This window comes from Streptomyces sp. NPDC050997 (assembly GCF_040660135.1).
Classification (GTDB): domain Bacteria; phylum Actinomycetota; class Actinomycetes; order Streptomycetales; family Streptomycetaceae; genus Streptomyces.
Window position 1 is genome coordinate 212288 of record NZ_JBFAGK010000001.1, and the last position, 57311, is coordinate 269598.

Below are 57311 nucleotides of genomic sequence, written 5' to 3' on the forward strand. Positions count from 1 at the left end.
GACCGCGCGGTTGTGGGCGATGCGGTCGGCCCACTCCTCGCCCCGGTGGTGGAACGCGACGCGGCTGGTCAGGACGTACCGGCCACGCGGGCTGTTGGCCAGGTACTCCAGCGGCTTGGGCAGCTTGATCGAGACCTCGCCGTCCGGGGCGACGGGGATCGTCTCGTTCCCGAACCGCTTCCCCGACTCGCCGTCCGCGCTCAAAAACCAGCGGGCGGCTTCCCAGCGTTCCCGCCATCGGGTCTCGGTGAGTTGGGCGGCGGCCAGGTTGTGCCGGTTGTTCGCGAGTCTCTTCCCGCCGCGCACGACGTGCACCAGTCCGGTTGCGATGTCCTCCTGAACGGCCTCGAGACGGGCCTTGAGGATGTGGAGCCGGCGGGATTTGCGAAACCACTCCGCCTGCGACCGGTACCCACCTGGCCTGCCCTTCGTGCCCTTCTCCCCGACCGGGAGGGACAGGCGGTGCCCAAGCATGCGGATGCCGTCGGTGAGCTTGTCGCGGTATGCGAACTGGCCGCGCCGGGCCAGGGCGTACTGGTCGTGAGTGCCCTTAGTGAGGGCACCGGCCCACCGCGACGACGACTGGGCGGTCAGTTCCTGCTTGCGGGTGGCCCAGGTCTGGCTGGTGCGCTCGAAACCGGCCCGCGAGTACAGGGCGAGGTCAGCGGCTGCGAGAGAACCGAGGTGGGCGCCAACCAGGCGCAGGACCTTGTCGTCCTGGAGTGCGAGGTCCTTGAACCGGTCACGGATCGCCACACCCGTCGCGTCCTGGACCACGAACGGGTCCCGGATTGGACGCAACGGCTGCTTACGCTTGCTCACTCCGCGGCCGCCTCAAGTGCTTTCTGCGCCCGGTTCCTCGCCGAGCGGCGGCCGCCACAGAACGAGGTCAGGACCTCGGTCATGTCGCGGACCACGTCGTCCTCGACCTCACCTTCGTCGAGGACGACCAGGCGGCGTCCGTGCGCGGCCGCCGCCACCTCGACGAGCTCGACATTCATCCGGCCCAGGCGGTCCTTGTGCTCGACGACCACGGTCGTTACGGCCGGGTCAGCCAGCAGGCGTCGGACCTTCGCCCGCGCACCGTTCATGCCCGAGGCGATCTCCGACTCCACACGCACGACCCGGTGCCCAGTCTTCGCCGCGCACTTGGCGAGGCGCGCGGTCTGCCGCTCCAGGTCAGCCTCCTGATCGTGAGAGAAGACCCGGGCGTACAGGCCCACACCACCGGTGACATCAACAGCCTGGCCGGCCTCGATGTTCACCAGGATCGTGCGCGGACCCACCCGCATCGCGGGCACCGGCAGCGTTCCTTCACGAAACCAGCGGCGCGCGGTCTGCGGGTGGCCCCCCTGGACCCTCGCCCACTCAGTCAGATTCACAATCCCGACCGTAAGGAGCACTTACCCATGAACGCTCATGATCGCTCGTTCTTCACTAGAACGAGCGCAGTTCAAACCCCGAGGCCCACAGAGTCCCACGACTTTGTGAAATCCTTCACCCACCCTCTTGGCCCGGCCCATCAATTCGTGCTGAGATGCGGCCACCACTCAAAGCTCGATGGCGCGCTGGGCCTGTCCTTCGGATCAGGTCGATGTGGAGAGGCTGTGCTTGGCGACGCCGGTGAGCGGGGCTTGGTGCGTGCGGCTGCAAGGCGGAAGAGGGAGTCGGAGCGGAGCTTCGGCGGCCTGACGACGCCGCAGATGCGCGTGCCGAGCCCCGCGACCCCGAGCTGATCCGAAGGACAGGACCTTGGGGAGGGCAATGTGGCGTATCCCGCCATGTCTGGTTACGGAACGACGGCCGGTGACGATCCACTCCAGACCGCGGTATGGCGGCTGCGCTCACGCGCCTGCTGGGACGACGCGGCGGCGCTGCTCCAGCCGGTCACCGCACCGGCCGCGCTCCAGCGGGCGTCGTTGCTGGTGGAGCGGTGTCTGTACACCGAGTTGGGCTGGGAGGAGGCCGAGGACGCGCTGCGCACGGCCGAGGCGCTGGCCCACGGGGACGAGGAGCGGGGGGCGGCGGCTTGTGAACGCGGGCAACTCGCGTACGCGGCGACGCTGCACGGCGTGCGCGACCGGGCCGACGAGGCGCGGGCCGCGCTGGGGCGGGCGGCGGCGCTGATCCCTCCGGGGGCTCCGCGGCGGGCGCTGCTCGACTTCCGCCGAGGCCTGCTGGCGGAGAACCTCACGCGCTCTCCGCAGGCGGCGCGTGCCGCGTACCGCAGGGCCCACGCGGGCGCCACCGCCCACTCCAACCCGCTGCTGCTCTCCTTCACCTGGCGCCACCTCGCCGGACTCGCCCTGCGGGAGGGCGAGTTGGCGGAGGCACGGCACGGCTTCAGCGAATCCCTCCGGATCCGCGAGGAGTTGGGCTACCTGGTGGGCACGGCCCCCGCGCTGGTGTCCCTGGCGGACGCCGAGGTGGACCCGGAGGCCTCCCGACTCCGCGAGGAGGCCCGACGGCTGTACCGACTACTCGGAGGCGTACCCACCTGGCTGGCCGGCCAGTTGACCCCACCCTCGGCGGGAGCGGCGACGGCTTAGACCTGGGCCGACACTCGGCGGGCCGGCCGGCGGCCCAAGCCACGGTGGGCCGGTGGTCAGACCGTCCCGGTGAAGTGCTGCCCCACCAGCGACCGCACCACGTCCAAGTCCCGCGCGGTCAGCGCCTCCAGCAGTTCCAGGTGTTCCGCCGCGTCCGCGACCAGGTCGGCCCGGCCCCTGATGCCGGGGCCGCCGACCAGCGGCCACTGCGCGCGGCGGTGCAGATCCTCGGAGATCTGCACCAGCTGCTCGTTGCCCGCGAGCGCCAGCAGGGCCCGGTGGAAGGCCCGGTCGGACTCGGCGTACGTCGCCGGGCACCCGGAGTACGCCGCCCGGACCGTGGCCTCGGCGAGCGGACGCAGCCGGCTCCAGCGCTCCGCCGGTACCGTGCGGGCCAGCCGCAGCATCACCGGCACCTCGATCAGGGCCCGCACCTCCGCCAGTTCCGCCAGCTCCCGCGCCCCGCGCTCCACCACTCGGAACCCGCGGTTCGGCGCGACCTCGACCGCGCCCTCCAGCGCGAGCTGCTGCATCGCCTCCCGCACGGGCGTGGCCGAGACCCCGAACCGCTCCCCCAGCGCGGGCGCCGAGTACACCTCGCCGGGCCGCAGCTCGCCCGCCACCAGCGCGGTGCGCAACGCGTCGAGGATCTGCCCGCGCACCGAGGACCGCTGAACGGCCGGACGGGGCCGGGGAATCGGCGCCTCGCTGTGGGTGTGTTCACCGCGCACGGCCCCGGGGTCGGCGCACCTCTCCCGGTCCACGTCCGCGGCCCTGAGCTGCGGCGGCACCCGCACCGCGCCGACGGGGAGTTCCGGACCCCCCGTCTCGGTGGAGCCCTGCGCGACCTGCTCCACGGGTCCTCCTGGGGACGTGTCGGTACTTGGGGTCATTACGGCGGGTTGTTACTCGCCCGTCAAGCACCTTAGGCGCAGAAGCCACCAGTTCAAATCTCATCGACTTTAGGTAAGGTAAGGCTACCTTTAGCCCGCCCTGTCAGCCCGTCATGGATCGGTGGTCCCGGCATGCCTGTGACGCCCACGGCCCTCACGGACGCGTACTCCCGTCTGACCGAGGCCCTCCCGGGGCTCACCGTCACCGAGCTGGACCCCGCGGACCGACTCCCCGACAGCCGTGGCTGGATCACCGCCGCCGCCCTCGCCGAGGGCGGCGCGGGCCTCGACGCCTTCCTGGCCTGGGACGACGCACAGGTGCTGCGGGACCACGGCCGCCCCGCCCGCCCGGACGTGATCGCCGGCTTCGGCCTGCACCGCTACGCCTGGCCCGCCTGCCTGCTGATCACCGCGCCGTGGTTCCTGCATCGCCGCGTCCCCCGCTACCCCGTGACCCACGTGTCGTACGACCGCACCGCGGGCCCCATGGCCTTCGCCGTACGCCCCGGCCCCTTCGCCTGCCTTCCGGGCGACCCGGCGGCGCGGCACCCCGACGCCCGCGTGGTCCCGGACGAGGAGGCACTGCGCGCCGAGGTCCGGTACGCGGTCGCCGAGCACCTGGAACCCGTCCTCGCCGCTTTCGGCCCCCGGATGCGCCGCCGCGGGCGCGCCCTGTGGGGGATGGTGACCGACGAGATCGTGGAGAGCCTCTGGTACGTCGCCGAACTGCTCGGCGAGCACGAGCAGCGGCGGGCCGAGCGCGAACTGGAGCTGCTACTGCCGGGAGCGACCAAGCCCTACGTCGGCTCGGCCGCCTTCCGCCGGCTGACCGGACCGGCGGGCCGACCGCTGTCCACCCGGGACCGGGCGAGCTGCTGCATGTACTACACGCTGGACCCCGAGGACACCTGCGTCACATGTCCGCGCACCTGCGACGCGGACCGGGTAGCCAAACTCACGGCGGCCGCCGCCAGTTGAGGGACCCTCAGGTCGGGACGGCGGACGACGTCCCGTAAGATCACCCTCGATCTGGCCACCCGTACGGTTACAGGCAATTCACAATTTCCTCACCGGTCCCGGGAACTTTCCGTGGAACCACTCGTACGGGTAGTCTTATTCGAACTCAACTCCCGCCCCTCACGCGGCAGTTCGAGCAGAACGCCGCCCTGGGCAATCCCTTGCACTTCCTTGGCGGCCTCTTGCCCCGAAACCCCCTGAGGGCCGATCGGATTGGGCCACTATGGCGGGCGTTACGCCCTATCCCAATGCAAGGGACCCCAGATGAGACTTACCGACATATCGCTGAACTGGCTGCTTCCGGGCGCCGTACTGCTCCTGGGCATGCTGGCGGCGGTAGCGGTGCTCGCGCGCGGCAAGCGCTCCTCAGGGGCGAAAGCGAGCGAGGACGACTCGTGGGAGCGCAGCGAGGAGCGCCGCAGGCGCAAGGAAGCCCTGTACGGCACCGCCTCCTACGTCTTGCTGTTCTGCTGCGCGGCGGTGGCCGCCGCACTCTCCTTCCACGGCCTGGTCGGCTTCGGCCAGCAGAACCTCAACCTGTCCGGCGGCTGGGAGTACCTGGTCCCGTTCGGCCTGGACGGCGCGGCGATGTTCTGCTCGGTCCTCGCGGTGCGCGAGGCCAGCCACGGTGACGCCGCGCTCGGCTCCCGGATACTCGTATGGACGTTCGCGGGCGCCGCGGCCTGGTTCAACTGGGTGCACGCGCCCAGGGGCCTCGGCCACGACGGTGCGCCGCAGTTCTTCTCCGGCATGTCCCTGTCCGCGGCCGTCCTCTTCGACCGCGCGCTGAAGCAGACCCGCCGGGCCGCCCTGCGCGAGCAGGGTCTGGTGCCGCGTCCGCTGCCGCAGATCCGCGTCGTCCGCTGGATGCGGGCGCCCCGCGAGACGTACAGCGCCTGGTCGCTGATGCTCCTGGAAGGCGTGCGCAGCCTCGACGAGGCCGTCGACGAGGTCCGCGAGGACAAGCGTCAGAAGGAGGCGGCCCGACTGCGCCGCCGCGACAAGGAGCGGGTCGACCGGGCGCAGCTCAAGGCGATCAGCCGGGGCCACCGCGGCTTCGTCGGCCGCGGCCGGCAACTGGAGGCGCAGGCCACCCTGGAGCGGGCCTCGGAGCGGGCCACCGCGGAGCCTGCCATATCGGCGCCGGAGCCACTGCCCGTGCGCGCGCGTCCCTCCCTCGAGCCCGTCCGCAGCGGATCTGAGTCCGCCACCCCCTCCGTCGACCTCACCGCCGAGGACGACACCATGGCCCTGCCGCGCCTCGACTCCCTGGAGCGCAAACTCAAGGACCTGGAGCGTCAGTTCGGCTAGGGACACCGGCCGAGACACATGACACGGGACGGGGCGCGGCTCGCATGAGCCGCGCCCCGTCCCGTGTCATGTGGCGTGTCGTGTGGTGCGGTTGGTGCGGTGTGGTTGGTGCGGTGTGGTGTCAGGCGATGCCCGCGTCCAGCTCGAACCACACCGCCTTCCCCACCCCGTGCACCCGCACGCCCCACGCGTCCGCGAGGGACTGCACCAGGAGCAGGCCCCTGCCGTGCGTGCCGTCGTCGGCGATCGGTACGCACACCCGGGGCCTGCGGGCCACGAAGTCCCGCACCTCCACCCTGAGACCACGGGGTCCGACGGTCGCCGTCAGAACCGCGTCGTGGTCGGTGTGGACGAGCGCGTTGGTGACGAGCTCACTGGTCAGCAGCTCCGCGACCTCCGCTCGTCCGGGCCTGCCCCAGTGCCGTAGCAACTCCCGCAGCGCCCTGCGCGCCTCGGGCACCGCCCCCAGGTCCGCCCGTCCGAGTCTGCGGTTGAGCCGCGGTGCCTGCGCCTCGTCCCCGGCGCTGTCGGCCTCTTCCTCCACTGTCTCCGCCGAGAAGGCCCCTATCGCGATGGGACCGCCTCCTCGTGCCTGCCTCTCCATGACCCCCGCCCGCGTGCCGATGTCGGTTCCCCTCCTGCTCGAACACGTTCACGGGGATCCTTGCCCATTGGCCCACAGGCCAGTCATGTCGAATCCTCAACCACCAGGTGTTCGGCCACGGGTGTGCCGCTGTCGGCCGGGCGGACGACACCCCGGACGGCACCGTCCGAGCCGCCGGGAGTCGCGGGGCGCGCGCCGCCGCTTCGACACGGTGATCGGCCTGGGATGTCCGGGGGACCGGTCCCGGTCTCCGGGCCCAGAAACCGCCGTACGACGACGCCGGAACGCCACTGGAGCATCCGCCCACGCAACCGTCACCTGCCGATCGCCGCCGCGGCGAGTGGAGGCGGACCGATGCGTCCGCTCCCGGGGGCGGCGGCCGCCCCAGCCGTCCCGCACGGCTTCGAGACACGCGCCCGAGGGACCGTGACCGCGGACGATGGGCCCATCCACCGGCTCCGGTCCGTCGACCTCGCCGTACCCGACGAAGAGGTGTGGCGGTTGGTCCCGGACGTCGGGGTGCGAGGAGATCCGACTGTCTCCCGCTCGTGAAACTGGCCGGAATCCAGTGGTCGCTCACCCGCGAACTCGACGGGCTCGCAACGGTGGTGCGGTGGTACGGCTGCTGGAACGGCCGCGGCACGAGGCCCCCCGCCTCCGTACCGCGGCCGTTCCAGGCCCCACCCGGCTGCGGTGGGCTCGGGAACCGCTACGTGGCCTACTTGCCGGCGACGCCCTTCGTACCGATGTGGAAGATCTTGTGGCCGCCGTCCATGTCGACGACGAGCTTGGTCGTCTCGCCGCCGCCCCAGGTGAGGGTGACCACGGCCTCGGTGTAGTCCGCGGTGCCGTTGTCGGTGACCTTCCACGCGAGCGGGACGTTCTGGGCCCGCAGGACGCCGTTGGCGTGCTCCTTCGCCTCCCAGGCCGCCAGTTCCTTCTGGAAGCCGGCGCTGAGGTAGTTCTGGCGCAGCGCGTCCGCCAGCCTGCCGCCGTCGTCGTCCGCGTCGGTCACGGCGTCGATGTACGCGCCGTAGAAGTCGGCGATGCGGGTGACGTTGTCGGACGGCTTGCCGCTGACGGAACGCGGTGCGCCGGCGGATGCCTGGGCCGTGACACCGAGGCCGAGGGCCAGGGCGAGGGCCGCGGCCGCGGCGGCGGTAGCGCGGCGCGTGGCGGTGCGGCGCGTGGTCGTGTCGCGGTTCATGTGAGTGTTCCCCGGTTTCGTACGTGCTGTGGTCGATGTCGGTGCGGTGCGGGCCGCCCTCCCGACCCCCGTGGCGGGAGGGCGGCCCTGGTCTTGTGTGGTGGTCGCGCGACGGTCAGCGGAGCTTGTTGACGGCGGCCGTCGTCGTCTTCTTGAAGGCCTTGACCGGCGCGTCGCCGAAGTCGCCCATCTGGCCCCAGTCCACGACCGTCACGGTCCGGCCGTCCCGGCCCACGGAGAGGAGGCTGATGTCGGTCGCGCCCCAGGAGGTCTCGGTGTGCAGGCCGTGGACGTGGGCGCCCTCCTCGACGGGCAGCGTGCCGTAGTCCCTGCTGGTGGCCTCGATCTCGGGGTCGGCCCCCTCGATCCGTACCGGGCAGGACTTGATGTCCTTGTTCAGCGCCGAGACCAGGGACTTCGCCGAGCCGGTGTCCGGCAGGACGACGGTGATCTGCCGGGCGTTCGTCTCGAGGTCGGTCCGGAAGTCGCGGTACCACACGTTCTCGTGGCCCGGCAGCGCCCGCAGACAGGGGTCCCACTCAAGGTCCTCCGGCTCACCGACGGTGATCTTGCCGGCCGTCCAGGACGAGGTGGGGTGGGGCGGCAGGTCCGCGGCCGAGAGGAAGCCGGGTCTACTCGTGGCGGCGGCCGCCGGATCGGCGAGCACGGCGCCGAGCGTGAGGCCCGTGACGGCGAGAACGGTGAGCGCTCCTGCTCGGGTGCTGTGTGACATGGGTGTCCCCCGTGAACGAGTGCATGAGTGTGGGATGGCGCCCTGGCGGCGGATGGTCGGTCCGGCCCTGGTCGGTGCGACACCAAGAGCATCAGCCGTCCTTGGGGCCGGCTGCAACCGTCCTCGCCCGATCGGCCGCGGTGGAACCATCCCAGGCCATCTGACGTGCAGGTACATGGAGTGCCTGGGATGCCGTCCTTGGCCCGACGAAGACGGGGGAACGGTGTCTACGGGGGACGACGTAGCAGAGTTCGCGGCGCTGCTGAGAGAACTGAAGGCCCGTACGGACCGCAGTTACGGCTCGCTGGCGCGGCGCCTGAACATGAACACCTCGACGCTGCACCGCTACTGCTCGGGGGACGCGGTGCCCCTGGACTTCGCTCCCGTGGAACGGTTCGCGGCGTTCTGCGCGGCCACACCCGAGGAACGGCTCGAACTGCACCGCCGATGGCTCCTCGCCGCGGCGGCCCGCCGGCGCCCACGAACCGCCGACGGCGCCACGGAGGACGCGGCGGACGGAGCGGACGACATGTCGGGACCGGGTGACGACACGCCAGATCCGGGCAAGGGAACGCCGGAACTGATCGAAGGTGCCGAGGGTTCCGTGGCCGCGCCCGGTGCGGGATCCGGCGTCGTCGTTCCGGGCGCGGGCTCCCGGCCTGGTGTGGGCGAGCAGCGGCCGTCGGCCGACCGTCCCTGGTACCGCCGTCGGCAGGCCCTGCTCGGCGCGGCCGTGGCGACCGTGCTCCTGGCGACGCTGGGCAGTCTGGCGGCCCTGTCGGCGGACCGTCCTCCGGCCGACACCGTCGGCACCGCCCCGGACCGGGCCCCTACGACGGACACGGACAAGCCCCACCGCCCCGCGTACACCACCCTCAGCCCCTCCCCCAGCGCCTCGCCCGGCCGCTCCTCGACATCGTCGCCCTCGCCCTCAGCCGACGCGCGGGCTTCCACGACCCCCGGGAAGAAGAACGGCCCGTCGGCGGCCGCACAGGGCGACGCCCCCGCGTCCGACGTCCAGCCCCTCGCCTGGACCGCCGACTCCCAGGTCTGGAACCTGGGCTGCGGCCACGACTACGTGATCGACAAGACGCCCCAGCAGGTCCCACCGCCCCCGGTCCAACAGGACGCCGGCACATGGGCGGCGACCCAGGACGCGGTGCACGGGCACGAGACGATCGTGCGGATCTCGGTGCAGGGCCGGTCGTCGACGGCCGTGGTCCTGGACGCGCTACGGGTCCGCGTCGTCGGCCGTGCCGCGCCCGCCTCCGGCAACGCCTTCGCCATGGACCAGGGCTGCGGCGGCGAGCTCACGCCCAGGTCCTTCGCCGTGAACCTCGACGCCGACCGGCCCGTCGTCCGCTCGCTTCCCGGCGCCGACAGCGAACACACCATCCCCGCGGTGCACTTCCCCTACCGGGTCTCCGCCGAGGATCCCGAGGTACTGCTGGTCAGCGCGCAGACCGACACCTGCGACTGCCAGTGGTACCTGGAACTCGACTGGTCCTCCCAGGGCCGCTCCGGCACGATCCGCATCGACGACCACGGCCGCCCGTTCCGCACCAGCGGCATCAAGGGCCTGCCGCGGTACATGTACGACACCTCCGGACGCCGTTGGACGCCCTATGCCTAGGGCGGACCTCAGAGACGTGGCATGTTCCGGAGGTTGGAGCGGGCCATCTGCAGCATGCGGCCGACTCCGCCGTCCAGCACGATCTTCGAGGCGGACAGAGCGAAGCCGGTCACCATGTCGGCGCTGACCTTCGGCGGGATGGACAGGGCGTTGGGGTCGGTGACGATGTCGACGAGGGCCGGGCCCTTGTGCTTGAAGGCGTCCTTCAGGGCGCCGGCGAGGTCCTTGGGCTTCTCGACCCGCACACCATGGGCACCGCAGGCACGGGCGACGGCGGCGAAGTCGGGGTTCTTGTTCGTGGTGCCGTACGAGGGAAGTCCGGCGACCAGCATCTCCAACTCGACCATGCCGAGGGAGGAGTTGTTGAACAGGACGACCTTCACCGGGAGGTCGTACTGGACGAGGGTGAGGAAGTCGCCCATCAGCATGGAGAATCCGCCGTCGCCGGACATCGACACGACCTGCCGCTCACGGTCGGTGAACTGCGCGCCGATCGCCATGGGCAGCGCGTTCGCCATCGATCCGTGGGAGAAGGAACCGATCACGCGGCGGCGGCCGTTGGGTGAGATGTAACGGGCGGCCCAGACGTTGCACATGCCGGTGTCCACGGTGAACACCGCGTCGTCGTCGGCGAGTTCGTCGAGGACGGACGCCACGTACTCGGGGTGGATCGGCATGTGCTTGTCCACCTTGCGCGTGTACGCCTTGACGACCCCCTCCAGCGCGTCGGCGTGCTTCTTGAGCATCTTGTCGAGGAAGCGCCGGTTCTTCTTCTCCCGCACCCGCGGAACGAGACAGCGCAGGGTCTCGCGCACATCGCCCCACACGGCGAGGTCCAACTTCGAGCGACGGCCGAGGTGCTCGGGCCGGACGTCCACCTGGGCGATCTTGACGTCGTCGGGCAGGAACGCGTTGTACGGGAAGTCCGTGCCGAGCATGATCAGCAGGTCGCACTCGTGGGTGGCCTCGTAGGCGGCGCCGTAGCCGAGCAGACCGCTCATACCGACGTCGTACGGGTTGTCGTACTGGATCCACTCCTTGCCTCGCAGCGCGTGCCCCACCGGGGACTTGACCTTCCCGGCGAACTCCATGACCTCGGCGTGCGCGCCCGCCGTGCCGCTGCCGCAGAACAGGGTGATCCGGTCGGCCTCGTCGATCATCTCGACGAGCTTGTCGATCTCGGCGTCGCCGGGGCGGACGGTGGGCCGGGAGGTGACGAGGGCCGTCTCGGCGGCCTTGTCAGGGGCGGGTTGGTCGGCGATGTCGCCGGGGAGGGAGACGACACTGACGCCGGAGCGGCCGACCGCGTTCTGGATGGCGGTCTGGAGCAGCCGGGGCATCTGCTGCGGGCTGGAGATCAGCTCGCTGTAGTGGCTGCACTCCTGGAAGAGACGGTCGGGGTGGGTCTCCTGGAAGAAACCGAGACCGATCTCGCTGGACGGGATGTGCGAGGCGAGGGCGAGCACGGAGGCCATGGAGCGGTGGGCGTCGTAGAGGCCGTTGATGAGGTGGAGGTTTCCGGGGCCGCAGGAGCCCGCGCAGGCGGCGAGCTTGCCGGTGATCTGGGCCTCCGCCCCGGCCGCGAAGGCGGCGGTCTCCTCGTGGCGGACGTGCACCCAGTCGATGGCGGAGTTGCGGCGGACGGCGTCCACCACCGGGTTGAGGCTGTCCCCGACGACCCCGTAGAGGCGCTCGACTCCGGCGCGGACCAGGATGTCGACGAATTGTTCGGCAACGCTCTGTTTTGCCATGGTGCTCTCATGCCCCTTCGGTCTCCGGAGATCCCTGTGGGTTCCATGAATGCACAGCCGAGGCCGTCATGCCTCCCACACAGCGGCAGCCGTACGGTCGTCCGCGTACCCCTTGACCCGGACCTGGGTGTCGGCGAGGAACGCGGCGAGGCCGGGCGGGGTGGGGTCGGACCATCGGCCGGTGAGGTACTGACCGAGTTCGGGCTCACCACGCAACGGCTCGGCCAGGCCCCCGGTGCACATCAGGAGCGTGTCGCCCGGGCGGGCGATGGAGGCGCGGAAGCGGAAGGGTTCGCGGGGCGGTTCCAGGGCCGGTTCGTAGGGGCTCGGGGGTGTCGGGATGCCCAGGTCCATGGTGAGGCGGTCGCCCTCGGGGGTCTCGGCGGGCAGTGAGCCGAAGCCGACGACCGGCTCGCCGGTGACGTCGACGACACGCGGCTCGATGTCCTGCCAATCGCCGTCACGCAGCCGGAACAGTCCGCCGTCGCCGATGCCGAAGAAGACACGGGTGCGGCAGTCGGGGTCGGCGGGGAGCAGGAGACAGCGCAGAGTGGCGGCGTACTCGTCGGGGTCGATGCCCTGTTCGGCGGCGCTGGCGCGGAGTTTGCCGAGGCTGCGGTCGGTGAGGCGGTGCAGGCCCGACTTCAGGTCGCCGCGCCTGCCCGCCCTGATGTCCTCGGCGAGCCGGGCGTGGCTGCGGCCCACGGCCCGGCCGATCCAGTGGCAGGCCTCGGCGGCCGCGCGGTGGGCGCCGGGGGTGGCGCGGGCGCCGGTCGCCATGGCGACGAGGACCAGTGTGTGGTCGCCCGTTCCGAACCGGGCGGTGAGGAGGGAGTCGCGTCGTGGCTCGCCACGGAACCGCGCGGAGTCACCGCGCACGGAGGCCGCGCGCAGGGTGCAGGACCCGTACCGGGCTCCGTCCAGCACGGTGTCCGCGACCAGTTCGTCGAGATCGTCCGGGTCGGTCGGCGGCAGCGCGGTGGGCTCGGCCTCGTAGGTGGGCGGCCCGGAGCCGACGTGTCCGACGGGCTCGGGCGGGACGAGGGGGATGTCGACGAGGGTCTCACGCGGCGCGGAAGCGGCGTCCGGGCCCGGCGCCTGACCGGGCTGCTCCCTGCCTGGCCCTCCTGGCCCTCGGGAATCGTCCCGCAGCGAAGCAGCGCCGGTGTTCGTCGCGGCCGACGGAGGGTTGCCGGCGGCGAACGGTGGGGTGCCGGCGGTGAACGGTGGGGTGCCGGCGGCGGGTGAGACCTCCACGGGATCTCGCTCCGGGCCGGCCGGAGTGGCGGGCCGGGCGTCGACGGGGGCGGGCGCCGGGGCGCGCGGCGGTCCCCAGGGGACGCCGGGGGGCGGAGGGCCGGCAGAGAGCGAGGGACCAGCAGCGGGCGGGGCGCCACCCGCGTGGGCATCACCGGCGCGGGCGGCGAGGCCCGGCGATTGCCAGAGCCGAGGCTGTGGCGCAGGGCCGGCGGGAGGTGGGGCGTTCGGGATGTCGGTCGCGGGTACGTCCTGGTCGGGGCCGGTGTCGGGGCCGGTGTCGGGGCCGGTGTCGGGGCCGGTGTCGGGGCCGGTGCTGTGGCTGGTGCCGTGGCCGGTGCCGATGTCGGTGTCGCTCGCTTCGGCCGGTGCGGGTCCGGTGGCTCCTCCGCTGGGCGGGGCCGTTGGGAGCGGGGGTGCGAAGGGGGGTGGGGGCGGAGGGGGCGCCGTGGGAAGCGGGGGTGAGTCCGGGGGGATCCGGGAGGCCGGGGGTGTGCTTCCGGGGATCGGCGAAGTCGGGGGCGCGTCCGGCGGAATCCACCCGCCCGGGGCTGCGTCCGAAGGGGCGCGCGAGCCTGGGGCGATCGTGGTCGAGGGCTCCGGGAAGGGGCGTGGGCCTGTCGCCGGGTCCCTCAGGTCTTGGGGTTCCGGTTCCGTGAAGCCCGGTGGCTTCGGGCCGGGCGGGAAGGTCTCGGGGCCCCGAGGCAGGTCGGGCGGCGACTCCCAGGGGGCCCGCTGCGACGCGAACGGCACGGAACGCGGGGCCTGCACCGTATGCGGGGCGGCCACGGGACCCATGGCATCCGGGGCACCCGGGGCGTCCACAGCTTCCCCGGCACCCGGCGAAGCCACCGGCCCTCCGTCCTTCGGGAACCCGCCCGCACCGGGCCGCGGCTCCGGGATCGCGCCCTCCGTCTCCCCGCGGGCCCCGGACTGTCCTTCCACCGCGTCCGCCGCCGAGGCGAAGCGGTCGTCGAGGGAGTCCGGTGTGGGCGCGGGGCCCGTGTCCTCGGTGGAGTCGTCGTACAGCTGACCCCACCAGTCGTCCTCGTGACCGGTGGGCTTTCCCCCCTGCTGGCTCATGCCCCCAATTGTCCACCGCACCGGCAGTATGAAAATGGGGCATCGGGAAAATCCGGCGCACCGTCCCACCTCGAACGGGATGTCGAGCAACTCCATCGAACGTTCGTACGAAACAAGCCGCCCGACGGTCCCACGCCCCACGGGAGAACCGACCGACGACATCCACGCAACTGGTGAACTGCGCCTTCGCCCCTCCTCCGGCACCCTGGACAGATGGGAGTGGTGGACCTCCTGCTGGCCGGTCTGGTCATCCTCCTCGGTGTGGGCGGTGTTCTGGTGCCCGGAGTGCCGGGGTCGTGGCTGGTGTGGGCCGCTGTCATGTGGTGGGCGCTGAAGGATCCGCAGCCGCTCGCCTGGGCTGTCCTCATTGGGGCCACGGTCGCCATGCTCCTGTCCCAGGTGGTGCGCTGGGCACTGCCGCCACGACGGCTGAGCGCGAGCGGCGCCACCCCGCGCATGGCCGCGTACGCCGGCGTCGGGGCGTTCCTCGGCTTCTTCCTGGTCCCCGTGCTCGGTGCGATCCCGGGCTTCATGGGCGGCATCTACCTCAGTGAACGACTTCGGCTCGGTCGGCACCGTGAGGCGATGGCCGCCCTGCGCACGGCGATGCGCTCGGGCGGCTCCAGCGTCCTCGCGGAGCTGTTCACCTGCCTGTTGATCATGGGGGCGTGGCTGGGAGCGGTGTTCTGGGGCTGAACGACCGCCCCTTCAGAGGACGCCTTCAGCAGACACCTTCGGCAGACACTGTCAGAGGACGCCTTCAAGGGTGAGCAGGCTCGTCTTGCGCTCCAACCCGCCCGCGTACCCCGTGAGGGAACCGCCGGCCCCGACCACCCGATGACAGGGCCGCAGGATCAGCAACGGGTTGGCCCCGATCGCACCGCCGACGGCCCGTACGGCGGCCCGGGGCGCACCGATCCGCGCCGCGATCTCGCCGTACGTGGTGGTGGCCCCGTACGGCAGGGAGTCGAGGGCGGCCCAGACCCGCTCCCGGAACTCACTGCCCGGTGAGCTCAACTCCAGCCGGAACTCCTTGAGTTCCCCGGCGAAGTAGGCGGCGAGCTGTTCCTCGGCGGCCCGGAAGTGGCCGGGGTCGCATCGCCAACCCTCCTGGACGGTACGGCCGTTCTTCTGTCCGGGCACGGACAGCGAGGACAGCGCTCCGGTCGGACCGGCGGTCAGGAGGAGCGGCCCGACCGGGCTGTCCAGGGTGGTGTAGCGCGTCTCGATGGTCATCGGTACTCCAACTCCCCTGCTGCGCGCAGGTGTTGCAGGGCATATGAGCGCCAGGGGCGCCAGCTGTCGGGAACGTCGGGCCCGGGCGGGGCGACGTCGGGATCGCCGAGGGCGCGGGTGCGGATCGCGGCGACGGCGGGGGCGTCCAGACCGGGCAGGGCGAGCAGTGCGGCCTGGGCGTCGTCCCGGTCGGCGCCCGGGTCCAGCCGTACGGCTCCGTCGGCGAGGGCCGCGGCCAGCGCGCCCGGCGGTCCGGTCGGCTCGGCCTCGGCGAGGACGGCCGGCTCGGGAAACACATGGGTGAGCGGGCCACAGGGAGCGTCCAGCGCCTTCCCGTACCGCCGGACCAGCTCCGCGGCCTCGGCCCGCCCCACCAGTGCCCGCACCGCGAACTCCTCCGGATCGGTGACTCCCGGCGACCGCAGTCCCGGCCGGGCGGCGACCAGCGGGGCGAGTCGTTCGTCGGCACCGAGCCGCTCGTCCACGGCGTACGGATCGGCGTCGAGGTCGAACAGCCGTCGCAGTCGCTGGACGGCGGTAGTCAGATCGCGGTGGTCGGTGAGGTGGAGACGGGCGTCCAGCCAGCCGCCCGGGTGCGCGCCGGACGCGGATCGCGCCGCGCCCGTCCGCTCGTCGACGGCGACGATGCCGGTGCCGTGCGGAAGCCGCAGGGTACGACGGTACGTCCGCCGGCCGCGCGCCCCGCTCACGTCCTCGACACCCGCCACGGCCTCGGCCTCCAGCAGGTCGAACACGGCTCCGGCCTGGTACGGGCCCCGGTGGGCGAGCCGCAGCGGTATCCCGGCGGTCGGCGTGGCCGTACGCCGGACCGCCCGGCCCGCTCGGGGCGCGGTGGTCCGCAGCTCGCTGGGTGTGACGGCGTACACCTCCCGCATGGTGTCGTTGAACTGGCGCACGCTGGCGAACCCGGACGCGAACGCGATCTGGGTGATCGGCAGGTCGGTGGTCTGCACCAGCACACGGGCGGTGTGCGCCCGCTGGGCGCGGGCGAGGGCGACCGGTCCGGCGCCGAGCTCGGTGGTGAGCTGCCGCTGCACCTGTCGCGCGCTGTAGCCCAGCCGCGCGGCGAGTCCGGCCACGCCCTCCCGGTCGACGACACCGTCGCCGATCAGCCGCATGGCCCGGCCCACCACGTCCGCCCGGACGTTCCAGTCGGCGGAGCCGGGCACCGCGTCCGGCCGGCACCGCCGGCAGGCCCGGAAACCCGAGCCCTGCGCGGCGGCGGCCGTCGTGAAGAACCGGACGTTGTGCCGCTTCGGCGTGACCGCCGGGCAGCTGGGCCGGCAGTAGATCCCGGTCGTCACGACGGCGAAGAAGAACTCCCCGTCGAACCGTCCGTCCCTGCTGCGTACCGCTTCGTACCTGGTGTCTTCGTCCATCACGCCATCCAGTGTCGACGACGCGAGGGGGCTGGGCTAGCGGAAATCGGACGTGGACTTGTCGGGAATCCGGGGCCAGACACCTGGCGTCGGACACCCGGCGTCAGACACCCGACACCCGGCACCCGACGACAGTCGTCCGGCCGGTCCAGGCAACGGCCACGTCCGACTCCGGGTGCCCTACATCCAGCGCCCCTTCTTCGCCTCCATCGCCGCCTTCCCCTCGGCTCCCCTCCGCTTCCACTCCTTCCTGATCTCGGACCGGAGCCTCGCATCGGTCTTGGCCACGATCCGCTGGTTCTCCCGGATGAGCTTCCGGTAGCTGTCCAGCCGCCGCTCGCCCAACTCGCCGGAGGCGATCGCGGCCAGTACGGCGCACCCCGGCTCGTTCTCGTGCGCGCAGTCATGGAACCGGCACCGCGTGGCCAGCTCCTCGATCTCGGAGAACACCTGCCCGACCCCGGTCTCGGCGTCCCACAGCCCGACGCCCCGCAGTCCCGGTGTGTCGATCAGGACACCCCCCGTGGGCAGGGCGAGCAGGTTGCGGGTGGTCGTCGTGTGGCGGCCCTTGCCGTCCGCGTCCCGGGTGGCTCGGACGTCCATCACGTCCTCGCCGAGCAGCGCGTTCGCGAGCGTCGACTTGCCCGCGCCGGACTGCCCGAGCAGCACGGACGTACCGCCGCCGACGACGGCGACGAGGACGTCGAGTCCGTCCCCGCCCATGGCGCTGACCGCCAGCACGGGCACACCGGGCGCGGTGTTCTCCACGTCCTGGACGAGGTACGCGAGGGTGGCCGCGTCCGGTACGAGGTCGGCCTTGGTCAGCACGACCACGGGCTGCGCTCCGGACTCCCAGGAGAGTGCCGACTTGTGCAGCAGGGCCTCGCCACTCGAAGAGGACATGGCCAGCGCCAGGAACCGCTCGATCCGCCCGAGGTCGAGTTCGACCGCGAGCGACACACAGATGACGACGTGATCGACGTTGGTGGCCAGCACCTGGCCCTCGGAACGCTTCGACGAGGTCGAGCGCACGAACGCGGTACGGCGCGGCAAAAGAGTCCGCACGTATCGCGGATCGCTGCCTTCAGGGTCGACGGCGACCCAGTCCCCCGTGCACACCACCTTCATCGGGTCACGGGGAACGACGAACTCGGTGTCGGCACGGACGGTGCCGGCCGGGGTAGTGACGTCGCACAGGCCACGGTCGACCCGTACGACACGGCCGGGCAGGAGTCCCTGCTCGGCGTACGGAGCGAACTCGGCCTCCCAGTCCGCATCCCAGCCGTACGGCACGAGCGGATGCGAAGAAGGCAAGGACGAACCCAGGAGAGAAGAGAAAGACAAGGGGTGACCCTTCACAAGGGTGGCCCCGGCACCGCACTCACTGGCGCGGGAGAAGGAAAGAGGTCAGCCGGAGACCACAGGGGTGGGCTTGATGAACTTCCGGACGCGGGCGGCGCCCATCTCAACGACAGTCATCAGTCACACCTCCCGAACGCACTCAGCCGACAGCGGCAGCCGACCGGCCGCCAAGGGGACGAACAGAAACCTAGCCTCCGACTCCCACGGAACGCCAACCATTTTCCGGCCTACGTTCCTGATCGCAGACGTCCTCAGGCGATTGTTCCTCCTGTCACGACCCGAAGTAACCCGCACCATTGAAGATCTCTAGCGGACGGCTGCCCTCAGTGCTGCCTCGGTGGCGGCAGTCAGTGCTTCCAGGTAGTCGTCGTCGCTGCGGTCCTGCATGAGCAGCATGCGGAAGACGAGAGGTGCGATGAGTAGGTCAGTGGCGAGTTCCAGATCCAACGTGGGTGGAAGTTCGCCGTGGTCGATCGCGCCTTGCAGTATCGCGCGTGCTGCCAGCCGCCGCGGGGCGGTCACTTCCGTGTGGAGCATCTCCGCGAGGGCGCCGTCGCGGCTGGACTCGGCGAGCAGTTCGGTCCCGATCCGGGCAAGGAGCGGATTGGCCAGCTGGCTGCGGTAGGTCGCGAGCAGTTCACGGAGGTCGGCGCGCAGGGCGCCGGTGGCCGGTGTGTGTGGGAGGGTGTCGGTGACCTTGTCGTGGATCAACTCGGCGATCATCGCCTGCTTCGAGGGCCATCGCCGGTAGAGCGCGGCCTTGCCCACACCGGCACGCCGGGCCACCGCCTCCATCGACAACCGCGCATACCCGGCTTCGGCGAGTTCGGTGAAGGCTGCCTCGGTGATCGCGTCGGTCACCCGCTGCCGCAGGACCGCCCCGCCGGTTGCCGGCCTGGTCCCCTTTTGCTCTGCTGCCATGATCCGATCATAACGAACGGATCGGTCGCGTTCCGTATGTTAGCCTCAAGAGGCAACAGAACGCTACCGTTCCGTTCCATGTTGGGAGTGAGAATGAAATTCCTCTATGACGACGAGTCCTTCTCCTTCGAGGCGCTGCGGACTGCGGGCTATGCCGCCCACGGCGGCGCCGACCTGGGCGAGGTCCTGGTCACCTGCCGGCAGATCCCAGAGGGGGACGAGGAGGCCTGGTCGGCCCAGTGGGCCGCGACGGCGTCGCGCATCGAGCGCATCGGCCGGGACGCGCTGGCCGCCGGTCACCGGGTCAGCGCCCGGGAGGCGCTGCTGCGCGCGTCCAACTACTACCGGACCGCCGACTTCTACCGCCGCGAGGATCCCGCCGCTGACGCCGAGTCGGCGCGGCTGGCCAAGGCATCCCAGCAGACGTTCGCCGATGCGGTCGCCCTGCTCGACACTCCGGCCCGCGCCGTGCGTATCCCGTACGAGAACACCACGCTTCCTGGCTACCTGTTCCTCGCCGACGCTTCGGGCACCCCGCGCCCGACCGTGCTCTTTCACGGCGGGTACGACTCCACGCTGGAGGAGGACTATCTGGCACTGGCCGCAGGCGCGCTGCGGCGCGGCTACAACGTCATCGCGTTCGACGGCCCGGGCCAGGGCAGCACCGTCCGCGAGCAGGGCCTGCACTTCCGGCCGGACTGGGAGGCCGTGGTCACCCCGGTCGTCGACTTCGCGCTCACTTTGCCCGAGGTGGACGCCGAGCGACTGGCTCTGATCGGCATGAGCCTCGGCGGTTACCTCGCTGCGAGGGCGGCCGCTTTCGAGCACCGCATCGCCGCCGACGTGCTGTACGACGGCGTCTACGACGTTCACGAAGTCATGGCCGCTACCGCCGGCCGAGCCGCTTCGATGCCCGGCGGTGTGGAGGCGCTGATGGCGCAGAACACCATGGCGCGGTGGCTGGTGCGGAACGGCCGGTGGACCTTCGGTGTGTCCGACCTCGACGAGTTGGTCAAGGCAACCGAGGCGTACACCATGGCGGGTATCGCCGACCGCATCACTTGCCCGACGCTCGTGCTCGAAGCCGAGAACGACCAGTTCTTCACCGGGCAGCCGCAGCGTCTCCTGGATGAGTTGACCTGCGAGAAGGAGCTGATCTCCTTCCGGGAGGACGAAGGCGCCGGCGAGCACTGCCACGAGGGTGCGATGTTCCTGTTTCACCAGCGCACCTTCGACTGGCTCGACACCGTACTCACCGGCTGACCTCGTGCACGGCTGGCCGTGGCACGTCGAGGCTGGTCGGAGCTTGAAGGTCACGGGACAGCGTGGCGGTCTGCCGGCGTGAGAGCAGTCCAGCGACGGCTTGGACGATGTCACTCATGTGTTCGCGGCGGCCAAGGTGGCGGGCACGGGCCCGCCAGTCCTTGAGGTGGGCGAGGCCGTGCTCGACGCCACCCGGCCGAACATGGTGTGTTGACCGCCTCCCCACAGTCGGGCAGGGCCTCGGGCGGCGCGAACGAGCGGCTGGGCACCACCATCGTGATCGTCACCCACGACCAGGCGGTCTTCCAGACGGCGACGAACGAGTGCGGCCTGGACCGGCACGAGGTGCGCCGCCCGCGCTCACTCCAGCCCGACCGCGGAAGACCACGCCAGGCATTTGGAGCCGGCCGCCAAGGCCGACTCCACCGCTCCCCCCGCGCTACTCCGTCGCGCAGCCGTGCCCGTTCAGGGTGAAGTCGTACCCCGGGGAGTTCTTGCCCTGCCAGGAGGCGAGGAAGCCGAAGGAGAGGGAGCCGCCCGCGGGGACCGACTTGTTGTAGTCGGCGGCGGTGGCGGTGACGCGGGAGTCGTTCTGGGTGAAGCTCGCGTCCCACATCTGGCCGACCTTCTGGCCGTCGTGGAAGGACCAGCCGACCTGCCAGGAGTCGAGGGCCTGCTCGGAGGTGACGGTGACGGTCACCTGGAAGCCGTCGGGCCACTGGTTGAGCAGGTCGTACGTGACGTCACAGGTCACGGCTTCGCTCGGATCGGGGGCGCTCGGCTCGGGGTCACCGCCGGGGGCGGTGGACGAGGCCGTGCCCTGGGCCGTGGCGTTGGGGTTCTTCTCCGCGGACTTCTTGGGCACGGACTTCTTGGGCGTCGGCGTCGTGGCGGGGGCCGACGACCTCGGGGAGCTGGTGGAGCGCGCGTCGGTGGACGGAAGGGACGGGCCCGGGTCGGCCACCGGCTGACGGTCGGCGTCGCCGGGCGATGCGGCTCCGTTGTCGGTGCCGCCGCCCGGCATCATCGACACGGCGAGCGCCAGCAGGGACACCAGGACGGCCGCGACGAGGAGGCCGTTGCGCACGACACGGGCCTTGTGTGCGCCGGGGTTCGGGGGCACGCCGTCACTGTCGGCCGAGCCCGGGCGACCGGCGCCGAGGCGCACCTCGGCGGCCCGTCGGCGACGTTCGAGGTAGGCGAGGCCGCCCCAGCCGATCACCCCGCCGGCCAGCGCTCCGGGCAGTCCGCCGCCGTGCAGCCGCAGACAGGCGGCGGCCTCCGCGCACTCCACGCACCGGGCGAGGTGCCGGGAGAGGTCCTTCGGGGTGTCGGCGGCGGGCGACCGGGTCACCGCGTCGAGCAGCCGGGCGTAGCTGCGGCACAGCGCGTCCATCGGGCTGTCGAGGTGGGCGCGGTGGCAGCGGTCCCGGAACAGGCCCCGCACCTGGGCGAGTTCCTCACCGGCGACGGCCGGGTCCAGGCCGAGCCGACGGGCCACGACGGGCAGCGGCAGCGCCTCCACCTCGGCCAGCCACAGCAGGGCCGCGTCGGGTTCCTGCAGGTCGCGCAGGCCGCGCAGGGCGAGCGGGCGGCTCAGCGGGGGGCCGGTGTAGCGTGCGGCCTTGTCGGAGTTGAGCCACAGCCGCAGTTCGGGGTCCAGCAGGTGGCCCTGCCCCTGGATCTCCCAGGTGGCCGACGTGTTGCGTACGGCGGTCAGCAGCAGCGGGATCCTGGGCAGGCGGGCCGGGCGGCGGCCGACGTTGCGGGCGGGAACGGATCCCGCCTCGCGGGCTTCGCGCATGCCGAGGGAGAAGGCCTCGGTGGCCAGTTGGGTGGCCGCGGTGGAGCCGGACGTGCACAGGTCGGCGTAGGAGAGCACCGCGTCCCAGCACTCTGAGAACAGCGCGGCCTCGGCGGCGTCCTGGGGAGTCGGCAGGTCGGGCATCGGTCTCCTGCGTTCACATGTGAGGGCAACTCGCCATACTGGCAAAGGAGTTGGGGGGAACCTCACGGGCAGGGGACGAGCTTTTCACGTCGCGCACACAACTGACAAGCTGGCTATTCAAATTCCCGCCGCCCGGCGCTCCCCTGAGTTATACGCAAGGAAGGCCCAGAAGTGTCGATGCCGGGGCGACGAATCCGCCGGCCCCGACAAGTGACGTACGCGCTCTTCGACTTCGACCGCATGGACAACCCGGGCACCCGATCGCACAGGCACCCGGGAGTTCCTCGTCGGGGCGCCGCGCGGGCACTCCGTCGACGCGGCGCGGGACGGGTCGGTCAGACCTCGACGGGCTCGTCCGACGAGAGGCTGTCCATGAAGGAGCTCACGGAGAAGACCGCACGGCCGGGTCCGGGCGGCCCGTAACCGGGGGGCGAGGCCAGGCCGAAGTCGTCCATGGTGGAGCGGTAGGCCTCAAGGAGCCGGATGTGGTACTCCAGCGGCGCGCCCTGCGGGTTGGCCTTGCCGAGCGGGGTCGTCGGCTCGGGGCACCAGGTGGTGAAGCGGGGCGTGATGCCGTGCGACATGAAGAACCGCAGGCCCTCGGTGGTGGACGCGATGGCCTCGTCGACGGTGGTGAAGCCGAAGGGCTCGGCCATCTCCACACCGGCCACGAAGTTGGGGATCACATTGCGGGCGCCGAAGATGTCGGCGGAGTCGAGGATGCGCTTGTGCCACTCGTCGCGGCCGACGTAGCGCTCCTTGCCCGGGCAGTACAGCTCGAACAGCCGCTGGTCCCACACCTCGTAGTTGGGGTGGTAGATCTGCACGCCGTAGTCCTTGAACCGCTGCACGTCGTCCTTGGGCAGCGCCTGCGCGACGACCTTGCCGATCCACCGTCCGGGGAAGCGCTCCTCGATGGCCTTGGCGTAGTGGCCGTAGAAGTCGGCCTCGTCGCGCCCGGCGACGGTCTTGGTGATCGCGCCGCCGGTGAGCGTGTAGGCGGTGGACGCCTTCGCGGTGTCGTACCGGTCGATGATCTCCAGCGCCTCGAGGACCTCCTCGACGTCCTTCACACCGGTGTACGGCCGCCCCGCCGCCTTGTGCTGGCGCCAGTTGTGGTTGATGTCGCAGTACTGGCACTCCTCCTTGGCGCCGAAGTACTGGCAGACCCGGAAGACGGTGAGGTAGATCAGGTAGCCCCACTGGATGGTCGGGGCGACCTCCATCACCGACTTCCCGTTCGCGAGGGTGTGCCGGTAGTACTCCGGCATCGGCGGCACTCCGACGTCGGAGACGCGCTTCCCGTCGAGGTAGAGCCCGAGCACGCCGTCCTTGTCGGCCGCGACCCGGTAGGGCGATGCCGGGTTGACGCGCACGGAGACGACGGTCCGCCGCAGGTCGTACGGCCCGCCGGTCAGGATGATCTCCTCCGGCGGGCGCCGCAGCGCGGCCTCGCCGAGCTCGGGCAAGGTGCTGTGGTCGAAGGAGAAGATGAAGTACGACTTCGGCTTGACGTCGCCGCCCTCGTTGTCGCTGAGGGCCGAGGCGTCGAAGGCCACCCCGCCACGGAGCAGATCCTCCTTGAAGACGGCTTCCCGTGGTACGTGCGGGAACCGCTCCATAAGATCCTCGACCAGCGCGGTGCGGCTGCCCATCCCGTGTCTCCTCCCGGATCGGACGTACGACTCCTCACGGTATGCCCTCGCTCGGACATCGCCGTTGCCGGGTCCCCTCGCGCCGGGACATCACCCCTGCGCGGCCACCCGGGAGGGCGATGGATCAGCGCCCGAGGTACGTTCCACCCGTGCGTGCCCGGTTCTCGTCGGGCCAGGTTCTCGATACTCCAGGGAGGGGCCGCGGGATGACCGAGACCGTGACCAACTGGGCCGGCAACATCACCTACACGGCCAAGGAACTGCACCGACCGCACTCGCTCACCGCGCTGGCCGCGCTGGTGGCCGACAGCGCGAAGGTGCGGGTGCTGGGCAGCGGGCACTCCTTCAACGCGATCGCCGAGCCGGGCGCCGACGGGGTCCTGCTGTCGTTGGCCGTGCTGCCGGCCGAGGTCGACGTCGACTCGTCGGCGCGCACGGTACGCGTCGGCGGTGGCGTCCGGTACGCGGAGCTGGCGCGGCGGGTGCACGGGCAGGGGTTCGCGCTGCCGAACATGGCGTCCCTGCCGCACATCTCGGTGGCCGGGTCGGTGGCGACCGGCACCCACGGCTCGGGGGTCGGCAACGGTTCGCTCGCCTCGGCCGTGCGTGAGGTGGAGATCGTCACGGCGGACGGGTCCACGGTCGTCATCGGGCGGCAGGACGAGCGTTTCGGCGGTGCGGTCACGTCCCTGGGCGCCCTCGGTGTCGTCACGGCGCTCACCCTCGACCTGGAGCCCGCCTTCGAGGTCGAGCAGCATGTGTTCACCGAACTGCCCCTCGCGGGGTTGGACTTCGAGACGGTGGCGGCCACGGCGTACAGCGTGAGCCTGTTCACCGACTGGCGGGCGCCCGGCTTCCGGCAGGTGTGGCTCAAGCGGCGCACGGACCAGCCGCTGCCCGGCTTCCCGTGGGCCGTGCCGGCCGTCGAGAAGATGCATCCGGTGCCGGGGATGCCTGCCGTCAACTGCACCGAGCAGTTCGGGGTGGCCGGGCCGTGGCACGAGCGACTGCCGCACTTCCGGGCCGAGTTCACGCCGAGCAGCGGTGCCGAGTTGCAGTCGGAGTACCTGCTGCCGCGCCGGCACGCCGTCGACGCGCTGGACGCGGTGGACGGTGTCCGGGACGTGGTCGCCCGGGTGCTGCAGACCTGCGAGGTGCGTACCGTCGCCGCCGACGAGCAGTGGCTGAGCCCCGCGTACGGACGGGACACCGTGGCCCTGCACTTCACCTGGATCGAGGACACCGCCGAGGTACTGCCGGTGGTGCGACGGCTGGAGGAGGCGCTGGACGCGTTCGACGCGCGGCCGCACTGGGGGAAGGTCTTCACCGTCCCGGCGGACGTGCTGCGCTCGCGGTATCCGCGGCTCGGCGACTTCCGGGAGCTGGCGCGGACGCTCGACCCGGAGGGTAAATTCGCCAACACCTTCGTCCGGGACGTGCTCGCCGGGTGACTTTATAAAGCCCCTTTCCTAACCCCTTGTCGAAAAGTCCCGGCAGCCCATAGCCTTGCGCGCGCCGGTGCAGATGCGTTCCCGGCCTGGCCTGGAAGGGATGGGGGCGAGACCGGTGAAGCGCACATCACGTGACATCCGCACCGCGAACCGCTACGAGGTGCTGCGCCAGATCATCGCCGCGTCGCCCACCTCCCGGCAGGAGCTGGCGGCCGCCACCGGCCTGAGCCTCGCGACGGTCGCCACCCTCGTCGGCGAGCTGCTCGACCTCCGGATGATCACGGAGGTCGGGTTCGAGGACTCGGCGGGCGGCCGACCCCGTGGCCTTGTCGCCGTCAACGCGTCGGGCGGCGCGCTGATCGGCGTCGACATCGCGGAGACGTACGTCCATGTCGAGCTGTTCGACCTCGGGCTGAACGTCCTGGCCCGCGCCGACGAGGACGTGCGCCCCGGCGAGAGCCTCCCCGAGCAGGTGGTCGGCCATGTCGTCGCCGGCGTCGGCTCGGTGGTCGCGCAGGCCGGGATCGAGGGCGCCCGGGTGCTCGGCGTCGGTGTGAGCGTGCCGGGTCAGGTGGACCGGGCCACGGGCATCGCAGAGTACGCGCCCAACTGGGACTGGCACGACGTGCCGCTGCTCGACCTGCTCACCGAGTACATCGCCTACCCCCTCTACCTGGACAATCCGCTGCGCGCCTGCGCGGTGGCCGAGCTGTGGTTCGGGGCCGCGCGCGGGCGCGGAAACGCCGTGGTGGTGAACCTCGGGACCGGGGTGGGCGCCGGGCTGGTGCTGGGCGGCGGGCTGCACCGGGGCGTGAGCAACAGCGCCGGCGAGTGGGGCCACACCACGATCGTCCTGGACGGACGCCCGTGCCGCTGCGGCAACCACGGCTGCGTGGAGACGTACGTCGGCGCGCCCGGCATCATGCTGAACCTGCAAGAGCTCAGCCCGGGCAGCGCGCTGCTGCACCCGGAGGACCAGACGGCCACCATCGACGCGCTGGCCCGGGGGATGGTCGAGCACGACCCGGTGGCGATCGAGGTGGTCCGCGACACCGCCCGTTACCTCGGCGCCGGCATCGCCACCCTGGTCAACGTGTTCAACCCGGAGGTGGTGGTGCTCAGCAGCTGGGTCGCGGCCGCCCTCGGCGAACCCATGCTCGCCGAGGTGCGCGAGGCCGTGGCCCGGCACGCGCTGCCGCGGCCGATGGCCGCCACGGAGATCGTCCTCTCCCTCATCCCCTCCGACCCGGCATGCCTGGGCGCCGCGACCTTCGCGCTCGAAGGGGCGCTCCAGTCGGTGAGCCAGCGCTCCCCGAAGCGTGCCGCGGCCGCGAGGGGCCGCACCGCACCGTCGTTGTGATCTGAACGTCCGCCCGGCCGCTCGCGCCCCCATGACGTCCGGTATCCCGAACATCACGCAACGCTTCGAACAGGCTTCGTCCAACCCCTTGCCGAAGCCTTAGCCGAAGGTTAGCGTCCCGCCACCGCAACTCTCTTTGAGCCATTTCACGCTGAACGACAGAGCTGAACGACAGAGCCGCAGCCGAACTCGAGACAAGGACGTCACCATGTCGGCATTGAGCAACAGCAGCTGGGACCGCCGCACCGTTCTGCGGGCCGCCCTGGGCCTGACCGCCGCCGGCGGACTCGCCGCGTGCGGCGGCAACAACGGCCGCGGCGGAGGATCCGGTTCGGGCGTCAATCTGACGCAGTACTTCCACGCGTACGGCGAGGCGGGCACCGAGCAGGCCGTCAAGAAGTACGCGAAGGCCTACGACAAGGCCAACGTGACCACGCAGTGGATCACCAGCGCCGACTTCGAGAGCAAGCTCTTCGCCACCCTGCTCACCAAGAACGCGCCCGACCTCTTCGAGTTCCACCCTCAGATACAGATGATCAAGAGCGGCCAGGTGGCGGACCTGACCGACATCATCAACCCGGTCAAGGACGACTTCAACCCGGCCGACATCAAGTCGCACACGGTCGACGGCAAGATATACGGCGTCCGGATGATCGACGACCCGCAGTTCTTCTTCTACCGCAAGTCGATGCTGGAGAAGGCCAAGGTCGAGGTACCGACCACCCTCGACGAGCTGATAGAGGCCGCCGCCAAGCTCACCACCAGCAAGGTCAAGGGCCTGTACATGGGCAACGACCTGCACAGCGTCATCAACCCGATGATCTGGTCGGCGGGCGCCGACACACTCAACGAGAAGAACGAGATCGCCTACCACACCCCCGGCGTCATCGAGGGCATCAAGAAGATGCGCAAGCTGTTCACCAGCGGCGACCTTCTCCTCGGCGCTCCGACCGAGTCCTGGGACCCCTCCTCGTTCACTCAGGGCCTGTGTGCCATCCAGTTCTGCGGCATGTGGGCGATGCCGACGATCCAGGACGCACTCGGCGACGACTGGGGCGTCTTCCCCTTCCCGAAGACGATCGACTCCGGGAAGCAGTCGGTCTACAACGGCGGCTGGTCGATGTTCGTCAACGCCAAGGGCAAGAACGTCGACGCGGCCAAGGAGTACGTGAAGTGGCTGTGGATCGACCAGAAGAAGTACCAGGAGGAGTGGGCCACCTCCTTCGGCTTCCACATCCCGCCGCGCACCTCGATCGCACAGTCCGCCACCAAGCTCAAGTCGGGCAACGCCGCTGAGGGCGTCAAGCTCTTCAACGAGTTCGGGCACTTCGACAACATCGGCTGGACCCAGGCCATGATCACCTCCCTCGAGGACGTGTTCGCCAACTCCGTCCGCAAGAGCATGGCCCCGGAGGCAGCCCTCGACAAGGCCGACGCGGCCGTCAACCGCGAGCTCAAGAAGCTGTTCGGATAGGCCGGACGGACCACGACATGTCGACGACCAAGACGCGCGACCTCGCGAGCCCCGCCCCGGCCAAGGCCTCACCGGCCAAGCCCCGGCGGGGTCTGCGGGGCAGCCCCACCTTCAACTTCTGGCTCTTCACCGGGCCGTTCCTCATCGGCCTGGCGATCTTCGTCTACGCGCCGATCCTCTGGAGCCTCTGGCTCAGCTTCTTCGAGGCCCGCTTCACCGTCACACCCGACAAGTTCGTCGGCTTCGAGAACTACACGTACATGCTGACGAACGACGACTTCGTCGGCTCACTCGGCACCTTCACCGCCTTCGCCGCGTTCATCGTGCCCACCACCTGGGCACTCTCGCTGGGCCTGGCCCTGCTGGTGAACCGGCTGCGCTTCATGCGGGCGTTCTTCCGGTCGGTCTTCTTCCTACCGACCGCGTGCAGTTATGTGGCCGCCTCGCTGATCTGGAAGATGTCCATCTTCAGTGGCGTCCGCTTCGGCCTGATGAACACGGTCATCGGCTGGTTCGGGATCGAGAACATCGCCTGGCTGGCCGACCCCAATCCGCCCTGGTACTGGGCGGTCATCGTCAGCGCACGGCTGTGGCTGCAGTCCGGCTTCTACATGATCCTTTTCATCGCGGCGCTGCAGAACATCCCGGGCGAGCTGTACGAGGCCGCCGCCATCGACGGCGCCAAGCCGGGCTGGCAGACCTTCCGGTACATCACCCTGCCCCAGCTGCGCGCCACGTCCACCGCGGTGATCCTGCTGCTGCTCATCGCCGCCTACCAGGCCTTCGACGAGTTCTTCAACCTCCTGTCGAAGACCACGTGGGGCCGCCCGCCCCTCGTCGAGCTGTACTACAAGGCCCTGGGCGAGAGCCAGGACTACGGCGCCGGCAGCGCGGGCGCGGTCATCCTGACCGTGCTGATCTGTGCCGTGACCCTGCTCCAGGGCAAGTTCATGGGCTTCGGAAGGGGGGATGAGTCCAAGTGACCACCACGATGCCCGAGGTGCGGGAGCCCGCACCGCCGTCAGGCAAGCCCCGCCGCGCCAAGCGCGGTGGCGGCGTGATGAGCTCCACGGGCCTGTACATCGCCACCGGGATCGCCACCTTCTTCTTCCTGGTGCCGTTCTACCTGCTGATCCGCAACGCTCTCTCCACCGACGCCGAGATCACCGGAGAGAACTGGAAGTTCTTCCCCACGGACATCCAGTGGGGCAACATCAGCGAGCTGTTCACCGACGAGACGGTGCCCTTCGCCCAGTCCCTGTGGAACTCGGCGGTCGTGGCCACCCTGCACACCGCCGGCGTCCTGCTGGTGTGCTCCCTCGCGGGCTACGGTCTCGCCCGCATCCCGTACAAGCACGCCAACAAGGTCTTCTACGCCGTCCTGGGTACCCTGATGGTCCCGACCGCCGTCACCTTCGTCCCCAGCTTCGTACTGGTGTCGTCGCTCGGCTGGGTGGACACCTACCGGGGTCTCATCATTCCGGGGCTGTTCAGTGGTTTCACCTGCTTCCTGTTCCGGCAGTACTTCCTGGGGTTCCCCAAGGAGCTGGAGGAGGCGGCGCGGGTGGACGGACTGGGCTACTGGGGTGCGTACTGGCGCATCGTGGTGCCCAACTCGCTGAACTTCTTCGCGGCGATGGCGACCATCACGTTCATCAACGGCTGGAACTCCTTCCTGTGGCCGTTGGTCATCGGCCAGGACCCGGGTTCGTGGACCGTCCAGGTCGCGCTCTCCAACTACATGACCAACCAGACGGTCGTCTTCCATCTGATCTTCATGGCCACCGCATTTTCCATCCTGCCCCTCGTGTTCGTCTTCCTCTTCCTCCAGCGCTGGCTGGTGCAGGGGATCGCACAGACCGGCATCAAGGGCTGAGCAAGGAGACCGATGTCTTTCCGCACCACCCCCGCTGTCGACTATGTCGAGGACGTCTCACCGGGCAGCGGGGCCCTCCCGCCCCGCGCCTGGTACGCGTCCTCGGACGCCGCGTCGCTGTCGCTGAACGGCAGCTGGCGCCTGCGGCTGTCGGCGACGGCCGACGCCGAGGACGACTCGTTCGCCGAGGCGGGCTACGACGCCGGGGAGTGGGCCGAGGTCGCCGTCCCCGGCCACTGGGTCCTGCAGGGCGACGGGGCCTTCGGGGCGCCGATCTACACCAACCACCTCTACCCCTTCCCGGTGGACCCGCCGCACGTCCCGACCGAGAACCCGACCGGCGACCATCTGCGGGTCTTCGACCTGCCGTCCGACTGGCCCGCGGACGGCGGGGTGGTGCTCCGCTTCGACGGCGTGGAGTCCTGCGCCAGGGTCTGGCTGAACGGCACGGACATCGGCGAGTTCAAGGGCTCCCGGCTGGCGCACGAGTTCGCGGTCGGCCATCTCCTCAAGCCGGCCGGCAACGTGCTAGCGGTCCGCGTCCACCAGTGGTCGGCGGGCTCGTACCTGGAGGACCAGGACCAGTGGTGGATGCCGGGCATCTTCCGTGACGTGACGCTGCTGCACCGTCCGGCGGGCGGTGTGCTCGACTACTTCGTGCACGCCTCCTACGACCACGCAAGCGGCGAGGGCACCTTGCGCGTCGACTCCGACGTCGACGGCCGGGTGCTCGTGCCGGCCCTGGACATCGATGTCGCGACGGGCGAGCCGGTCACCGTCGGGGTGCTGCCGTGGACGGCGGAGACCCCGAAGCTGTACGACGGCGAGCTGGTGACTCAGGGCGAGCGGGTGCCCCTGCGCATCGGCTTCAGAACCGTCGTGCTCGACGACGGCCTGATCAAGGTCAACGGCACGCCCGTACTCTTCAAGGGCGTCAACCGGCACGAGTGGCACCCTGAGACGGGCCGCGCGCTCGACCTGGAGACCATGCGCGAGGACGTGCTGCTGATGAAGCGGCACAACATCAACGCCGTGCGCACCTCCCACTACCCGCCGCACCCGGCCTTCCTCGACCTGTGCGACGAGTACGGCCTGTGGGTCATCGACGAGTGCGACCTGGAGACCCACGGCTTCGTCGAGCAGGACTGGCGGGACAACCCGGTCGACGACGACCGCTGGACCCCGGCCCTCCTGGACCGCGCCGCCCGTATGGTCGAGCGGGACAAGAACCACCCGTCGATCGTCTTCTGGTCCCTCGGCAACGAGGCCGGCACCGGCCGCGGCCTGACCGCGATGGCCGAGTGGATCCACGGCCGGGACTCCTCGCGGCTCGTGCACTACGAGGGCGACTGGAACTGCCGCGACACGGACGTGTACTCGCGGATGTACGCCTTCCACGACGAGGTCGACAAGATCGGCCGGCGCGCGGACGGTGGCACCGAGAGGCGTCGCGAACTCCCCTTCATCCACTGCGAGTACGCGCACGCCATGGGCAACGGCCCCGGCGGACTCAGTGACTACCAGCAGCTGTTCGAGAAGTACGACCGTCTGCAGGGCGGGTTCATCTGGGAGTGGATCGACCACGGCGTCAAGCACCCTCAGCTGGGCTACGCCTACGGCGGCGACTTCGGCGAGGAGCTGCACGACGGCAACTTCGTCTGCGACGGCCTGCTCTTCCCGGACCGGCGGCCCTCCCCCGGCCTGGTCGAGTACAAGAAGGTCGTCGAGCCGGTCCGCATCGAGGGCGATGTCATCGACGGCGGCGACGGCACCGTACGGGTGACCAACCGGCACGACTTCGCCGACCTGTCCGCGCTGGTCTTCGAGTGGTCGTACCAGGTGGACGGCGAGACGATCGAGGCCGGGACGCTGAACGTGCCCGCGCTGGCGCCGGGCGAGTCGGCCGACGTGAAGCTGCCGGAGCCGCCCGCGCAGACGCGCGGCGCGGAGTCCGGGTGGACGGTGCGGGCGCTGCTGGCGGCCGACACCGCGTGGGCGGCGAAGGACCATGTGGTCGCCTGGGGCCAGGTCCCGGTGGCCGCCCGTCCGTCGCCTTCCGTCGCGCCCACCGGCCGGCCCGTGCTCGACGAGCGCCTGATCACGCTCGGTCCGGCCTCCTTCGACGCCCGGACCGGTGCGCTGCGGACGATCGGCGGGGTCGCGGTCGAGGGCCTCAAGCTGGACGTGTGGCGGGCTCCCACCGACAACGACGACGGCGCGGCGTGGCAGCCCGACGCCCGCTACGGCCTGCGGTGGCGGAAGCTGGGCCTGCACCGCATGCAACACCGTCTGGACTCCGTGGAGTCGGGCGAGGACGCGCTGACGGTACGGACCCGGGTGGCGCCCGCCGCCGGCGAGGTCGGCCTGAGCACGGTCTACCGCTGGACCTCGGACATCGACCGGCTGCGGCTGACCGTGTCCGTGCACCCGGAGGGCGAGTGGACGGTGCCGCTGCCCCGGCTCGGTGTCCGCCTCGGACTGCCGGGCTCGACGGACCGGGTGCGCTGGTTCGGCGGCGGCCCCGGCGAGGCCTACCCGGACACCAGGTCGGCCTCGATGACGGGCCGTTGGGAGTCCTCGGTCGACGAGCTGCAGACGCCGTACGTGCGCCCGCAGGAGAACGGCGCCCGTGCCGACGTCCGCTGGGCGGAGCTCGGTGGCCTCAGGGTCGAGGGCGACCCGGAGTTCTGGTTCAGCGCCCGGCGCTGGACCACCGAGCAGCTGGACGCGGCCTCGCACCTGACCGACCTCAAGGCCGGGGACACGGTGTGGGTGAACCTCGACCACGGTCTGCACGGGGTGGGTTCGCAGTCCTGCGGGCCGGGCCCGCTGCCGCAGTACTTCCTGCGCGCCGAACCGACGGAGTTCTCCTTCGTCTTCTCGGTGATCGACTAGGACTTTCCGTCCAACTCGGTGATCCATAAATCCATTGACCGATTGATCGACATTCTGCAACGGTCATGATGTGCCCCGCGGCCGGTCGGCCCTCCAAGCCGACCGGCCGCAACTCTTGCTCACAGCAGAGGAGCCCAACGCGTGAGCGGAAACATCGAGGTCCGTGGCCTGTCCCGCGTCTTCCACACCGGCGTCCGCCGCCCCGGCTTCACGGGCGCGCTGCGGTCCCTGGTCAACCCGGAGCGGGTCGCCAAGCACGCCGTCTCCGACATCACCTTCGACGTCTCGCCCGGCGAACTCGTCGCCCTGCTCGGCCCGAACGGTGCCGGCAAGTCCACCACCATCAAGATGCTCACCGGCATCCTCACGCCCAGCTCCGGCGAGGCGAGGGTGGCGGGCCTGGTGCCGTACCGGGAGCGCGAGCGCAACGCCCGCAACATCGGGGCGGTGTTCGGGCAGCGCACGCAGCTGTGGTGGGACCTTCCGGTGCGCGAGTCGTTCGCGATCCTCAGGGACATCTACGAGGTGCCGAAGGCAGACCACGCGGTCCGCCTCAAGGAGTTCGACGACCTGCTCGACCTGTCGTCGTTCTGGGACACCCGGGTACGTCACCTCTCCCTCGGCCAGCGCGTCCGCAGCGACCTCGCCGCCGCCCTGCTGCACGACCCGCAGGTCGTCTTCCTCGACGAACCGACCATCGGCATGGACGTGGTGGTCAAGGAGCAGGTACGGGAGTTCCTGCGCCACCAGGTCGAGGAACGCGGCCGTACCGTCCTGTTGACCACGCACGACATGACCGAGGTCGAGCGGCTCGCCGAACGGGTCATCCTGATCAACCACGGCCGGCTCGTCCTGGACGGCGGCCTCGACGAGATCCGCCGCAGGTTCGGCTCGACCTGGCAGGTGCGGGCGACCCTCGCCGACGCGCAGACCGAGGTCGTACCGCTGCCGGGGATCGCGGTGCTGCGACATGAGGCGTCGCAGGTCGTGTTCGGTCCCGACGGACCCGACGCGCCCTCCGTGCACCAGGCGCTGAAGGCGGTCATCGAGCGGTACGAGGTGACCGGCATCGCCATCGACGAGGCGGACCTCGAGGACGTGATGCGGACCGCCTACGCGCAGGCGGGGGCGGTGTGATGGCCGTACTCCACGCCTGGCGCACCGCCCGTGTCACTCCGCTCGGCGAGCTGCACACCCCGCCCCGGATGACCGCCGTACTGCTCCGGCTGACCGTGCAGGTGGTGCTGGTGGCCTCCCTGTGGCACGGCCTGTACGCGCGCACCGGCACCACCGCCGGCCTCGACCGCGACCAGGCGGTCACCTACGCCGTGCTGGCCGTACTCGCCTCCCGGCTCAGGGAGTTGGAGCAGTACGCGGGCCGGGACACCGTCATCCAGCACATGCACTACGGCACCATCGTGTACTGGTATCTGCGCCCGCTGTCGCCCCAGCGCTACTACGCCCTGCGGGCCCTCGGGGAGCAGCTGTACGGGTTCGCGTGGGCGCTGGGCGGATACGCGGTGTGCCTCGCCGCCGGGGTCGTGGAGCCGCCCGGGTCGGCGGCGGTGGCGGGGGTGTTCGCGCTGAGCCTGCTGCTCGGGCAGTGGGTGTTGTACTACGTCATGCTCGTCACGGACCAGTGGTGCTTCTGGGCGCTGCGCAACAACGCCGCGCTGCTGATCCTGATCTTCGCGCAGAACCTGCTGTCGGGGGTGTACGCGCCGCTGTGGTTCTTCCCGGACTGGTTCGTGACCCTGAGCTCCTTCATGCCCTTCCAGGCGACGCTGAGCGTGCCGCTGTCGCTGTACATCGGCCGTATCCCGCTGTCGGACGCGGCCGGCCAGCTGGCGATCCAGGCCGCCTGGGTCGTGCTGCTCGCCCTGTTCACCCGGTTCCTGTGGCACCGCGCCGCCCGTCGTGTCATCTCCCAGGGAGGCTGATGCCATGCATGCCGTCCGGATCGCGTGGCGTGTGACGCGTCTCAACTTCCGTGCCCAACTGGAGTACCGCTCCGAGTTCCTGCTGATGATCGCGGTCGGCGCGATCTGGCAGGTGTCCGTGATCGTCTTCGCGACGGTGCTGCTGTCCCGGTTCACCGGGATGGGCGGCTGGAACAGCTCGGAGGTGCTGCTGATACCGGCGACGCGGATGCTCGCGCACGGGTTGTTCGTGCTGGTGCTGGGCCGGATGCACGGCGCCGGCCGGCTGATCCAGGAAGGCATGATCGACGCCTACCTGCTGCGCCCGATGCCGGTGCACCGCCAGGTCCAGCTCGCCTTCTTCCCCACCAACGCGATCGGTGACCTGACCGTCGCGGCCGGCCTGATGGCGGGCGCGCTCAGCCGCAGCGAACTGGACTGGACGGCGGGCCGGACCTCGTACCTGATCGCCGCGATCCTGGGCGGCATGCTCCTGGAGGCGGCCCTGTTCACGGTGGTGGCCTCCGCCTCCCTCCGCTTCCCGGCCGCCGACTACTGGGGCCGCTGGCTGGAGGAACTCCTCGGCACCTTCGGCAGCTATCCGCTGAACGTGCTGCCGAAGGCGGTGGGCGGCTTCCTGACGTTCGGTCTTCCGCTGGCGTTCGTCGCGTACTTCCCGGCCGCCGTCCTCACCGGGCACGACACCGGCGTCCCTTACTGGCTGGCGGCGGCCTCCCCGCTGCTGGGCGTGCTGGCGTACCTGGGGGCGCGGCTGCTGTGGCGGCGGAGCCTCGCGCACTACGCGGGCGTGAACGGATGACGGCCTCGGCCTCAGCCTCAGCCGCGGTCCGACCGCCGGATCGGGGTGAACAGGGCGGCCACCGCGATCAGTACGCAAGCGCAGCCGGCGACCAGGCCGACCGGGGCCGTGCCCTGCCGTTCCGCCGCCCAGGTCAGGACGGCCGCGCCGATCGGGGCGGCGGCGTACTGGAGGGTCCAGAAGGCTGAGGTGACGCGGCCCAGGAGCGGTTCCGGGGTCACTTCCTGGCGCAGCGACATGGAGCAGGTGCCCGCGATGCCGACGCAGGCGAGGAAGGCCGCGCTCAGGGCCGCGACCACGGGTACGTCCCGGGCCCAGCCCAGGCCGGCGAAGGCGAGCCCGCTCACCGCGACCGCGCCGGTCCAGGTCCGGCCGAAGCCGAGGCCGCGGCGGATCCGGGCGACCAGCAGGGCGCCGGTGATGGTGCCGAGGGCGCCGACGGCCATGACGGTGCCCACCGTGCCGTCGTCGTGGCCGAGGTCGTGCTTGAGGTGGTAGATGACCAGGTCGTTCAGGCCGAGGGTGAGGAAGCTGAAGACGAACAGCAGCGCGGTGAGCGAGCGCAGCACCGGATGGCCGCTCAGGAAGGCGATCCCGACGCGCAGGTCCCGCCACACGCTCGTCCGCTCCGCCGGGGTGCCGTCGTCCCCGGAGCGCGCGGCGAACCGTACGAAGAGCATGCAGGCCGCCGAGACGCCGAAGCTGGCCGCGTCCACGCCCACGGCGGCGGCCGGGCCGGTCCAGGCGGCCACCACTCCCGCGCCCACCGGTCCGAGGACGCCGGCCGCCGCGGCGGTCGCGTTCAGCCGGCCGTTGGCCTCCGTGAGCTGTCCGGTGCCGACCAGGCCGCGGACGACGGTGACGTAGCCGACGGCGAACAGCATGCCGACGGCCTCGCACAGCGGCAGGACCACATAGAGCAGCCAGACTCGCGGCCCGAACAGCCACACCAGCGGGATCACGCCGTACAGCACCATGCGCACCAGGTCGCAGAGGATGAGCAGACGACGGCGGTCGACGCGGTCCACCAGGGTCCCGGCGAACACCGCCGCCAGCACGGAGGCCGACCCGCCGACCGCCGTGAGCAGGCCCATCCGGGCGAGTGAGCCGGTGGTCTGGAGCACCAGCAGGGGCAGTGCGATCAGGGCGAAGGAGTCGCCGAGGACGGACAGGGTCTGCGCGGCCCAGAAGATCCCGAAGTTCCGTTGCCGCCACAGCGGGCGCGGTTTTTGGGGCGGGCCCGTGCGGGAGCCATGCGGTGTCCGGCTGCCGGGTTCCTCCGCGCGCTGTGCCTCGTGTGTCATGCCCCTCCCCGTGTCCACGCCACCTTAAGGCGTCCGTGGCGTCACCGGGCCGCGCCGGTTGGACCCCAACGCCCGGACGGGGCAGGTGAGTTCACGGGTAGGGCGACATGCCGGCTCCCGGGCGGTGTTGTGGTCGGCGGCGGTTCAGGCAGCCGTGCGCAGCGGGCCGAGTGCCCGTGCCCACGCCAGCAACTCGTCGACCAGCCCGTGCACCTGGGCCACGTGCCGCTCCTGCGGCTTGAACTCGGTGAAGGCCACGAAGTCCTCGCGCAGCGACAGCGCCACCTGCGGCCCGATGTCCGCCATCCGCAACGGGCCCGCCTGCGCACGGAGCTTCTGTACCGCCATGACCGCGCCGAAGACGCCGTAACCGACGTAACCGACCGGCTTGCCGCCCCACTCCTCGTAGAGGTAGTCGATGGCGTTGGTCAGGGCGGCGGGCGGTGCGGTGTTGTATTCGGGCGTGACGACGATGAAGGCGTCGCACGCGCCGATCCGCTCGGCCCATTTCCTGGTGTGCGGCTGCCGGCCCGGCGCCCTCATCGCCGGCACGGGTTCGTCGAGCAGCGGCAGCCCGTGGTCCTTCAGGTCCACGAGCTCCAAGTCCGCGGCGTCGCCGATGTGTTCGGCCGCGAGGTCCCGCACCCACCGGGCCACCCGGTCGCCGTTGCGTCCGGGGCGGGTGCTGCCGATGATGACACCGATCCTGATCATGTCCGATTCTCCTGTTCCGGTTCGGTTGTGCCGAACCTGTCGCTGCCGATGAGGTGACCGTCTTCGCTGCTGAGCTCGTCGAGCCAGTCCGCGTCCGGACGGAACTGCCGCGTCTCGCGCAGGACCGCCCATGCGTCCGCCACGGGGCCCATGTGCCCGAGCTTGTCGGGGTTGCTCACCGTGCGGATCGCCTGGATCCGGCCGTCGAGGACGTCGAGGGTCCAGGTGTTGATGACCTTGCCGTCCCGGTCGCGGAAGATCGCGCCCGGCTGGCCGTTGACCTGGTGCGGTTCCAGGACGCCGCCGATCCGGGAGAACGGCGGGAGGAGGACGGAGAGCACCCGGGACACCTGGTCGGAGCCGAAGAAGCCCCCGGCCCACTGCGGGGCCTTGCCGCCGCCGTCCGCGACCAATGACACGTCGGCGGCGAGGAGTTCCCGCAGCCCGTCGACGTTCCCCTCCCTGAGGGCGTCGAAGAACCGCTCGGCGAGCTCCTCGCGCTCCCTGCGGTCGGCCTCGAACCGGGGTCGGCCCTCGTCCATGTGGCGGCGCGCCCGTACCGCGAGCTGGCGGCACGCCGCCTCCGACCTGCCGACCGCCGAGGCGATCTCCGGGAAGCCGAAGGCGAACACCTCCCGCAGTACGAAGACCGCGCGCTCCAGCGGGCTGAGCCGCTCCAGCAGCAACAGGGCCGCCATCGACAGCGAGTCGGCCAGCTCAGCCGATTGCTCCGGGTCCTCGTACGGGTCGGAAAGCAGTGGCTCGGGGAACCACGGCCCGACGTACTCCTCCCGCCGGACCCGGGCCGAGCGCAGCGAGTCGATCGCGATCCGGGTGACCACGGCCGACAGGTACGCCTTGGTCGACGTGGGCCGGGTCGCGGAGAGCTCGTAGCGCAGCCAGGTCTCCTGGACCGCGTCCTCGGCCTCGCTCACGCTGCTCAGGATGCGGTAGGCGATCGAGAACAGCAGCGGCCGCAGCTGCTCGAACTCCTCGGTCCGGGTCATCCGAGGTCCTCCCGGAAACCCTGCCGCCACGACGGCCGGCGCGGGCTCCAGTTGGCGTCGGAGGAGCCGCGTCCCTCGGTCGTCCTCGTCACCTTGTGCACGATCACGTCCGGCCTGGCCGCCGCCAGCGCCGCCACCGCCGCCACCGCCTCGCCGACGGACACGGTCTCCGGTCTGTCCGTCACGATGCCGTTCGGCTCGAACACCCGCATGACCATCACCTCCCTGCTTCCGAATCGCGTTGTCGAGACCTGAGACGAGACAGCCCTGCCATCTGTGACATCGGAGATTGGGGAGGACTCTCACTGTTTCCCCAACTGCCCTTGCCCGTCACACTGGTTGACGGTCAACCTGAGTGGTGTTCACCTTCCGTCCCCACTTCCCCCATCGGAAAGACACCCCCACCATGAGAAGACTCCTTGGCGCCCTCGCGGCCGCCGCGCTGGCCGTGACCGGCCTCGCCGCCACCGGCGCGACACCCGCGGCAGCCGCCACCACCGGCACGTTCAACGTCCTGACGTACAACGTCGCGGGCCTCCCGGAGGGCCTGAGCTCCGGCAACCCGGAGACGAACACCCCACTGATCTCCCCGCGCCTGGCGGCGTACGACATCGTGAACGTCCAGGAGGACTTCAACTACCACGCGGCGCTCTACGCGGGGGACAACCACCCCTACCGCACCGCGACGAGCGGCGGCGTGCCGTTCGGCGACGGCCTCAACACCCTCTCGGACTACGCCTTCGAGGACTTCGAGCGGGTGAAGTGGAACAACTGCACCGGCACCAACTGCCTGACTCCGAAGGGCTTTTCGCTGGCGCGGGTGCGGCTCGCCGAGGGCGTCTTCGTGGACCTCTACAACGTCCACACCAACGCGGACGACACGGACGACGCGCTGGCCGCCCGCCGGGCCAACGTGGAGCAACTGTCCGACTTCATCCAGGCCAACTCCGCCGGCAACGCGGTGATCGTCATGGGCGACACGAACACCCGGTACACCCGCGCCGGTGACAACATCCGCACGCTGGCCGACGAGAACGGTCTGACCGACGCGTGGGTGCAGCTGGCGAAGGGCGGTACCCGGCCGACGCAGGGCGCGGACGCGCTGCTGTGCCCGACCACGGCACCGACCAACGGCTGCGAGGTGGTGGACAAGGTCCTCTACCGCGGCAGCAAGCTGTTCTCGCTCTCGGCCACGCGCTACAACAACGAGTGGGCGTCGTTCCTCGACTCGGCCGGCGGCAACCTGTCGGACCACTTCCCGCACACGGTCGACTTCTCCTACACCCTCAACTCGTCGTTGAGCGCGAGCGACTTCTTCGGCGGCCCGCACGGCACGGCGTTCAACGACTCCGACGAGCTGCCCGCGGCCCCCTCCCCCCGCACCCTGACCCTGCGCGGCGGTTCCCGCCTCGACGCGCTGTCCCTCACGCTCGACGGCGGTACGGTCCTCACGCACGGCGGCACGGGCGGCACCGCGACGTCCCTGACCCTCGCCTCCGGCGAGCACCTCACCTCGGTGAAGCTGACCCAGGGCCAGAAGGACAGCCAAACCCGGATCTTCTCGGCGGCCTTCACCACGGACAAGGGCCGCTCCCTGGCCTCCGGTACACCGACCACGGACACGAAGACGTTCACGGCCCCGTCAGGTCGGCAGATCGTCGGTTTCACCGGCCGTGCGGGCGACGAGATCGACAAGCTGGGGGTCGTGTACGCACCCATCGGCTGACGCCTCTTCCCCGCACCGGGCTCCGGGCCACCCCTCCGGCTTCTCGCAATCACCTTGCTATTGCGGGTAGTTGCGGGTAATTGCAAGAAGCCGGTGGGGTCCTTACCGTCACCCCCGGCGTGGCGCCTGTGCCGTCACTCGGGGGCCCAGTCGGCGTTCGCGCCGCAGACGATCAGGCACGGCAGGTCCCCGGGGACCCGGCCGGCCAGCCACGCGGCGAACGGGACGGCCGCGGCCGGTTCGACCGCGATCCGGCACTCCTCCCACAGCCGGTCGCGGGCCCGCATGATCTGCTCATCGTCGACCAGCACGGACGACACATCGTGTGCGGCCAGGACGGCGAAGGGGATCTCGCCGACCCGGCTCGCGCCGGTCGCGGAGGCGGCGACGGAGTCCACGGCCGAGTCCACCGGCTCTCCCGCGGCGAGCGCGTCGTGCAGGCAGCGGCAGTGCTCCGGTTCGACGGCGACGACACGACGCCCGGCACTCGCGAGTGCCGTACCGGCCGCCAGCCCACCACCGCCGGCCGCCGCCGCGATCGTGTCGACACCGGGCGCGTCGGCCACGATCTCGGCCGCCACGGTGCCCTGCCCCGCGACGACGGCCGGATCGTCATAGGGGTGGAGGAACCGACATCCCGGCCCCGCCGCGGCATCCGACGCCGCCGAGGCGGCCTCGGCGAAGGTGGCGCCGTGCCGCACCAGCCGCGCACCGGCGGCCTCGATGCGGCGGGCCTTCGCCGCCGGAACCGTCTCGGGCACATAGACCGTCGCGGACACGCCGAGCAGCGACGCGGCCGTCGCGACCGCCAGGCCGTGGTTGCCGCCGGACGCGGCCACGACGTGGTCGTCCAGAGGACCGGAGAGCATCGCGTTGAGCGCGCCGCGCAGCTTGAACGAGCCACTGCGCTGGAGGTACTCCAGCTTCAGCAGGACGCGCCGGTCGTCGATCTCCAGGTCCAGCAGCGGAGTACGACGGGCGTAGGGACGGATCCTGTCGGCGGCCGCGCGGACATCGGTGGCCGAAAGCATGTGGGTCGGACTCTTCATGGAGTCCATGCTTCATCGGCACCCCCATTAGCGCCAGCGACGATCGGTAAGCCGCCGTTAGTGATGCTTACGATGAGCACATGGCACGAGAGCTGAATGTCAACCGCCTGCGGGTCCTGATGGAGGTGGCACACGCCGCGTCCATCGCCGAGGCGGCGCGCAATCTGTCCTTCACACCCTCGGCGCTCTCGCAGCAGATCTCCAAGCTGGAAACGGAGCTCGGCACCCGTCTGCTGGAACGCCGCCCGACCGGCGTCACCCTGACCCCGGTCGGCGCCGTCCTGGTGGAGCACGCGGAGCGTGTGATCGGAGAGCTACGGCAGGCGCGCGCCGCTGTCGACGCCGCGATGGGGGCTCAGCCGCAGCGTCTCGCGCTGGGCTCCTTCGCCACCGCGGCGCAGGTACTGGTGCCGACGGCGCTGGCCGCGCTCCAACGCCGGTATCCCCGGGCCGAGTTGTCGCTTGTCGACATCGAACCACCCGACGGCTACGGACTGGTGACGTCGGACGATCTCGACGTGCTGATCACCCATCGCTACCCCGGTGTGGCACCCACCCCGCATCCGGGGCTCGACCGACAGCCGCTGCTCGACGACCCGCTTCGACTGGTGCTGCCCGTCGACCACCGGCTCGCCGAGAACGCCGCACCCCGCGGCATCAGCCTCGGCCGGCTCAAGAACGAGACGTGGATCTCCGGTGCACCGGGCATCCCGAACAGGACCTGTCTGGAAACGCTAGCCCGACAGGCAGGCATCGAGCCCCACGTCGCCTACGCGTCCGCCGACTACCAGGTCATCCTGGCGCTGGTCGGTGCCGGGCTGGGGGTCGCGCTCGTCCCCGAGAGCCTGCTCGCCGGCGCCGACCGCTCCCGGGTCTCGGTCCACAGTCTGCGCGGGCTCACCCCGGCCCGCGAGATCAGCATCGTGCACCGCCGCCGGCCCACCACCCTCGTCCGGGAACTCACCTCCTTCCTGCACACCGCCGCGGGCGCCCTCAGCCGTACACCTCAGGAAATGGGCCCGCAAAAGGACCCCCAGGACGTAACCTAGAGGCCCTAGGAAATCATCCAGTCCCGAGGTACCCATGCCCCGAGCCGGCCTCACCCCCGACCGCATCACCGCGGCCGCCGCCGATCTCGCCGACGAGGTCGGCTTCGACCACGTCAGCCTCTCCGGGCTCGCCCGGCACTTCGGCGTGAAGGACGCGAGCCTGTACTCGCACGTCAGGAACCTCCAGGACCTGCGCACCCGGCTCGCCCTGCTGGCCGGCGGCGAGATGATCGACCGGATCGCCGTGGCCGTCGCGGGACGGTCCGGGAAGGACGCGCTCGTCGCCTTCGCCGGGGCGTACCGGGACTACGCGCTTCAACACCCCGGGCGCTACGCGGCCACCCAGATCCGCATCGACCAGTCCCTCGTCGCCGACTCGCCCGCCCTGCATCGCACCGCCGAGATCACCTACGGCATGCTGCGCGCCTACGGCCTCGACGAGCCCGATCTCACCGACGCCGTACGCCTGTTGCGGGCCGCCTTCCACGGCTACTGCGCCCTGGAGTCCACCGGCGGCTTCGGTCACCCCCGTGCCGTGCAGACGTCCTGGGACAGGGCGATCGACGCCCTGCACATCACGCTCGAACACTGGCCTCGCGAGGAGAAGAGCCGTGACTGAGGAACAGCTCCATCACGACGTCCGTGGCAGCGGGCCCGTCCTGTTGGTCATCCCCGGTGGCGCCGGGCACCCCATGGGGCTCGACGCGATGACGGACGTGCTCGCCGAGCACTTCACCGTCGTCACGTACGACCCCCTCGGCCTCGGTCACGGCCGCCTCGGGCTGTCCGTCGACGACCAGCGGGTGGAGGAATGGAGCGACGGGGCGTGCCGCCTGCTCGGACAGACCCTGTCCGACGGGGAGTTGGCCTACGTTCTCGGCACCAGCTCCGGCGCCATCGCCGCCCTGGACCTGCTCGCCCGGCATCCGCAGCGGCTGCGGCACGTCGTCGCGCACGAGCCGCCCTGTGTGGGGGTGCTGCCGGACGGGGCCCGGCAGCAGGCCATGTTCCGGAGCGTGTACGACAGCTATCGTGCGGCGGGGCTCCAGGCCGCCGCCGCGCGGCTCGGCGCCGGGCTGGCGGGGCGGGAGGCGGGCGAGCTTCCCCAGGGGCAACCCCTTTCCCGTGACGAGGAGTTGGGTCAGCCGATGGCCGTCTTCCTCGCCCATGTCCTGGTGCCGTTCACCTCGTACACCCCCGACCTGGGAGCCCTTTCCCCAGGTCTCACCCTCGCCGCGGGGGCAGACTCACGAGGACAACTCCTGCACCGCACCGCCGAGTTCATTGCCGAGCGGACCGAGAGCCCCTTCGTCGAGTTCCCGGGAGGACACCTCGGTGCCGCGGAGCACCCCTTCGCCTTCGCCGAACGGCTCGTGGAGACCCTGCTTCCGGCCGTCCACAGGACTCGCTGACCACGCCTCGACCTCGGCGTACGACGGCGCCGCGCCTTGCACGGTCCGGCCCGCGCGGATCTCCCCCAGCGTCTCCAGCACCGCCCCCAACGCCCTGCGGTACAGCAACGAACCGAGGCTGACACGGCGTACGCCGAGGGCGGCGAGGTGGGGGACGGTCGCGCCGGTGGGCGAGTAGAGGATGTTGAGGGGAGCGTCGAGGCGTCGTACGAGGGCGGCGATCTGTGCCGGGTCGGTCAGGCCGGGGACGAACACTCCGTCGGCACCCGCCTGTTGGTAGGCGTCGAGGCGGGTCAGCGTCTCCGAGAGCCCACCGTCACCCAGCCAGTACGTGTCCGTGCGGGCGTTCACGAAGAGGTCGGGGGCTGCGGACTTCACCGCGGCGATCTTCCGGGCGTGCAGGGTGACCGGGCCCAGGCCGTCCTCCAGGTTGATGCCGGCCGCCCCGACCACGGACAGCTCGCGCGCCAGCTCCGCCACCCGCTCCGGGTCCTCGCTGAAGCCGTCCGCCGCGTCGACGGAGAGAAGGAAGGGCTCGCTGCCCAGCGTCAGAGCGAGTCGGAGGGTGTGCTCGCGGGTGGCCGGTGACCCGTCGGGCAGGCCGACCGCCGCGGCGACGGCGAGGCTCGTCGTGCCGATCGCACGGAAGCCCTGGGCGGCCAGGGCCGTCGCGGAGGCGTGATCCCAGGCGTTGGGGAGGAGCAGTGGCTCCTCGGGGTGGTGGTGCAGGGTGGCGAAGGCGGTCATGCCCGCCACGGTAGGCGCGGCTCGGTTCGGTACCGGCCGAAGTGTTCCGGCGACCGGCCCCCCAGACGAACGGATGACCTGGGGGGCGGTGTCACCGGGCCCGATGGGGGCCGTCAGCAGGCGAGCTTCTCAGAACGCGTACTTCACAGAAGGCGAACCTGGGGCACCCCGGTTCCGGTCGGGGCGCCCCAGGCGTTCATCCCACCCGTACCAGGCGCTTCGGCACCAGGTGCTGCGCGACGAGCGCGTCGCGGACCAGGCCCGCGTAGACCGTGGCGCCATGGGTGGAGGTGTGCGTGTTGTCCCGTTTCTCGTTGTAGAGGTACAGCGCCTTGGAGCCCTCGACACCCAGGGACTCCACGACCGCCTTCGTCCTCGCCGTCAGGTCGATCAGCGGCACGTCCTTAGCGGCGGCGACCGAGCGGACCACCTCAGGATGGTTCACGCCGAGGCCGTTGACCAGGAGGGCGGTGTCGTTGTTCAGCGTGCCGTCGGCGTTGAACCAGCGTCGCACGATCGGGGTGACGAGGACGGGCGTGCCGCCCTTCTCCCGTACGCCCGCCACCAGCGTCTCCAGGTTCGCCCGGTAGGTCGCCTCGTCGGTGGTCTTGTCGTTGTGGGCGAGCTGGACGAGGACCAGGTCACCGCGCCGGATCTCTGGTTGGACGGTGGCCCACAGCTGGGGGTTCCCCAGATACGTCACCGTACTCTCGCCGGAGTCCGCGTAGTTGGCGACTGACAGGCCCCTGCCCAGGTACTGCGGCAGCTGCTGGCCCCAACCGGTGTAGGGGTCGGCGGGCTGGTCGCAGACCGTGGAGTCGCCGACGAGGAAGATCTGGCGGGTGTGCCGGGCCGGGGTGACGCGGATGCCGGCGAGGGCCGGCGCCGAACCGCCGAGCGTGAGGTCGAGGCCGGCGGTGCCCGCGGGGCCGGTCGGCTCGCCCTCGGGGGTGCGGACGTTCACGGTGAAGCTGCGTGCGGCCCGCTCGCCGGCCGGCACCGGAGTCTCGGGGAGCAGCGCGCGCCGGGTCTCACCGCTGACGCTCGTGCTCGACCCGGCGGCGTCGCCGAGGAGGACCGTGACGTCGTAGGTGCTGGGCGGGACGTCGAAGTGGCAGGCGTCGGCGGTGCAGTGGTCGATGCCCAGGGGGCGCTGGCCGCCGTGCGCCTGGGCCGGTACGGCGGTCAGGCCGGCGCTCAGTATCAGCGCCGCCAGTACGGCGAGGTTGAAACGTCTCATACGGCTCCTCCGACAGTTCCGCGACGGGACGACAAGGCCTGGCGGCTGGACCGTACCGCTCCTGGCAAGCGCTTTCTAGACCTTGCGCGGATTTCACAGGGTCGCCAACTCCCAGCGAGCGAAAGCCCTTTCGCGAAATCGATTCAACTGCCACCCTGGCCCATCATCCGCACCCCCCACCTCCCGAAGGAGGCACCCCCACATGTCCGGATCCGCGAACAGACCGGTCCGACGCCGCGCCTTCGTCCTCGGCACCGCGGCTGCCGCCGGATCGGCCGCCCTCGCCGGACCGCTCGCCACGAGCGCGTCCGCCGCGGCCTTCGGCTACACCGACGACGGCTCGAACTATGTCGTCGACACCGGCGCCAACCTCGTCTTCAAGGTCAGCAAGACCAACGGCGACCTGACCTCCCTGGTCTACCGGGGCGTGGAGTACCAGGGCTACGGCGGCATGAACTCGCATGTCGAGTCCGGCCTCGGCACCTCCACCGTCAGCGTCAAGCAGTCCGGTTCGACGATCCTGATCTCCGTCGCGTACGGCACGCTGAAGCACTACTACGCGGCACGCAGCGGCGAGAACAACGTCTATCTGTGGACCAACAAGGCGGACACCTCCGTCTCCGCGACCCGCTACATCGTGCGCGTGAAGAAGGGCCTGTTCCTCAACGACGAGCCCGACTCCTACACGTACACGAACAGCACCATCGAGGCCTCGGACGTGTTCGCGAAGTCCGACGGCCAGACCCGCTCCAAGCACTTCTCGAAGCGGCGGGTGATGGACTACGACTACATCGGCTGGGCCGCCGGCGGCGTCGGCCTGTGGATCGTGCGCAGCAACCACGAGAAGGCCTCCGGCGGTCCGTTCTACCGCTCGCTGCTGCGCCACCAGAGCGCGGACGGCGGCGGCCTGTACGAGATCCTGTACTACGGCCAGAACCAGACCGAGGACCAGCGCTTCGGCCTCCAGGGTCCGTACGTCATCGCCTTCACGGACGGCGGCGCCCCCTCCTCGTCACTGTTCCCGGGCACCCTGACCACCTCCTGGGCGGACTCGCTCGGCATCTCCGGCTACGTCGGCGCGAGTGGCCGGGGCCGGGTCGCGGGCGTCGGGATCACCGGGCGCGACACGGCGTACGCGTACACCGTCGGGCTCGCCAACTCGGCGGCGCAGTACTGGGGTTCGGCCCGCGCCTCGGACGGCTACTTCTCCGTTGCCGGCGTCCTTCCGGGGGCGTACACGCTCACCGTGTTCAAGGGTGAACTCGCCGTCCACACCGCCTCGGTGACGGTCACGGCGGGCGGCACGACGGCCCTCAACTCGATCGCGATCCCGTCCTCGAACGACCCGTCCACGGCGAGCGCGATCTGGCGCATCAACGACTGGAACGGCACGCCGAGCGGCTTCAAGAACGCCGACCTGATGACGTACGCGCACCCCTCCGACGTACGGGCCGCCGCCTGGACCGGCAATGTGGTGATCGGCGGCGGCAGCGAGACCTCGGCCTTCCCCTGCTACCTCTGGAAGGACGTCAACAGCGGTCTGCTCGTCTACTTCAAGCTGACCGCCGCCCAGGCCGCCGCCGCGCACACCCTGCGGATCGGCGTGACGACGGCCTACGCCAACGGCCGGCCGCTGGTCACCGTCAACGACACCTGGACGTCGGCCATCCCCTCGCCGCCCACCCAGCCGAGCACCCGGTCGCTGACCAACGGGTCCTACCGGGGGAACAACCACACGTTCACCTACAGCGTTCCGGCGAGTGCCTGGCTCACCGACACCGGCCAGTACAACGTGCTGAAGATCGACGTGGTGAGCGGTTCGGGGACGACCGGCTTCCTCAGTGCGGGGACGGCGATCGACGCGATCGACCTGCTGGCCTGATCTGACTACCGCTCATGTTCCGCGCGTCCACTGCTGGTTGGTGGCTCCGTTGCATGTGTACGTGATGATCGCGGCGGAGTTGGCGGTGGACGCGCCGTTCACGTCCAGACATTCCCCGGTCGCACGGGACTTGAGGTTCACATACGAGCCGGTGGTGGTCACCGACCACTGCTGGCCGGTCGCCGAGGCGTCACAGTTCTCCTGGGTGACCGTGCTCGCGTTCTCCTGCACGCACAGGGAGCTGCCCCGGACCATCAGCTGGTAGTAGCCGCTGCCCACGGACTTGAACCAGTACTTCTGGTTGCCGCCGCCGTTGCAGTCGTACTGCTTGATCTCGGCACCCGGCCACAGCGACTGACTGGTCACGTCGGCGCATTTGGCGGAGTGCCGCGCGATCAGCGTGTTGTACGTGGCGCTCGTGCCGCTGATCGTGCCCGCGGCCGTGTCGATGGTGACCTCCGGCGACCAGGACATGGACATCGAGGTGGAACTCGGGAAGCTCAGCGGCAGCCACACGTACCGGGAGTCGTTGACGATCCCGCCGAAGGAGTTGCCCCAGCGGTCGCCCAGGTAGAGGTACGAGGTGCCTGAACTGCCCTGCACGGGAAGGACGTACGCGGTCTGCGAGCCGTAGGTCGTCGAGTCGCCGACGTTGGTCATCGCCGACCAGGGCCCCGACAGCGAGGTCGCCGTAGCGTACTGCTGCTGGTTGGCGCTCCAGCCGGTCGCGCCCGAAGTGAGCATGAAGTAGACGCCGCCCCGCTTGAAGAGCGCGGGTGCCTCCCGGTGGCCGCCGTGCCAGGGGTCGGCGACCAGGCTCGCGATGCCGGTGTAGTCGGCGGTGAGCCGGTAGATCTGCAGGTCGTAGTTCTCGCGGGCGGCGGAGACCATGTAGCCGGCCCCGTCGGTGTCCACGAAGACCGTGATGTCGCGGGACATGTGTTGGCCGAGTGGGCGGAAGCTGCCCTGCCAGGTGTAGTTGCCGTCGACGGTGCTCGACACGGCGACGGCGGCGCGGGCCTCGCTGTAGTCGGTGCCGTTCTCCTTGTGCATCCACATCACGAACTTGCCGGTGGACGCGTTGTACATGACCTTCGGCCGCTCGATGTTGGCGGTGGCCAGCTCCGAGGCGCTCGACTGGGTCAGGACGTGGTTACGGAACTCCCAGTTCTTCAGGTCGGTGGAGCGGTAGGCGTCCACGTACCGGAAGGTGTTGTCGGCGTTGCGGTTCTCGCCGAACCAGTAGTAGTAGTTCCCGACTTTGATGACCCCGCCGCCGTGGGCGTGTACGGGGTTGCCCGAAGCGTCCGTGAACTGCGTGCCGTTGGTGACCGTCTGGGGCGCGGCCTGGGCCGGTCCCGCGGTGGCGAGGGCGCCGAGCAGCGCCAGACACAGGGCGAGCAGGGCCGCGTACGCACGTCTCATCTCAGACACTCTCCTTGGCCGGGCCTGCTGAGGCGGCCGTCGCCGTGTCCGCCACGGGGATGCCGAAGTCGGGGGTGCCGTCGCGCTTCCAGCCCAGCTTCTGGACGCGGGTGTGGCGGTTGGGGTCGTTCAGCGGGTCGCCGACGATCTCCTTGTACTGGCGGGCGTGGTAGACGAGGACATCACTGCGCCCGTCCTCGGCGACCGTGAAGCAGTTGTGGCCGGGGCCGTACTGCTTGGTGGTGTCGTTGCTGGTGAAGACGGGCGTGGGCGACTTGGACCAGCTCGCCGGGTTCATCAGGTCACTGTCGGCGTCGGCGGTCAGCAGACCCATGCAGTAGTGCCAGTCGGTGGCGCTGGCCGAGTACGACAGGAACAGTCGGCCGTTGCGGGCGATGACCGACGGCCCCTCGTTGACCTTGTAGCCGATGGTCTCCCAGTCGTACTCCGGGGTGGAGAGCCGGATCTGAGGACCCGTCAGGGTCCATGGGTTCGCCATCCTGGACAGCCACAGCGCCGTGTTGTTGTCCAGCCCGGGCTCGTGCTGGGCCCAGGCGAGGTAGCGGCTGCCGCGGTGGGTGAAGGTGGTGGCGTCGAGGGAGAAGGTCTCCCAGGCCGTCTTGATCTGACCCCGCTCCACCCAGGTTCCCCTGAACGGGTCGCGGCTCGCGTTCTCCAGGACCCAGATGCGGATGTCCCACACGCTCTCGGCGGGCGCGGAGGCGAAGTAGATGTACCACTTGCCGCCGATGCGATGGATCTCCGGCGCCCAGATGTGGGCGCCCATGGGACCGGTCGTGTGCTTGGTCCAGATGACGGACTCGGCCGCGGTCGCCAGCCCGTTCAGGGTGCGGGAGCGACGCAGGATGATCCTGTCGTACTCGGGGGCGGTGGCCGTGAAGTAGTAGAAGCCGTCCGCGTGACGGTGGATGTGCGGGTCGGCACGGTTGCGGACGAGCGGGTTCAGATCGCGAGCCGCCTTCGGGGTCGGGGCGGCGTGCGCGATACCGGGGGTGGCCGCCGTCAGGACGCCCGCGGCCAGGGCGCCCTTCAGCAGCAGTCTGCGGCTGGGGATCTCGGAGGCTGTGGGGCCATCAGGGGGGTCGGCGGTATCAGGTGTATCGGGCAGGTCGTTGTCGCGGCTCATACGGACTGCCTCTCGGGGGTGGGGTGCCTGAGAGCGATGTTCGACACTTCGAACATCATTTGTTATGACGAACGCCGAAAAGGTAAGGGTGTGGAAGGAGGAGGTCAACGGGTTGGACGCGAAAGGGGAAATCGCTTTCTGTCGGGCGCCCGGACACCGGAACCGCTTCTTCTGTTTTTTCTGTTATCGGCCGGGGGTGCGATCCGTCTCCCGTACGTGCGCAGCCATACCCATAAGACAGCAGCGGCCGTCGGCGCCCTCGCGGCCGTGGCCATGATCGTCACCGTTCCCCCGGCGGCAGCGGCCGGAGCCCGCGATGTCACCGCCGACGTGCTCGCGGACCGGGACGTGACGCTCACCGGCGACACGGTCGTCACCGTGCCATCGGGGACGACGACGTACGACGGTGTGTTCCGCGGCGAGGGCACGCTCACCGTGCGCGGCGGCGGGACCCTCGTCCTCACCCGGGACAGCGACTTCACGTTGCCGAAGGCCCGGCAACGACAGCGGGTGGCGACGCCGGGCGGCAACCACCCCTACGTCACCGTGGCCGACCCGGACCCGCCGGTGATCACGGTCGAGCGCGGCGCGACCCTGCAGTACGGCAACGGCGGGACGGCCGGACTGATCGGCCACTTCCCCTACGACACGCCCGCGTTCCGGCTCAACCAGGACAACATCAGGGTCGACGGCACCCTGCGCCTGTCTCTGCGCAGCGCCTACAACCTGGGCACCATCAGCGGCTCCGGGCTGATCACCCAGCCTCGGTTCCTCTGGGGCACCTGGGACCTGTCGGGCACCCACGGCTTCTCCGGGGTGATCGACAACGGCACGCAGGTGAACGCCGGACGGCCCGAGTTCGCGACGTCGCTGCCGAACGTGCGCAAGGTCCTCAACCAGGGCACCTGGACCGTGGACACCCCGCTGGGACAGACGGTCACCATGGGCATGGACTTCTACCAGCGCGAGTACGGCAGCGACATCAACATCCAGTCCCGGCCGGGCAGCAAGGTCGTGCTGACCGGCCAGTACAGCTGGTCGAACCAGGGCGGCGACACCGACCCCGCACTGAGCGACCCCGCCCTGAACTGGACGCCCGCGCGGAAGAACGTCAACAAGCGCGGCACCAACATCAAGGGCGCCGACGTCCAGTGGGGCGACGGCACCACGCACCGGATCTTCATGCCGGGCACCGCCGAGACCGTCTACATCAACCTGCTGGCGGCACGCTCCCGCTCGAAGCTCACCTTCGACTACAACGGCCCGGTGACGCTGGGCGCCCCGATCGGCGGCGGCAGGTTCCACGACACGCTGTCCGCGCCCGGCGCCGGGGACATCGTGATCGCGGGGACCCACGGGAACGACGTGACCTTCGCGGCAGAGCAGTACTACGACGGCTCGACGACCGTGGAGAAGGGGGCGGTGCTGCGGCTCGGGTCGGCGCAGGGGGACGGTTCGCTGCTGACGGGCACCGAACGGCGCCGGGTGGTGAACGACGGGACGCTCGTCGTGCGCAACGCCAGGACCGCGGTCTCCCTGTCGCACGTCGGCGGCGCCGGGGCGTTGGTCCAGTCGGGCGCGGCCACCACCACACTCACCGGGACCGCGGTGACGTACACCGGGACGACGACGGTCACGAAGGGCACGCTCGCCCTGCGGAAGGGGGCAACTCTCGTGCGCAGCAAGGCGATTCGGCTCACCTCCTCCGGAGCGCGCCTGGACACCGGGACGGCGGGACTGCGGGTGGCGACCACACTGACCGGCAAGGGCACGGTGAAGGGGGCCGTCACCAACGAGGGCGTCGTCGCGGGCGGGATCACCGTCTCGGGCGGCTACACACAGCGGGCGAGGGGCGAACTGGTCCTGCGGGACGAGCCGTTGAAGGTGACGGGCACGGTACGGCTGGGCGGGGAGCTGGATCTGTCGGCGGCGGGCTCGGGTTCCGCGCGTGGCACGTCGGATCTCGCGCGTGGCACGTCGGATCCCGCGCGTGAGATCACGGTGCTCGACCACGAGGGACGCTCGAAGATCGCGGGGACGTTCCGTGGGCTGGCGGAGGGGGCGAAGGTCCGGCTCGCCGCCACGACGTACCGGATCAGCTACCAGGGGGGCGACGGGAACGACGTCGTGCTCAGCGCTGTTGCCGCGACCCCGACCGCGACGCCGAGCGGCAAGGGGACCATCGCGTCCGGCGGGATCCCGACCGCCGAGCCACGCACGGCGAACACCGCGAGCAGCCGGCTCGGCTGGTGGCCGTACGTGCTGGCGGTCGGGCTCCTCATCGGCCTCGTGCTGCCCGCCACCCTGCGCAGGAGGGGCGGCCGGGGCGGGGGTGGGCCGCGCGGGGGTGGGCGGCACGCCGCGCACGAGTGAGGACGCGTACGGCGGAGGGGCGAGCGGCGCACCCCGCACGACCGAAAACCCGTCCGGCGGCGCGGGCCTCGGCGCGTCTCAGCGGCCGCTCGGCGCCTGAGGGAATCCCAGCCGTGGGGCCAGGGCACGCGCCTCCCTCGCCCAGTCCGCGAGGAATGCCAACGTCAACCCCCGTTCCCGGTAACGGAGTTCGGCCGACACCGGGCGGTTGCCGCCGTAGTCCACCTGCGCCTCCCCCGCGCGGGCCAGCATCGCCGTGGTGAGCCAGTCGTACTTGACGGCGGAGGCGCACACCGCGAGACGTACGAGGTGCTCGTCGCCCTTCCAGCCGCTCTCCCGCAGACCGTGCAGATAGGCCTCGTAGGCCGCCGCCGCGTACCCGGGCAGGCGGGCCGCCGGGACGAACAGGTCGAAGACCGAGTCGGGGAGGTAGTTCCCGAGGTCCTCACCGAGGGCGCCGTCGCCGGCGAACGCCCAGTCGAACAGGGCGCTGTCGGGGCCGTCGGAGCGGACGTTGGCGGGCCACATGTCGAGGTGACAGAAGGCTCGTGGCAGGGACTCCATGATCTGGAGGAACCACTCACGGTCGTGGTGGAGGCGCACCATGTCGTGGCGCAGCCCGGCCGGGAAGTGCTCCCGGACCAGGGGCTGCCGCCATGCCTCGTCGTCGTCGAGGAGTTCCTGGCCCGGTGTCATACCGGCGATGTACTCGCGCAGGAACCGCCGGGACAGCCACGGCCGGTCCAGCGTCTCACCGACGGCCCCCTGCGCGGCACCGAGGCGGCGGACGTGCTCGATGTGCCGTTCCACTGTCCACCGGGTGCCGGGCCCGCCCCCGACCCGCTCCAACCACAGCGCCACATCGCCGTTCGCCCGTTCCACACAGGCCAGCAGCCGGGGCGCCCGGATGCCGTACGGCCGCCAGACCTGGGCGAGCCCCGAGACATGGATGTCGGCCTCGCGCCGCCAGTAGTTCCAGTGCCGGGGGTCGTCGGAGGCCGCCCAGTGGCCGGTGGTGCCCTTGGTCCGGGTGAGCACCTTCAGGACGGCCGTGCGGTCCCCGGCGGTGACGGCCCAGACTCCGGCGGTGACGCCGTTCTTGGGGTTGTGGGTGACAGGCGCCAGGAAGACCGGCCCGCTGAACGGCCCCAGCACGTCCAGGGCTTCGGTGCCGACGCCGTCTTCGGGGCCGTCGGTATCGACCTCTGCGACATCGGTCTCGGCGACTTCGACGTCCACGTCCTCCGTGTCAGACATGTCCCAAGGCTATGCGGGGACCACGTGTGTCCCCTCCCCAACCGCAGTACCGGCGCAACCCTACGTTCACGGCCGTGCTCGACCTGGTCGTCGGCTTCGTCGGCTGCGCGGCGAATCTCAGGAGGACGGTCGTGGTGTCTCGGCCAAAGTGCCGGGGCCGTCCTGTGCGAGCTGAGTCCGCACACCGCGAGGCACACGCATGCCGTGACTGCGCAGGTCGCCGATGAACCGTGCGACGAGCGGATCCGGTTCCGCGGACGTCACCGCCACCAGCTGCCTGACCCACCGCGGAGAGAACGAGCGCACTGCTCCCGGAAAGCCCTGGCTGACCGCACTCACGGGGCACACGGCGATTCCCAGACCGGCAGCCGCGAGCTGTGGTGCCGCCGCAGTCACCGATGTCCTCATCACCGTCTCCGGGTGGACTCCGGCGCGGGCGAAGGACTGGTCGAGCCAGGCGCTGAGGCCGTTGTCCGGTGTGAAGTGAACGAGCGGCACACCTTCAAGGTCCTCAAGGCGTACAGCCGACTGCTCGGCCAGCAGGTGGCCGGCGGGTGCCGCCAGCACGATCTCCTCCTCGGCGATGGCGGTGATCGTGAAGCGGCCGGCCGAGGGAGCGGTCAGCACTGCCACGTCGACTTCGTCGGAGTCGACGAGGCCGAGCGCCTCGTCCATCGCCGTGGACTCGCGCAGCGTGATCGCGACCTCTGGGTGGCGGCGATGCCACTGGCGAATGACCGCGGCGAGCAGCGGCACCGTGAGGCTCTGCGCACAGGCCAACCGCAGGACCCCTCCGGCCGCTTGACCCGCTGCACGTGCCGACCTCACCGCAGAGGCGGCCGCTTCGATCGCTCGCCTGGCATCCGCGACGGCGGCACGCCCTGCGGGAGTGAGCTTGACCCCCCGGGGCTCGCGGCGAAGCAGGACCGTTCGGGTCTCGCGTTCCAACGAAGCGAGCTGATGAGAGACGGCGGGTTGCGACGAATGCAGCAGCAGTGCGGCCTGCGTGATCGATCCGGAGTCCGCGACCGCGACAAGACATTCCAGTGCCCGAAGAGAAGCCATCCAAAAAATCTATCGCAGACCTTCGAAGCATGAGTGGAGTCGAGGGAAGACCTCCGGGTCCCTGATTGCTCTGATCCACGACACCTTCTCGCTCAAGGCGGGCGAGGGGGGGCTCACACAGAGCGAAGGAGAGGTTCATGGCACAGGTGTTCGTCACCGGCGGTTCGGGGTTCATCGGGCAGGTGCTGGTACGTCGGCTCCTCGACGAGGGGCACTCGGTGAGTGTTCTGGTTCGAAGTGAGACATCGGCTGCGAAGGTCTCGGCGCTGGGCGCGAAGCCCGTGCGGGGCGAGTTGACCGACCCGGCCACGTGGCGGAACGATTTGACGGGCAGTGATGTGGTGTTCCACCTCGCTGCCGAGACGGATGTCACCGCTGATCGTGAGCGTCATGAGCTGGTGACGGTTCGCGGCACCCAGGCCGCCGTCGACGCGGCCCGCTACGCGCGGGTTCCACGGTTCGTCCACTGCGGGAGCGAAGCCGCGCTCCTCGCCGGTGCCCCGCTCGTGGACGTCGACGAGACCACGCCGCTGCGGCCCGACTCGGAAGCCGCTTACTGCGCGGTGAAGGCCGTGGCCGAGCAGATCGTGCTCGACGCGAATACCCCGGACTTCGCCACGGTGTCGATTCGCCCGAGGTTCGTCTGGGGTCCCGACAGCTTCCTCGTCGAAGGCTTGGTAGCGGCGGCGAAGGCGGGGCAGTTCGCTTGGATCGGCGGAGGTCGGCACACAACTGACGTCACGTTCGTCGAGAACGCCGTCGAGGGACTCATGCTCGGATGGCAGCGTGGCCGACCAGGTCAGGCCTACTTCGTCACTGACCGGCACCGCGTCACCCTGCGCGAGTTCCTGGAGACCCAGTTCGAGATCCATGGCGTCGATATCCCGATCCCCGATCTGGACGCCGAGACCGCCGCCCGCGAGGTCCCCGTTCCCGCTCGATGGTTCCTCGGGCAGCAGTGCACCCTGCGGACGGACAAGGCCGTAGCCGACCTCGGATACGAGCCCGTTGTTTCGCACGCTGCCGGTCTGGACGCCGTCAGACACTCGGTGGCCGTCAGCGGCGCGTGAAGCGTCATCCACGTTCAACCGGCATAGGTCAACGTTCAATTGAGGGAAGACACAAAATGAAGATCGTCACGATCGGAAGAGGAATGATCGGCGGAGGACTGGCCGGCCTGTGGCGGGCCGCAGGCCACGAGGTCGAAGAATTCGGCCGTGACGGCGGGGATGCCTCGGACGCGGACGCCGTCCTGATCGCAGTACCCGGCGCGAAGATCTCGGACGCCCTGAGCAAGGTGACAGGGCTCGAGGGGAAGATCGCGATCGACGCGACCAACATCATGCCCGCACGTCATGGCAACTTTCCGTCATACGCCGAGGAGGTGAAGTCCTTCACCCACGCCCCGGTGGCCAAGAGCTTCAACATGAACTTCGGAGCCCTGTACGGCGAAGTGCGCAAGCAGCGAGTGCGGCCGAGCAACTGGTACGTCGCAGACGAGGGAGCCCTCGACGTCACCGAGCAGCTCATCCGCGACGCCGGCTACGACCCGGTGCGCGTCGGAGACCTCTCACGAGCCCGCGACTTCGAAAATGCGGTCTGGCTGCTCATGGGCATCCAGCCGGTCGGCGGCGTGTTCTACCGGTTTGCCGTTCCCGGCGAACTCTGAACTGAACGAACCGGTTGGGCATTGCATTCTGTCCGCAGGACAGGAGGGCACCGGCGGAGTTCCCGCACGCCACAAAATCGAGAAGTAGCAGTGCTTCTTTTGTGCGTTCCCTCGATCGGGCATCCCCGCCAGGGAGCGGTCCAAGGTCTGGAGATTTCCGTGTTTGAAGCAATAAATTGGCCAGAAGCCCTGGCCCCCAGTCGCTCCCCGATCCACTTCACCAACGAGCTCGAGGTCGAGGCCTCTCCTGAAACGATCTGGTCCCTGCTCGTAGACCCCCAAACCTGGCCCGCCTTCTACCCAGGCGTCGAACATGTCCAGCTGCTTGACGGCCATGACTCGCTGCGCCTCGGAACTCGATTCGAAACCAACCTGGCCGGCCAGGACGTCTTCGCATCGGTACAGGAGTTCCAACCTGTGAGGCGTATCGCCTGGGGTGGTTACCCCACAACGTCAGAAGCATCCAGGGCCTACCACGCTTGGATCATCACGCCCACGCCGAAGGGGAGCCACCTCTGGACCGAAGAGACGATGCAGGGCCCGCTCTGGATCGAATTGGCGAAGCAGGATCCTGAAGTCTTTTGGCGCACACACGAGAACCTTCTCGCGGCGCTCGCCGAGGTAGCG

The 57311-nt window shown here is 70.4% G+C and carries 48 protein-coding genes and 1 pseudogene (2 of these 49 running past the window's edge); 24 read left to right on the top strand and 25 right to left on the bottom strand.

All coding sequences use genetic code 11. The features are described from left to right. Positions 1-822, bottom strand: partial view of an IS200/IS605 family accessory protein TnpB-related protein gene (locus tag AB0H86_RS00990; protein ID WP_362431306.1) — the 5' end (the start) only. The gene continues 822 nt to the left of window position 1, outside the view; 822 of the gene's 1644 nt are visible here — the first part of the coding sequence; the start codon lies at positions 820-822; its stop codon lies off the left edge, out of view. Continuing rightward, positions 819-1382 carry an IS607 family transposase gene (locus tag AB0H86_RS00995; RefSeq protein ID WP_362431308.1) on the bottom strand — a complete coding sequence of 188 codons (564 nt, stop codon included), beginning with the start codon at positions 1380-1382 and terminating at the stop codon, positions 819-821. The genes AB0H86_RS00990 and AB0H86_RS00995 overlap by 4 nt, the downstream gene beginning before the upstream one ends. 399 nt (positions 1383-1781) lie before the next feature. On the opposite strand from AB0H86_RS00995, the gene AB0H86_RS01000 reads away from it, so the two are divergent. Continuing rightward, the gene (locus AB0H86_RS01000) at positions 1782-2549 is read left to right on the top strand and encodes a hypothetical protein (protein WP_362431310.1); all 768 of its coding nucleotides are present in this window, start codon (positions 1782-1784) and stop codon (positions 2547-2549) included. Positions 2550-2605: 56 nt separating this feature from the next. On the opposite strand, the gene AB0H86_RS01005 is transcribed toward AB0H86_RS01000, so the two are convergent. Further along, positions 2606-3406, bottom strand: coding sequence for a GntR family transcriptional regulator (locus tag AB0H86_RS01005; RefSeq protein WP_362431312.1), 801 nt, complete (start codon positions 3404-3406; stop codon positions 2606-2608). 168 nt (positions 3407-3574) lie between these two features. On the opposite strand from AB0H86_RS01005, the gene AB0H86_RS01010 reads away from it, so the two are divergent. Continuing rightward, the gene (locus AB0H86_RS01010) at positions 3575-4420 is read left to right on the top strand and encodes a (2Fe-2S)-binding protein (protein WP_362431314.1); all 846 of its coding nucleotides are present in this window, start codon (positions 3575-3577) and stop codon (positions 4418-4420) included. Positions 4421-4723: 303 nt separating this feature from the next. Then, on the top strand, positions 4724-5770 hold the full coding sequence (locus tag AB0H86_RS01015; RefSeq protein WP_362431317.1) for a DUF2637 domain-containing protein: 1047 nt from the start codon (positions 4724-4726) through the stop codon (positions 5768-5770). A 121-nt stretch (positions 5771-5891) separates the two neighbouring features. On the opposite strand, the gene AB0H86_RS01020 is transcribed toward AB0H86_RS01015, so the two are convergent. The 3 genes from AB0H86_RS01020 to AB0H86_RS01030 all read right to left on the bottom strand — a co-directional run bounded on the left by AB0H86_RS01020 (position 5892) and on the right by AB0H86_RS01030 (position 8314). Beyond that, positions 5892-6374, bottom strand: coding sequence for an ATP-binding protein (locus AB0H86_RS01020; protein ID WP_362431319.1), 483 nt, complete (start codon positions 6372-6374; stop codon positions 5892-5894). Between the two features lie 718 nt (positions 6375-7092). Further along, positions 7093-7581, bottom strand: a complete 489-nt coding sequence (locus AB0H86_RS01025; protein WP_362431321.1) for a hypothetical protein — start codon at positions 7579-7581, stop codon at positions 7093-7095. Positions 7582-7696: 115 nt separating this feature from the next. Then, positions 7697-8314: a hypothetical protein gene (locus AB0H86_RS01030; RefSeq protein WP_362431323.1), complete on the bottom strand. Its 618-nt coding sequence runs from the start codon at positions 8312-8314 to the stop codon at positions 7697-7699. A gap of 175 nt (positions 8315-8489) precedes the next feature. Between AB0H86_RS01030 and AB0H86_RS01035 the strand changes: the two genes are divergently transcribed. Beyond that, positions 8490-9947, top strand: a complete 1458-nt coding sequence (locus tag AB0H86_RS01035; RefSeq protein ID WP_362431325.1) for a helix-turn-helix domain-containing protein — start codon at positions 8490-8492, stop codon at positions 9945-9947. A gap of 8 nt (positions 9948-9955) precedes the next feature. Here AB0H86_RS01035 and AB0H86_RS01040 read toward each other — a convergent pair whose 3' ends face one another. Together AB0H86_RS01040 and AB0H86_RS01045 are read right to left on the bottom strand one after the other, a co-directional pair. After that, positions 9956-11698 carry a pyruvate dehydrogenase gene (locus tag AB0H86_RS01040; RefSeq protein ID WP_362431326.1) on the bottom strand — a complete coding sequence of 581 codons (1743 nt, stop codon included), beginning with the start codon at positions 11696-11698 and terminating at the stop codon, positions 9956-9958. Between the two features lie 66 nt (positions 11699-11764). Beyond that, positions 11765-14038, bottom strand: a complete 2274-nt coding sequence (locus AB0H86_RS01045; RefSeq protein ID WP_362431327.1) for a protein phosphatase 2C domain-containing protein — start codon at positions 14036-14038, stop codon at positions 11765-11767. Positions 14039-14251: 213 nt separating this feature from the next. Between AB0H86_RS01045 and AB0H86_RS01050 the strand changes: the two genes are divergently transcribed. Then, a complete protein-coding gene (locus tag AB0H86_RS01050) occupies positions 14252-14734 on the top strand; it encodes a DUF456 domain-containing protein (protein WP_362431330.1) in 483 nt (160 codons plus the stop codon). Between the two features lie 51 nt (positions 14735-14785). Here the strand turns inward: AB0H86_RS01050 and AB0H86_RS01055 are convergent, their stop codons facing one another. The 4 genes from AB0H86_RS01055 to AB0H86_RS01070 form a co-directional block, all read right to left on the bottom strand. After that, complete coding sequence (locus AB0H86_RS01055; protein WP_362432231.1) at positions 14786-15268, bottom strand: methylated-DNA--[protein]-cysteine S-methyltransferase; 483 nt, start codon at positions 15266-15268, stop codon at positions 14786-14788. A gap of 2 nt (positions 15269-15270) precedes the next feature. Beyond that, positions 15271-16674: an AlkA N-terminal domain-containing protein gene (locus AB0H86_RS01060; RefSeq protein WP_362432234.1), complete on the bottom strand. Its 1404-nt coding sequence runs from the start codon at positions 16672-16674 to the stop codon at positions 15271-15273. Between the two features lie 180 nt (positions 16675-16854). Next, positions 16855-18018, bottom strand: a complete 1164-nt coding sequence (gene rsgA / locus AB0H86_RS01065) for a ribosome small subunit-dependent GTPase A (protein ID WP_362431332.1) — start codon at positions 18016-18018, stop codon at positions 16855-16857. A gap of 324 nt (positions 18019-18342) precedes the next feature. Next, on the bottom strand, positions 18343-18957 hold the full coding sequence (locus AB0H86_RS01070; RefSeq protein WP_362431334.1) for a TetR/AcrR family transcriptional regulator: 615 nt from the start codon (positions 18955-18957) through the stop codon (positions 18343-18345). Between the two features lie 93 nt (positions 18958-19050). Here AB0H86_RS01070 and AB0H86_RS01075 point away from each other — a divergent pair, with 93 nt between their 5' ends. Beyond that, positions 19051-20220 (top strand): alpha/beta fold hydrolase, encoded by a 1170-nt coding sequence (locus AB0H86_RS01075; protein ID WP_362431336.1) that lies wholly within the window; start codon positions 19051-19053, stop codon positions 20218-20220. A gap of 439 nt (positions 20221-20659) precedes the next feature. Here AB0H86_RS01075 and AB0H86_RS01080 read toward each other — a convergent pair whose 3' ends face one another. Beyond that, positions 20660-22168 (bottom strand): cellulose binding domain-containing protein, encoded by a 1509-nt coding sequence (locus AB0H86_RS01080; protein WP_362431338.1) that lies wholly within the window; start codon positions 22166-22168, stop codon positions 20660-20662. Between the two features lie 335 nt (positions 22169-22503). Continuing rightward, complete coding sequence (locus AB0H86_RS01085) at positions 22504-23823, bottom strand: radical SAM protein (protein ID WP_362431340.1); 1320 nt, start codon at positions 23821-23823, stop codon at positions 22504-22506. 206 nt (positions 23824-24029) lie between these two features. Here AB0H86_RS01085 and AB0H86_RS01090 point away from each other — a divergent pair, with 206 nt between their 5' ends. The 9 genes from AB0H86_RS01090 (at position 24030) to AB0H86_RS01130 (ending at position 35618) form a co-directional block, all read left to right on the top strand. Further along, complete coding sequence (locus AB0H86_RS01090; protein WP_362431343.1) at positions 24030-25274, top strand: D-arabinono-1,4-lactone oxidase; 1245 nt, start codon at positions 24030-24032, stop codon at positions 25272-25274. 115 nt (positions 25275-25389) lie between these two features. Next, positions 25390-26634 carry an ROK family transcriptional regulator gene (locus tag AB0H86_RS01095; protein ID WP_362431345.1) on the top strand — a complete coding sequence of 415 codons (1245 nt, stop codon included), beginning with the start codon at positions 25390-25392 and terminating at the stop codon, positions 26632-26634. A gap of 208 nt (positions 26635-26842) precedes the next feature. Continuing rightward, positions 26843-28108 carry a sugar ABC transporter substrate-binding protein gene (locus AB0H86_RS01100; RefSeq protein ID WP_362431347.1) on the top strand — a complete coding sequence of 422 codons (1266 nt, stop codon included), beginning with the start codon at positions 26843-26845 and terminating at the stop codon, positions 28106-28108. Positions 28109-28125: 17 nt separating this feature from the next. After that, on the top strand, positions 28126-29091 hold the full coding sequence (locus tag AB0H86_RS01105; RefSeq protein WP_362431350.1) for a sugar ABC transporter permease: 966 nt from the start codon (positions 28126-28128) through the stop codon (positions 29089-29091). After that, positions 29088-29984: a carbohydrate ABC transporter permease gene (locus AB0H86_RS01110; RefSeq protein ID WP_362431352.1), complete on the top strand. Its 897-nt coding sequence runs from the start codon at positions 29088-29090 to the stop codon at positions 29982-29984. The genes AB0H86_RS01105 and AB0H86_RS01110 overlap by 4 nt, the downstream gene beginning before the upstream one ends. A 12-nt stretch (positions 29985-29996) precedes the next feature. Further along, positions 29997-32879, top strand: coding sequence for a glycoside hydrolase family 2 TIM barrel-domain containing protein (locus AB0H86_RS01115; protein WP_362431355.1), 2883 nt, complete (start codon positions 29997-29999; stop codon positions 32877-32879). A gap of 141 nt (positions 32880-33020) precedes the next feature. Further along, complete coding sequence (locus AB0H86_RS01120) at positions 33021-34016, top strand: ATP-binding cassette domain-containing protein (RefSeq protein WP_362431358.1); 996 nt, start codon at positions 33021-33023, stop codon at positions 34014-34016. Then, a complete protein-coding gene (locus tag AB0H86_RS01125) occupies positions 34016-34819 on the top strand; it encodes an ABC-2 family transporter protein (protein ID WP_362431361.1) in 804 nt (267 codons plus the stop codon). The genes AB0H86_RS01120 and AB0H86_RS01125 overlap by 1 nt, the downstream gene beginning before the upstream one ends. Before the next feature lie 4 nt (positions 34820-34823). Beyond that, positions 34824-35618, top strand: a complete 795-nt coding sequence (locus AB0H86_RS01130; protein ID WP_362431364.1) for an ABC-2 family transporter protein — start codon at positions 34824-34826, stop codon at positions 35616-35618. A 17-nt stretch (positions 35619-35635) separates the two neighbouring features. Here the strand turns inward: AB0H86_RS01130 and AB0H86_RS01135 are convergent, their stop codons facing one another. The 4 genes from AB0H86_RS01135 to AB0H86_RS01150 all read right to left on the bottom strand — a co-directional run bounded on the left by AB0H86_RS01135 (position 35636) and on the right by AB0H86_RS01150 (position 38855). Further along, positions 35636-36922, bottom strand: coding sequence for an MFS transporter (locus AB0H86_RS01135; RefSeq protein ID WP_362431366.1), 1287 nt, complete (start codon positions 36920-36922; stop codon positions 35636-35638). A 144-nt stretch (positions 36923-37066) separates the two neighbouring features. Beyond that, positions 37067-37636, bottom strand: a complete 570-nt coding sequence (locus AB0H86_RS01140) for an NAD(P)H-dependent oxidoreductase (RefSeq protein WP_362431368.1) — start codon at positions 37634-37636, stop codon at positions 37067-37069. After that, positions 37633-38643 carry an RNA polymerase sigma-70 factor gene (locus AB0H86_RS01145; protein ID WP_362431371.1) on the bottom strand — a complete coding sequence of 337 codons (1011 nt, stop codon included), beginning with the start codon at positions 38641-38643 and terminating at the stop codon, positions 37633-37635. Before AB0H86_RS01145 ends, AB0H86_RS01140 begins: the two co-directional genes overlap by 4 nt. Continuing rightward, positions 38640-38855 carry a hypothetical protein gene (locus tag AB0H86_RS01150; RefSeq protein ID WP_362431374.1) on the bottom strand — a complete coding sequence of 72 codons (216 nt, stop codon included), beginning with the start codon at positions 38853-38855 and terminating at the stop codon, positions 38640-38642. Before AB0H86_RS01150 ends, AB0H86_RS01145 begins: the two co-directional genes overlap by 4 nt. Positions 38856-39049: 194 nt before the next feature. Here AB0H86_RS01150 and AB0H86_RS01155 point away from each other — a divergent pair, with 194 nt between their 5' ends. Beyond that, complete coding sequence (locus AB0H86_RS01155) at positions 39050-40369, top strand: jacalin-like lectin (RefSeq protein WP_362431377.1); 1320 nt, start codon at positions 39050-39052, stop codon at positions 40367-40369. 134 nt (positions 40370-40503) lie between these two features. Here the strand turns inward: AB0H86_RS01155 and AB0H86_RS01160 are convergent, their stop codons facing one another. Further along, positions 40504-41418: a serine/threonine dehydratase gene (locus tag AB0H86_RS01160; RefSeq protein ID WP_362431380.1), complete on the bottom strand. Its 915-nt coding sequence runs from the start codon at positions 41416-41418 to the stop codon at positions 40504-40506. An 80-nt stretch (positions 41419-41498) separates the two neighbouring features. On the opposite strand from AB0H86_RS01160, the gene AB0H86_RS01165 reads away from it, so the two are divergent. The 3 genes and pseudogenes from AB0H86_RS01165 to AB0H86_RS01175 form a co-directional block, all read left to right on the top strand. Beyond that, complete coding sequence (locus tag AB0H86_RS01165) at positions 41499-42467, top strand: LysR substrate-binding domain-containing protein (protein WP_362431383.1); 969 nt, start codon at positions 41499-41501, stop codon at positions 42465-42467. 34 nt (positions 42468-42501) lie between these two features. Then, on the top strand, positions 42502-43086 hold the full coding sequence (locus AB0H86_RS01170) for a WHG domain-containing protein (RefSeq protein ID WP_362431386.1): 585 nt from the start codon (positions 42502-42504) through the stop codon (positions 43084-43086). Beyond that, positions 43079-43525, top strand: a pseudogene (locus AB0H86_RS01175) (alpha/beta hydrolase); the annotation flags it as partial. The gene AB0H86_RS01170 and the pseudogene AB0H86_RS01175, both read left to right, overlap by 8 nt. A gap of 189 nt (positions 43526-43714) precedes the next feature. Here AB0H86_RS01175 and AB0H86_RS01180 read toward each other — a convergent pair. After that, the gene (locus AB0H86_RS01180) at positions 43715-44626 is read right to left on the bottom strand and encodes an isocitrate lyase/phosphoenolpyruvate mutase family protein (RefSeq protein WP_362431389.1); all 912 of its coding nucleotides are present in this window, start codon (positions 44624-44626) and stop codon (positions 43715-43717) included. 196 nt (positions 44627-44822) lie between these two features. Further along, complete coding sequence (locus AB0H86_RS01185; RefSeq protein ID WP_362431391.1) at positions 44823-45866, bottom strand: rhamnogalacturonan acetylesterase; 1044 nt, start codon at positions 45864-45866, stop codon at positions 44823-44825. A 202-nt stretch (positions 45867-46068) separates the two neighbouring features. Between AB0H86_RS01185 and AB0H86_RS01190 the strand changes: the two genes are divergently transcribed. Further along, positions 46069-47748 carry a rhamnogalacturonan lyase B N-terminal domain-containing protein gene (locus AB0H86_RS01190; RefSeq protein ID WP_362431394.1) on the top strand — a complete coding sequence of 560 codons (1680 nt, stop codon included), beginning with the start codon at positions 46069-46071 and terminating at the stop codon, positions 47746-47748. 12 nt (positions 47749-47760) lie between these two features. Here AB0H86_RS01190 and AB0H86_RS01195 read toward each other — a convergent pair whose 3' ends face one another. Then, positions 47761-49173, bottom strand: a complete 1413-nt coding sequence (locus AB0H86_RS01195; RefSeq protein ID WP_362431397.1) for an RICIN domain-containing protein — start codon at positions 49171-49173, stop codon at positions 47761-47763. 1 nt (position 49174) lies between these two features. Continuing rightward, a complete protein-coding gene (locus AB0H86_RS01200; RefSeq protein WP_362431400.1) occupies positions 49175-50320 on the bottom strand; it encodes a glycoside hydrolase family 43 protein in 1146 nt (381 codons plus the stop codon). A 216-nt stretch (positions 50321-50536) separates the two neighbouring features. On the opposite strand from AB0H86_RS01200, the gene AB0H86_RS01205 reads away from it, so the two are divergent. Beyond that, a complete protein-coding gene (locus tag AB0H86_RS01205) occupies positions 50537-52693 on the top strand; it encodes an autotransporter (RefSeq protein ID WP_362431403.1) in 2157 nt (718 codons plus the stop codon). A gap of 78 nt (positions 52694-52771) precedes the next feature. Here AB0H86_RS01205 and AB0H86_RS01210 read toward each other — a convergent pair whose 3' ends face one another. Together AB0H86_RS01210 and AB0H86_RS01215 are read right to left on the bottom strand one after the other, a co-directional pair. Then, positions 52772-53950, bottom strand: coding sequence for an aminoglycoside phosphotransferase (locus AB0H86_RS01210; protein WP_362431406.1), 1179 nt, complete (start codon positions 53948-53950; stop codon positions 52772-52774). A gap of 117 nt (positions 53951-54067) precedes the next feature. After that, positions 54068-55015 carry a LysR family transcriptional regulator gene (locus AB0H86_RS01215; protein ID WP_362431408.1) on the bottom strand — a complete coding sequence of 316 codons (948 nt, stop codon included), beginning with the start codon at positions 55013-55015 and terminating at the stop codon, positions 54068-54070. A 137-nt stretch (positions 55016-55152) separates the two neighbouring features. On the opposite strand from AB0H86_RS01215, the gene AB0H86_RS01220 reads away from it, so the two are divergent. The 3 genes from AB0H86_RS01220 to AB0H86_RS01230 all read left to right on the top strand — a co-directional run. Beyond that, a complete protein-coding gene (locus AB0H86_RS01220; protein WP_362431410.1) occupies positions 55153-56085 on the top strand; it encodes an NAD-dependent epimerase/dehydratase family protein in 933 nt (310 codons plus the stop codon). Between the two features lie 56 nt (positions 56086-56141). Further along, positions 56142-56684, top strand: coding sequence for a dinucleotide-binding protein (locus AB0H86_RS01225; RefSeq protein ID WP_362431413.1), 543 nt, complete (start codon positions 56142-56144; stop codon positions 56682-56684). Between the two features lie 159 nt (positions 56685-56843). Continuing rightward, positions 56844-57311, top strand: partial view of an SRPBCC domain-containing protein gene (locus tag AB0H86_RS01230; RefSeq protein ID WP_362431416.1) — the 5' portion only. The gene runs 57 nt beyond the window's last position; the window shows 468 of its 525 coding nt (coding positions 1-468); it begins with the start codon at positions 56844-56846; the stop codon falls past the right edge of the window.

Bases quoted from the DNA above. Each gene is read 5' to 3' on its own strand.
- AB0H86_RS01045 (WP_362431327.1), bottom strand. From the start codon at position 14,038: ATGAGCCAGCAGGGGGGAAAGCCCACCGGTCACGAGGACGACTGGTGG.
- AB0H86_RS01185 (WP_362431391.1), bottom strand. From the start codon at position 45,866: ATGAGACGTTTCAACCTCGCCGTACTGGCGGCGCTGATACTGAGCGCC.
- AB0H86_RS01090 (WP_362431343.1), top strand. From the start codon at position 24,030: ATGACCGAGACCGTGACCAACTGGGCCGGCAACATCACCTACACGGCC.
- AB0H86_RS01165 (WP_362431383.1), top strand. From the start codon at position 41,499: ATGGCACGAGAGCTGAATGTCAACCGCCTGCGGGTCCTGATGGAGGTG.
- AB0H86_RS01115 (WP_362431355.1), top strand. From the start codon at position 29,997: ATGTCTTTCCGCACCACCCCCGCTGTCGACTATGTCGAGGACGTCTCA.
- AB0H86_RS01155 (WP_362431377.1), top strand. From the start codon at position 39,050: ATGAGAAGACTCCTTGGCGCCCTCGCGGCCGCCGCGCTGGCCGTGACC.
- AB0H86_RS01105 (WP_362431350.1), top strand. From the start codon at position 28,126: ATGTCGACGACCAAGACGCGCGACCTCGCGAGCCCCGCCCCGGCCAAG.
- AB0H86_RS01195 (WP_362431397.1), bottom strand. From the start codon at position 49,173: ATGAGACGTGCGTACGCGGCCCTGCTCGCCCTGTGTCTGGCGCTGCTC.
- AB0H86_RS01160 (WP_362431380.1), bottom strand. From the start codon at position 41,418: ATGAAGAGTCCGACCCACATGCTTTCGGCCACCGATGTCCGCGCGGCC.
- AB0H86_RS01050 (WP_362431330.1), top strand. From the start codon at position 14,252: ATGGGAGTGGTGGACCTCCTGCTGGCCGGTCTGGTCATCCTCCTCGGT.
- AB0H86_RS01215 (WP_362431408.1), bottom strand. From the start codon at position 55,015: ATGGCTTCTCTTCGGGCACTGGAATGTCTTGTCGCGGTCGCGGACTCC.
- AB0H86_RS01125 (WP_362431361.1), top strand. From the start codon at position 34,016: ATGGCCGTACTCCACGCCTGGCGCACCGCCCGTGTCACTCCGCTCGGC.
- AB0H86_RS01075 (WP_362431336.1), top strand. From the start codon at position 19,051: ATGAAATTCCTCTATGACGACGAGTCCTTCTCCTTCGAGGCGCTGCGG.
- AB0H86_RS01000 (WP_362431310.1), top strand. From the start codon at position 1,782: ATGTCTGGTTACGGAACGACGGCCGGTGACGATCCACTCCAGACCGCG.
- AB0H86_RS01140 (WP_362431368.1), bottom strand. From the start codon at position 37,636: ATGATCAGGATCGGTGTCATCATCGGCAGCACCCGCCCCGGACGCAAC.
- AB0H86_RS01010 (WP_362431314.1), top strand. From the start codon at position 3,575: ATGCCTGTGACGCCCACGGCCCTCACGGACGCGTACTCCCGTCTGACC.
- AB0H86_RS01100 (WP_362431347.1), top strand. From the start codon at position 26,843: ATGTCGGCATTGAGCAACAGCAGCTGGGACCGCCGCACCGTTCTGCGG.
- AB0H86_RS01170 (WP_362431386.1), top strand. From the start codon at position 42,502: ATGCCCCGAGCCGGCCTCACCCCCGACCGCATCACCGCGGCCGCCGCC.
- AB0H86_RS01015 (WP_362431317.1), top strand. From the start codon at position 4,724: ATGAGACTTACCGACATATCGCTGAACTGGCTGCTTCCGGGCGCCGTA.
- AB0H86_RS01020 (WP_362431319.1), bottom strand. From the start codon at position 6,374: ATGGAGAGGCAGGCACGAGGAGGCGGTCCCATCGCGATAGGGGCCTTC.
- AB0H86_RS01225 (WP_362431413.1), top strand. From the start codon at position 56,142: ATGAAGATCGTCACGATCGGAAGAGGAATGATCGGCGGAGGACTGGCC.
- AB0H86_RS01200 (WP_362431400.1), bottom strand. From the start codon at position 50,320: ATGAGCCGCGACAACGACCTGCCCGATACACCTGATACCGCCGACCCC.
- AB0H86_RS01030 (WP_362431323.1), bottom strand. From the start codon at position 8,314: ATGTCACACAGCACCCGAGCAGGAGCGCTCACCGTTCTCGCCGTCACG.
- AB0H86_RS01070 (WP_362431334.1), bottom strand. From the start codon at position 18,957: ATGGCAGCAGAGCAAAAGGGGACCAGGCCGGCAACCGGCGGGGCGGTC.
- AB0H86_RS01135 (WP_362431366.1), bottom strand. From the start codon at position 36,922: ATGACACACGAGGCACAGCGCGCGGAGGAACCCGGCAGCCGGACACCG.
- AB0H86_RS01180 (WP_362431389.1), bottom strand. From the start codon at position 44,626: ATGACCGCCTTCGCCACCCTGCACCACCACCCCGAGGAGCCACTGCTC.
- AB0H86_RS01085 (WP_362431340.1), bottom strand. From the start codon at position 23,823: ATGGGCAGCCGCACCGCGCTGGTCGAGGATCTTATGGAGCGGTTCCCG.
- AB0H86_RS01150 (WP_362431374.1), bottom strand. From the start codon at position 38,855: ATGCGGGTGTTCGAGCCGAACGGCATCGTGACGGACAGACCGGAGACC.
- AB0H86_RS01060 (WP_362432234.1), bottom strand. From the start codon at position 16,674: ATGGACGAAGACACCAGGTACGAAGCGGTACGCAGCAGGGACGGACGG.
- AB0H86_RS01220 (WP_362431410.1), top strand. From the start codon at position 55,153: ATGGCACAGGTGTTCGTCACCGGCGGTTCGGGGTTCATCGGGCAGGTG.
- AB0H86_RS01025 (WP_362431321.1), bottom strand. From the start codon at position 7,581: ATGAACCGCGACACGACCACGCGCCGCACCGCCACGCGCCGCGCTACC.
- AB0H86_RS01040 (WP_362431326.1), bottom strand. From the start codon at position 11,698: ATGGCAAAACAGAGCGTTGCCGAACAATTCGTCGACATCCTGGTCCGC.
- AB0H86_RS01080 (WP_362431338.1), bottom strand. From the start codon at position 22,168: ATGCCCGACCTGCCGACTCCCCAGGACGCCGCCGAGGCCGCGCTGTTC.
- AB0H86_RS01145 (WP_362431371.1), bottom strand. From the start codon at position 38,643: ATGACCCGGACCGAGGAGTTCGAGCAGCTGCGGCCGCTGCTGTTCTCG.
- AB0H86_RS01210 (WP_362431406.1), bottom strand. From the start codon at position 53,950: ATGTCTGACACGGAGGACGTGGACGTCGAAGTCGCCGAGACCGATGTC.
- AB0H86_RS01035 (WP_362431325.1), top strand. From the start codon at position 8,490: ATGGAGTGCCTGGGATGCCGTCCTTGGCCCGACGAAGACGGGGGAACG.
- AB0H86_RS01130 (WP_362431364.1), top strand. From the start codon at position 34,824: ATGCATGCCGTCCGGATCGCGTGGCGTGTGACGCGTCTCAACTTCCGT.
- AB0H86_RS01190 (WP_362431394.1), top strand. From the start codon at position 46,069: ATGTCCGGATCCGCGAACAGACCGGTCCGACGCCGCGCCTTCGTCCTC.